General features: G+C 70.2%; 34 protein-coding genes. 18 read left to right on the top strand and 16 right to left on the bottom strand.

The annotated features are described in order from the left end of the window. The first annotated feature begins 306 nt into the window (after positions 1–306). The 3 genes from ACFWX1_RS25750 to ACFWX1_RS25740 all read left to right on the top strand — a co-directional run bounded on the left by ACFWX1_RS25750 (position 307) and on the right by ACFWX1_RS25740 (position 5638). Positions 307–1887, top strand: a complete 1581-nt coding sequence (locus ACFWX1_RS25750; RefSeq protein WP_378391413.1) for a PQQ-binding-like beta-propeller repeat protein — start codon at positions 307–309, stop codon at positions 1885–1887. 28 nt (positions 1888–1915) lie between these two features. After that, positions 1916–4909 carry an amidohydrolase family protein gene (locus ACFWX1_RS25745; RefSeq protein ID WP_378391411.1) on the top strand — a complete coding sequence of 998 codons (2994 nt, stop codon included), beginning with the start codon at positions 1916–1918 and terminating at the stop codon, positions 4907–4909. A gap of 84 nt (positions 4910–4993) precedes the next feature. Then, entirely contained in the window at positions 4994–5638 is a 645-nt protein-coding gene (locus ACFWX1_RS25740) for a lytic polysaccharide monooxygenase (RefSeq protein ID WP_378391409.1), read from the top strand. A 136-nt stretch (positions 5639–5774) separates the two neighbouring features. On the opposite strand, the gene ACFWX1_RS25735 is transcribed toward ACFWX1_RS25740, so the two are convergent. Next, on the bottom strand, positions 5775–6182 hold the full coding sequence (locus ACFWX1_RS25735) for a hypothetical protein (RefSeq protein WP_378391407.1): 408 nt from the start codon (positions 6180–6182) through the stop codon (positions 5775–5777). Positions 6183–6394: 212 nt separating this feature from the next. Here ACFWX1_RS25735 and ACFWX1_RS25730 point away from each other — a divergent pair, with 212 nt between their 5' ends. After that, a complete protein-coding gene (locus ACFWX1_RS25730) occupies positions 6395–7561 on the top strand; it encodes a PucR family transcriptional regulator (RefSeq protein WP_378391405.1) in 1167 nt (388 codons plus the stop codon). 64 nt (positions 7562–7625) lie between these two features. Here ACFWX1_RS25730 and ACFWX1_RS25725 read toward each other — a convergent pair whose 3' ends face one another. From ACFWX1_RS25725 to ACFWX1_RS25700, 6 genes are all read right to left on the bottom strand, one after another. Continuing rightward, positions 7626–8036: an Lsr2 family protein gene (locus tag ACFWX1_RS25725; protein ID WP_378391403.1), complete on the bottom strand. Its 411-nt coding sequence runs from the start codon at positions 8034–8036 to the stop codon at positions 7626–7628. A 321-nt stretch (positions 8037–8357) separates the two neighbouring features. Continuing rightward, entirely contained in the window at positions 8358–8942 is a 585-nt protein-coding gene (locus ACFWX1_RS25720; protein ID WP_378391401.1) for a TetR/AcrR family transcriptional regulator, read from the bottom strand. A 73-nt stretch (positions 8943–9015) separates the two neighbouring features. Next, positions 9016–9768: an SDR family NAD(P)-dependent oxidoreductase gene (locus ACFWX1_RS25715; RefSeq protein WP_378391399.1), complete on the bottom strand. Its 753-nt coding sequence runs from the start codon at positions 9766–9768 to the stop codon at positions 9016–9018. Positions 9769–9783: 15 nt separating this feature from the next. Continuing rightward, a complete protein-coding gene (locus ACFWX1_RS25710) occupies positions 9784–10164 on the bottom strand; it encodes a hypothetical protein (protein ID WP_378391397.1) in 381 nt (126 codons plus the stop codon). 30 nt (positions 10165–10194) lie between these two features. Then, positions 10195–11112, bottom strand: a complete 918-nt coding sequence (locus ACFWX1_RS25705) for an acyl-CoA dehydrogenase family protein (RefSeq protein ID WP_378391395.1) — start codon at positions 11110–11112, stop codon at positions 10195–10197. 239 nt (positions 11113–11351) lie between these two features. Further along, positions 11352–13316, bottom strand: a complete 1965-nt coding sequence (locus ACFWX1_RS25700) for a primary-amine oxidase (protein ID WP_378391393.1) — start codon at positions 13314–13316, stop codon at positions 11352–11354. 390 nt (positions 13317–13706) lie between these two features. On the opposite strand from ACFWX1_RS25700, the gene ACFWX1_RS25695 reads away from it, so the two are divergent. Further along, on the top strand, positions 13707–14087 hold the full coding sequence (locus ACFWX1_RS25695; RefSeq protein WP_378391391.1) for a hypothetical protein: 381 nt from the start codon (positions 13707–13709) through the stop codon (positions 14085–14087). Between the two features lie 434 nt (positions 14088–14521). Here the strand turns inward: ACFWX1_RS25695 and ACFWX1_RS25690 are convergent, their stop codons facing one another. Next, a complete protein-coding gene (locus ACFWX1_RS25690) occupies positions 14522–17722 on the bottom strand; it encodes a BTAD domain-containing putative transcriptional regulator (protein WP_378391389.1) in 3201 nt (1066 codons plus the stop codon). 354 nt (positions 17723–18076) lie between these two features. Here ACFWX1_RS25690 and ACFWX1_RS25685 point away from each other — a divergent pair, with 354 nt between their 5' ends. Further along, positions 18077–18940: an alpha/beta fold hydrolase gene (locus tag ACFWX1_RS25685; RefSeq protein ID WP_378391387.1), complete on the top strand. Its 864-nt coding sequence runs from the start codon at positions 18077–18079 to the stop codon at positions 18938–18940. Between the two features lie 68 nt (positions 18941–19008). On the opposite strand, the gene ACFWX1_RS25680 is transcribed toward ACFWX1_RS25685, so the two are convergent. From ACFWX1_RS25680 to ACFWX1_RS25670, 3 genes are read right to left on the bottom strand one after another with little or no spacing between them, the layout of a single operon-like run. Further along, a complete protein-coding gene (locus ACFWX1_RS25680; protein WP_378391385.1) occupies positions 19009–22083 on the bottom strand; it encodes an alpha-mannosidase in 3075 nt (1024 codons plus the stop codon). A 25-nt stretch (positions 22084–22108) separates the two neighbouring features. Then, positions 22109–23419, bottom strand: coding sequence for a 6-phospho-beta-glucosidase (locus tag ACFWX1_RS25675; RefSeq protein ID WP_378391383.1), 1311 nt, complete (start codon positions 23417–23419; stop codon positions 22109–22111). Continuing rightward, entirely contained in the window at positions 23410–24174 is a 765-nt protein-coding gene (locus ACFWX1_RS25670; RefSeq protein ID WP_378391381.1) for a DeoR/GlpR family DNA-binding transcription regulator, read from the bottom strand. The genes ACFWX1_RS25675 and ACFWX1_RS25670 overlap by 10 nt, the downstream gene beginning before the upstream one ends. Before the next feature lie 116 nt (positions 24175–24290). Between ACFWX1_RS25670 and ACFWX1_RS25665 the strand changes: the two genes are divergently transcribed. The 5 genes from ACFWX1_RS25665 to abc-f all read left to right on the top strand — a co-directional run bounded on the left by ACFWX1_RS25665 (position 24291) and on the right by abc-f (position 30265). Further along, positions 24291–25319, top strand: coding sequence for a carbohydrate kinase family protein (locus ACFWX1_RS25665; protein WP_378391379.1), 1029 nt, complete (start codon positions 24291–24293; stop codon positions 25317–25319). A gap of 2 nt (positions 25320–25321) precedes the next feature. Further along, a complete protein-coding gene (locus tag ACFWX1_RS25660; RefSeq protein ID WP_378391377.1) occupies positions 25322–26590 on the top strand; it encodes an extracellular solute-binding protein in 1269 nt (422 codons plus the stop codon). Further along, positions 26587–27534, top strand: a complete 948-nt coding sequence (locus ACFWX1_RS25655) for a carbohydrate ABC transporter permease (RefSeq protein ID WP_378391375.1) — start codon at positions 26587–26589, stop codon at positions 27532–27534. Before ACFWX1_RS25660 ends, ACFWX1_RS25655 begins: the two co-directional genes overlap by 4 nt. Beyond that, positions 27534–28355, top strand: a complete 822-nt coding sequence (locus ACFWX1_RS25650) for a carbohydrate ABC transporter permease (protein WP_378391373.1) — start codon at positions 27534–27536, stop codon at positions 28353–28355. Before ACFWX1_RS25655 ends, ACFWX1_RS25650 begins: the two co-directional genes overlap by 1 nt. A gap of 272 nt (positions 28356–28627) precedes the next feature. Beyond that, positions 28628–30265, top strand: a complete 1638-nt coding sequence (gene abc-f, locus ACFWX1_RS25645; RefSeq protein WP_378391371.1) for a ribosomal protection-like ABC-F family protein — start codon at positions 28628–28630, stop codon at positions 30263–30265. A 345-nt stretch (positions 30266–30610) separates the two neighbouring features. Here the strand turns inward: abc-f and ACFWX1_RS25640 are convergent, their stop codons facing one another. Beyond that, on the bottom strand, positions 30611–31645 hold the full coding sequence (locus tag ACFWX1_RS25640) for an alpha/beta fold hydrolase (RefSeq protein ID WP_378391369.1): 1035 nt from the start codon (positions 31643–31645) through the stop codon (positions 30611–30613). A 93-nt stretch (positions 31646–31738) separates the two neighbouring features. Further along, complete coding sequence (locus ACFWX1_RS25635; RefSeq protein ID WP_378391367.1) at positions 31739–34447, bottom strand: ATP-binding protein; 2709 nt, start codon at positions 34445–34447, stop codon at positions 31739–31741. Positions 34448–34554: 107 nt separating this feature from the next. On the opposite strand from ACFWX1_RS25635, the gene ACFWX1_RS25630 reads away from it, so the two are divergent. From ACFWX1_RS25630 to ACFWX1_RS25615, 4 genes are all read left to right on the top strand, one after another. Further along, positions 34555–35058 (top strand): DUF6130 family protein, encoded by a 504-nt coding sequence (locus ACFWX1_RS25630; RefSeq protein WP_378391365.1) that lies wholly within the window; start codon positions 34555–34557, stop codon positions 35056–35058. After that, on the top strand, positions 35055–35219 hold the full coding sequence (locus tag ACFWX1_RS25625) for a hypothetical protein (protein WP_378339544.1): 165 nt from the start codon (positions 35055–35057) through the stop codon (positions 35217–35219). The genes ACFWX1_RS25630 and ACFWX1_RS25625 overlap by 4 nt, the downstream gene beginning before the upstream one ends. Before the next feature lie 38 nt (positions 35220–35257). Next, positions 35258–36958 (top strand): glycoside hydrolase family 43 protein, encoded by a 1701-nt coding sequence (locus tag ACFWX1_RS25620; RefSeq protein WP_378391363.1) that lies wholly within the window; start codon positions 35258–35260, stop codon positions 36956–36958. A 69-nt stretch (positions 36959–37027) separates the two neighbouring features. Next, positions 37028–38338, top strand: coding sequence for an ABC1 kinase family protein (locus ACFWX1_RS25615; protein ID WP_378391361.1), 1311 nt, complete (start codon positions 37028–37030; stop codon positions 38336–38338). Positions 38339–38353: 15 nt separating this feature from the next. Here ACFWX1_RS25615 and ACFWX1_RS25610 read toward each other — a convergent pair whose 3' ends face one another. Together ACFWX1_RS25610 and ACFWX1_RS25605 are read right to left on the bottom strand one after the other, a co-directional pair. After that, complete coding sequence (locus ACFWX1_RS25610) at positions 38354–39016, bottom strand: hypothetical protein (RefSeq protein ID WP_378391359.1); 663 nt, start codon at positions 39014–39016, stop codon at positions 38354–38356. 213 nt (positions 39017–39229) lie between these two features. Next, positions 39230–39931, bottom strand: a complete 702-nt coding sequence (locus tag ACFWX1_RS25605) for an LmbU family transcriptional regulator (RefSeq protein WP_378391357.1) — start codon at positions 39929–39931, stop codon at positions 39230–39232. 493 nt (positions 39932–40424) lie between these two features. Here ACFWX1_RS25605 and ACFWX1_RS25600 point away from each other — a divergent pair, with 493 nt between their 5' ends. Further along, positions 40425–41144 carry a TetR/AcrR family transcriptional regulator gene (locus tag ACFWX1_RS25600; RefSeq protein WP_378391355.1) on the top strand — a complete coding sequence of 240 codons (720 nt, stop codon included), beginning with the start codon at positions 40425–40427 and terminating at the stop codon, positions 41142–41144. A gap of 42 nt (positions 41145–41186) precedes the next feature. Here the strand turns inward: ACFWX1_RS25600 and ACFWX1_RS25595 are convergent, their stop codons facing one another. Beyond that, entirely contained in the window at positions 41187–42248 is a 1062-nt protein-coding gene (locus tag ACFWX1_RS25595) for an Lrp/AsnC family transcriptional regulator (protein ID WP_378391353.1), read from the bottom strand. Between the two features lie 270 nt (positions 42249–42518). On the opposite strand from ACFWX1_RS25595, the gene ACFWX1_RS25590 reads away from it, so the two are divergent. Next, complete coding sequence (locus tag ACFWX1_RS25590; protein WP_378391466.1) at positions 42519–43088, top strand: papain-like cysteine protease family protein; 570 nt, start codon at positions 42519–42521, stop codon at positions 43086–43088. A 4-nt stretch (positions 43089–43092) separates the two neighbouring features. Continuing rightward, complete coding sequence (locus tag ACFWX1_RS25585; RefSeq protein ID WP_378391351.1) at positions 43093–43866, top strand: hypothetical protein; 774 nt, start codon at positions 43093–43095, stop codon at positions 43864–43866. Positions 43867–43952: the final 86 nt, after the last annotated feature.

Raw genomic sequence — 43952 nt, 5'->3', positions numbered from 1 at the left:
TCCTTGAGGGACTCTGAGTCCCTCAAGGAGGCCCCGACGGACTTTCGAGCGGCAGGAGACGGCGCCCCGGCGCTTGACGACGCCAAAACGTCGAGAGCGCCTTAATGTCACCGTTATCCCGCTTCGCGCTTTCCCAAGGCATGTCAAGGTGTTTTTCCCGCCCATCATGGGACACAGCCGATTAAATCGTTTCGTGATTGGTCGAATCGGAGCACAAGCGGCACCGTGACCAGCACGTACGATGAATGACTGGCTGCACGAAAAGCCATCCCCGCATTCGGCACCTTCGACTCATGAGGGGTGGAAATGCTTGTGTCTCGCGCAAAAAACCGCTGCACGGCCCTGTTCGGCGCCGTGCTGCTGGTCCTCGGCGGCACGACCGGAGCCGCCGCGGAATCGTCCGGCCACCGGTTCGGCGACTGGCCCACCTGGCAGGGCGACCCCTCGGGATCGCGGTTCAACGCGGCCGAACACCACATCACCCCGCGCACCGCGGGCAGGCTCGGCCTCAAATGGGCCTTCGCCTATCCGAAAACGTTCTTCCCCGCCAAGAGCCAGCCCGCGGTGGTCGGCGACGGCGTCTACTTCGGCAGTCCGGACGGCAAGTTCTACGCGGTCGACGCCGAAACCGGCGCCACCCGCTGGACCTTCGATCTCGGCACGGTGGTCAAGGGCGGCGTCGTCATCGACGGGCCGTCCGTGGCGCGGGGCAAGGTGTTCTTCGGCGACAGCCGCGGTTACCTGTACGCACTGGAACAACGGACCGGGCGGCTGTTGTGGGCCAAGCAGACCGAGCCCCATCCCGCCGGGATGCACACCAGCTCGCCGCTCTATCACGACGGGCACGTCTACATCGGCTCGTCCAGCGCCGAAATGCTCGACACCGACCTCAAGTACCCGTGCTGCACGTTCCGCGGCCACGTCGATGCGTTCGACGCCGAGACCGGCGACCTGACCTGGCGTTACTACACGGTCCCCGAACCGAAGGCCGCCGGCACGTGGCCCAGCGGGGCGACCCGGTACGAGCCGTCCGGCGCCGGGGTGTGGAGCTCGCCGGTAGTCGACGAGCGCACCGGCACGCTGTACGTCGGCACCGGCCAGCTCTACTCCGGCACCACCGGGGACTTCGACACCCTGCTGGCGCTCGACGCGCGCACCGGCGCGGTGCGCTGGAAGCAGCAGGTGACCAAGGCCGACACGTGGCGGCTGCTGTGCGGCAAGCCCGACAACGAGGGGTACTGCCCCGGCCAGAAGGACGGCACCGCGCTGGACTACGACATCGGCGCGACGCCGACACTGTTCTCCTCCGGCGGGCGCACGATGGTCGGCGTCGGCCAGAAGAGCGGTGTCTTCCACGTGTTCGACGCGCGGACCGGCGAGGTTTCGTGGCGGCGCCAGCTGTCCGAACCGATGCCGGGCGGCGGCCTGTCCGGGATCCAGTGGGGTACCAGCTTCGACGGCCGCAATCTTTACGTGGCAACGAACTGGGCCAATCCGGGCACCCTGTTCGCGCTCGATCCCGAAGACGGCGACATCGTGTGGCAGACCCCGAGTCCCGCCGACGGCTGCACCACCGGCGGCGCCGCCCAGTTCCCCAAGGTGTGCAAACGGGCGCACACCCCGGCGGTGACGAGCAGTCCCGGGCTGGTGTACGAGGGCAGCGGCGACGGCAAGATGCGCGTCTACGACTCACGGACCGGTGCGGTGCTGTGGACCTTCGACACCATCCGCGACTTCGCCGGTGTCAACGGCGTGACCGGGCACGGCAGCGCGATCTCCGGCAACGGCGGCGCGGTGGTCAGCCACGGCACGCTCTACGTCCAGGCGGGCTACTCGCCCGTCTACCCGAGTGACCACGGAAACGTCCTGCTCGCGTTCGGGCTCTGACGCCCGGCCCACCACCGAGGAGCTTCCGATGAGAACCCCGACACACCGGCGCCGCACCCGCGCCGCACTGGTGTGCGTCCTGGCCGTCTCGCCGATCACCGCGGCCGGTTCGGCCTCAGCCACCGAGAAGACGATCACCGTCACCGAAGGCACCAACCTCGCCGTGACCGCGTCGCCCCGGGACGGCACCCTCGTGTTCGACCTCCAGGGGCAATTGTTCTCGCTGCCGCGCGACGGCGGCACCGCGACCCCGGTCGGCGACGACCTGCTCGACCCGTTCTGGCCGGTTTTCTCCCCCGACGGCAAGGAAATCGCCCTCCAGTCCTACGCCGACGGCATGTTCCACATCACCGTGATCAGCCCGGACGGCCGGACGTCGCGGCAGCTCACGCACGGCGAGCACGACGACCTCCAGCCCGCGTGGTCCCCCGACGGCACGAAGATCGCGTTCAGCTCCGACCGGGCGGGCGCCGCCGACATCTGGACCGTCGACGTACGCACCGGCGAAACCCGGAAGGTCACCAAGGGCGCGACGCAGAAGTCCCAGCCGACCTGGGCTCCGGACGGCAAGAGCATCGCCTACGTCCAGGGCACCGGCATCGAGAGCGTCGACGTGGACACCGGCGCCGTGCGCTCCGTGGTCCCGCCGGGCAGATCGTTCCTCGGGGCACCGTCCTGGTCTCCGGACGGACGCGCGCTCGCCTTCCTCCGCAGCGGCAAGGAGGGCAGGACGCTCATGGTCTCCGAGTCCGGCACCGTGCGCCAGGTGGGCACCTACACCGACGTGTTCCCGTTCCCCGCGCGCTGGCTTTCCGGGCACGAGTTGGTCTACGGCGCCAACGGCAAGATCGCCGTCTCCGACACCGCGACCGGCGCCGGCCGGGCCGTGCCGTTCTCGGCCACCTTCACCGTCAGCCGGGATCAGTACGCACGGAAGAACCACGACTTCGACACGCGGCAGCCGCAGCCGGTGCGCGGCATCGCCGGGCCGGCGCTGTCCCCGGACGGGCGGTCGGTGGCTTTCAAGGCGCTCAACGACCTGTGGCTGTTGCCGGTCGACGGCAAGCCACGGCGGCTGACCCACGACCAGTTCTCCGAATGGGATCCGGTCTGGTCGCCCGACGGCGGGCGCATCGCGTACGCCTCCGACAAAGCGGGCACCGAAGACCTGTACGTGCTGGACGTGGCAGGGGGCGGCGAAAAGCGGGTCACCTCGCTGCCCGGCGCCGAGGTTTCCCCCGCCTGGTCCCCCGACGGGAAGAAGCTGGCCTTCGAGGATCAGGACGGCCTGTTGTCCACAGTGGACCTGACGAGCGGCGCGGTGACCAAGGTGCTGGGGCCGCTGAACACGCCCGGCAGGCCCAGTTGGTCGCCGGACGGCCGGTTCCTCACGCTGACCGTGTCCGCCGGTCAGCGCAACCAGATCCTGCTCGTGGACGTGGCCGCGGGCACGACGAGGACGATCGAGCCCTCGCCGTACGGCTCGGTGTCCACCCGCGGCGACGACGGCCCGCTGTGGTCGCCGGACGGGCACTGGCTCGCGTTCTCCCAGGACAGCGCGATCCACCTGCTGCCGGTCGACGCCACGGGCACCCCGGCCGGGCAGGCGCGGCGCATCACCGACGAGGCCAGTGACGCGCCGAGTTGGAGCGGTGACTCGAAGACGGTGCTGTATCTGCACAACGGCACGCTCCGGCTGACCACAGTGGACGGAGAGCAGACCAGGGACATCCCGCTCGATCTCACCTTCACCCAGGACAAGCCGGACTCCGGCCTGGTGATCCACGCCGGGCGGCTGTGGGACGGCCGCCATCGCGAACCCCGCACCGACGTCGACATCATCGTGGTGGGCAACCGCATCAGGCGGATCGAACCGCACCGGGAGGACCGGCAGCGCGCCGGCTGGCAGTTCATCGACGCGAGCGACCAGACGGTCACCCCCGGGCTCGTGGACATGCACAACCACCAGGAGATGCGGTCGAGGTTCTTCGGCGACAGGCAAGGCAGGCTGCTGCTGTCCTACGGGATCACGACCACCCGCTCCACCGGCGACCCCGCCTACCGGGCGCTGGAGGACCGCGAGGCACTCGCCTCCGGCGACCGGATCGGGCCGCGGTTCTTCATGACCGGCGAAATGCTGGAGGGATCGCGCGTCAGCTGGGAGTTCGCCAGGCCGGTCCGCGACGAGCGGCAGCTCGCGCTGGAGATGTCCCGCGTCCGTTCCCTCGGCTACGACCTGGTGAAGACCTACCAGCGCTTCCGGAACGACTGGCAGGCCGAGGTCACCGAGCAGGCACACGAGATCGGCATCCCCACCACGTCGCACTACCTCTACCCCGCCATCGCCCACGGCGTCGACATGAAGGAGCACCTCGCGGGGCCGTCGCGCTGGGGATTCGGTTTCTCGCACGAAGGTTCGCAGGGCGGGGCGTACGAGGACGTCATCCAGCTGGCCGCGCGCGGCGGGATGCCGTTCAGTACCACGCTGTTCAGCTCCAGCTCGCTGCTCGCCGACGACCCCGGCATGGTCACCGACCGCCGGCTGAGTGCGCTCTACACCCGCTCGCAGCAGGAGATCCTGCACGCGAAGCTGCTGTGCGCACAGGGCAAGGGACCGTGCGGCTTCCTCGACGCCGACGCCGCGCGGACCCGCAAGGAGGTCGACCTGATCAAGCGCCTGCTCGCGGCGGGCGGCACCGTGCTCACCGGTACCGACGCGCCGCTGGACACCACGGCCGTGAGCCTGCACCTGAACGTGCGGGCGATGGCCAAGTACGGCGTCGATCCGTTCCAGGTGCTGCAGAGCACCACTCTGCTGTCGGCCAGGCAGCTCGGGGTCGAACGCGATCTGGGCAGCGTCGAGGAGGGCAAGCTCGCCGATCTCGTGATCACCGACGGCGACGCCTCCCGGGACGTGAACCGGCTCATCGACGTCCGGACGGTGGTGAAGAACGGCAAGCCCTACACGATCGACGACCTGACCGCGCCCTTCCGTACCCCGCCTCCCGGTGCTCCCCGGTGACGGCACGACTTTCGGGCCTACAGGCAGGCACGTCCGGACCACTACCGTGGTGTGGTCTAGACCTCTCATGAGAGGAACCCTGCGATGAAAAATTGCCGCACCGCCGTGAAACTGGCGGTACTGACCCTCGTGTTCGGGACGGCCTCGGTGTTCACCGCCACTCCCGCCCTCGCCCACGGCTCGATGGGCAAGCCGATCAGCCGGATCTTCCAGTGCTTCCAGGAAGGTCCGGAGAATCCCCAGTCCGCCGCGTGCAAGGCGGCCATCGCGGTCGGCGACAGCTGGCCGATCTACGACTGGGACGAGGTCAACATCGGCGACGCCAGCGGGCACAGCCGCGAGATCATCCCGGACGGCAAGCTGTGCAGCGCGGGCCGGGACAAGTACAAGGGACTGGATCTGGCACGGGCCGACTGGCCGGCGACGACGCTGCCGAGCAGCGGCCCGTACACCTTCCAGTACCAGCTGACCGCGCCCCACGAAGGCACCTTCGAGCTGTACGTCACGAAGCCCAGCTACGACCCGACCAAACCGCTGAAGTGGTCCGATCTCGAGGACAAGCCGTTCTACCAGCAGGACAACCCGCCCATCGCCGGAAACGCCTATCAGCTCCGCGCGAACCTGCCGGGCGGGCGCACCGGCCGTCACCTGATCTACTCGATCTGGCAGCGGCACTGGCCGGACTCGGGCGAGGCCTTCTATTCCTGCTCGGACGTGCTGTTCCGCTGAGCCCGCGGCACGGCCGGGCCAGGGCCCCGCACGAAGGAACCGCGGTCCGCCACCGGTGGTGGACCGCGGTTCCGCTGGGCACCGGGACGACAGGCGGGGGCTCGGGCACCGGCCGCCCCGGCATGTTTTCAGGCCGCTAGGCGAGGTTCAGGGCACCGAGACTGGTCAGGCGGGAACCTCCCGCGCAGACGAGCCGGACGTTGTAGGTACCCACCGCCGGGAGGGCGTTGCTCAGGACTCGCCTGCCGTCCGTGCAATCGATGTACACCTGGATGGCGCCGGAAGTCACCCGGCAGGCGAAGTCGACGACCTGGAACGGTGCCCGGCTGAAGTAGTTACAGGTGTAGACGGCGTTGAGGCTGTCCGTGGCGTTGCTGCCCTGCGGGCTCGCGATCCGCTCGCTCACGGTCTGCGCGGCGCCGGCGGGCGCGGCGGAGGCCACGGCGGGCGCGACGAAGAGCGCCGCGAACGCGAAGGCCAGCATAAGCACCGGTTTCATCGCCTTCGAGACCAGTGATCCGGCCCCGATGAGTGGTCGACGCATGATTGATCCTCCTGAAAATGTTCCGGAAAAGGCTTTCCTTCCGAGGCGATATCGTTCCAAGTGACCGGCGCGGAAATATACGTGATTCCGCGCAAAACTCCGGGCCGGGACCAAGATCGATTCACCACTTCCCCTGATTCAGCACTGGTTAAGCCAGTTCGGGTAGCTTCGTGCGGCAGCCGTCACCGGCCGTGCAGAGCTAGGGGAATGGGATGGAAGGTCTTTTCAAACTGTTGCTGGATCGGGTGGACGACAACGCGCAACGAGCCGTCGACGTCTACACCAGCGAGCTTCCCGATTACCGCTCGGTGGCGGAGGACAGGCACGTCCGGACGTCGATGCTGGACTTCGCGGTACTGCTCAGACGCCGGGAAGCCGAACTCGCGGCCGACGGCGCGCCCTTCACCGACAAAGATCTGGCCCTGCTGAGCACATTCGGTGAATTACGCGGCGCGCAGGGTGTTTCGCTGATCTCCGGCAAGCGTGTGCTGGATCTGCACGACGTCCTCACCTTGCGAGAGATTCACGAAGCCGCCGGTTTGCGCCAGACGGAGCACGTGACGGAAATGATCGGCTGGCTGCCCGCCAACGGCCTGGCCGCGAAAAGCGCCTACACCCAGGGTTTCCTGAACGGGCAGCAACGGGTGATCCCCTTCGTCGACCGTGTTCAGGATCTTGCGGGAACGCTGCTCGGGGACGAATTCGTGGCACCCGGCCTCATCGAAAGCCTCGGCATGGGAACGGCCGGGAAATACGTGATCACGATCGTGCGCGTTTCCGGTACGCCGCTACCGGCCGCCCAGCGGCGGGACGAGGTCGTCGGCGCGTTGCTGAAGCACTGCCGGGTACCGATGACCTGGCGGGTGCCCGAGGAACTGGTGGCCCTGATCCCCGGCGACAACGCCGAAACGGCCGAGGAACGCGCGATCGGCCTCGTCGGCGAGTTCGCGCGGATGATCGGACGACCGTGCGCGACCGGCGCGGCCGTGGGACGGATCCGGGCGCTGGGCGACTCGGTCGCGCTGGCACGCCGGATCAGCCGGGTGGCGCCGCTCGAGACCACGCCACAGCACCTGTGTTCCCTGGCCGACGTCTTCGTCGAACTCGGCGTCGCGCAGGTGCCGCTGGTCGACGACTGGCTGCGGGGATTCGCGCGGCGGCTGGAGGGCGGCCCCGACCTGGTGACCACGCTGGACGCCTACTACCGGCACGACATGAACCGGATGAACACCGCGGGGGCGTTGCGGATCCATCCGAGAACCCTGGACTACCGCTTCCACCGGGTCCGCGAGCTCGTCGGGCTGGATCCCGGTTCACGCCAAGGCGTCCGGGTCCTCAGCACGGTGGTCGCCCGCGTGCTCGCCGGACGCTGGGACTGAACTCGCCGCCGGGCGGCAGGAACCGGTTCCGGCGGCCCGCACCGCCGGAACCGGTCCCTGTTCCTCAGGCCGCGCTCTTCTTCCGGGACTTGCGCTTCCGCGGGGCCTCGGCCTCCTGCGGAGCGGACTCGGCCTGCTCGAACGCCTCCACGACCTCCGTCGGGATCCGGCCGCGGTCCGACACCGCGTAGCCGTTCTCCACCGCCCAGGCCCGGATGGCGCGAGAGCGCTCGCGGTCCACCGGGGCCGAGGGGGCCGCGGCACTGGCGGACTGACCGGCGGCCAGCCGCACCTTGCGGCCGCCCACCCGCCGGGCCGCGGACACGTACTGCGCCAACGCGTCCCGCAGATCGTCCGCGTTCTCGTCGGAAAGGTCGATCTCGTAGCTCACACCGTCCAAACCGAACGGCACCGTCTGCTGTGCTTCGCTACCGTCGATGTCGTCCGTAAGCTGGACAAGCACCTTCTGCGCCATCGTTTGTTCTCTCTCGTCGTCATTCAGGAACAACCCGGGTACCGGTCAGTTCCCGGAGCATTGCCCTCCCCCATCCGGCGGCATATTACCCGAATGCCGTATCGGCTGTCGCGCCGAGCGAATTCCTGCACTCCTTTTCCGCCACGCGGACCTCCCGGGCGTCCACACTGGACCGTGACCAATGTCGCGGAACGCGCCGATCCCGGTCCCGGACGGATACCACTTCAGCTGGAGTACTATGGTTGTACCGCTTCACCCGGCACCGATGAGCAGGCAAGCCCGCGAGCGGCTCGGTGGTGTCCTCGCCGGCCCGCACGGCCCTCAGGAGTCCGGTTTGGACAGCGTGTCCCGCCGTTGCCCCGCAAAGGCCGTCAGCAACGAGCGCAGCGCCGCGGTGGCGCGCTCGGTCCTCGCGGTGTCCCCGAACGCCGTCTGGTGGAACACGAGCCCGTCCAGCGCGGCGAAGACGAACTCCGCGAGATCCGGGTCGTCGAGGCCGTTGCGGGCGAGTTCCCGGGACACGGCGTCGCGGTAGACGTCGTTCGCCCGCTCCATCACCGGCCGCAACTCCGGGCGCCGCCGGGATTCCATGGTCAGTTCGTACTGGAACGCCTGCGCGTCCGGGTCCGCGGCGACGAGCGAGATCAGCCCGGCGGCGAACCTGTCGAACCCTTCGGTGTCCGAGGGCAGGTCCGCTCCCTCGACGCTGCGCCCGACACAGTGCACGAGGGCTTCCTCGACCAGGGTGGACCAATCGCCGAAGTGGTACCGGACCGAGCCGTGGGTCACCCCGGCCTCGGCGGCGACGGATCGGTAGGTCAGGCCGCGCAGGCCCTGTGCGGCGACGACACGCACCGCCGCTTCGAGCAGCGCCCGCCGCCCGGTGCCGTAGGCCACCCCTGCCATCGCGTTCCTTCCCGGCCGGTTCGAGGGCGGCCTGCCGCGGAGCCGGTTTCCGCCATGTGGAGCAGTGCGTTCGTCATCGCAGGTACAGACCGCCGTTGGCGTCCCAGCAGGCGCCGGTGACCGAGGCGGCGCCGGGTGAGACGAGCAACGCAACCATCCGCGCGATGAACGCGGGATCACCGAGTTGCCCGACCGGGATGTTCCGCACGAAGCCCTCGAGGTTTTCCTCCCCGATGACCGACCGGACCATCGGGCTGTCCAGCGGGCCGGGCGAGACCGCGTTCACCGTGACCCCGCGCGCGGCGAGTTCGCGGGCGAACACCTTGGTGGCGGTGATGATCGCGCCCTTGGAGGACGCGTAGTGCCCGCCGGTGCCGGTGCCGCCGTTCTGCCCGGCCAGCGACGCCATGTTCACGATCCGGCCGTATCCCTGTGCCGCCAGATGCGCGCCGAAGACCTGACAGGCGGTGAACGTGCCGCCGACGTTGACCTTCATGACCGCGTCCAACTCTTCCGGCGTGATATCCAGCAATGCCTTGGCCTGGGTGCGGGCCGCGTTGTTCACCAGCACGTGCACCGCGCCGAAATCCGCCAGGACCCCGGCCAGCAAGGATTCCAGTGCCACGCGCTCGGCGACGTCCACCGCGTACCCCCTGGCGGTGGCGCCCGAGACGTCGAGTTCCTCCGCCAGCGCGCGGGCGGAGGTGCCGTCGAGATCGGCGATGGCGACGCGATAGCCGTCGGCGTGCAGGCGGCGCACGATCTTCTCGCCGAGCCCGGTGCCGCCCCCGGTGACCACGGCTGTCTGCGCGACGTTCCCGGTCATCTCGTTGTCCTCTTCTCAGCCGGGAAGTTCGACGTCTTCGCGGACGGTGAGCGCGCGGCCGATCCTGGCCTCGACCTTCGCGAACCGCCAGAGCTTGACTTCGCCGTCGCCGACCGGTGTGGTGCGGAACAGGTTGCAGGCGGCCTTCACGGTTTCCTGCGTGTCGACGTCGGCCAGCAGGTAACAGGTCCACGGCCAGCCCTCGGAGGGGCCGACCATATGCGCGTCGTCGTCCATGTCGCCGATGAAGTCCACGCCGGGCAACGCCTTGATTCCGTCCATCATGGACACGAAGGCCTGCCAGACGTGGCCTGCCGTGATGCCGCCGGCGGGCAGGTCGAAGAAGTTCTGGTTGATGCCGATGCAGAACAGCACGCGCAGGGGCGGTGTGCTCACGGTGATTCTCCTCGTGATGGTGGGTCGGGCTCAGCGGAAACCGCGTGCGGTGGGTGGCAGTCCCATGAGGACGGCGCCCGCCGCGTCGAAGACGGCCGGGCCGAGGAACGCGTGCTGCCGGGGCACCAGCGCGTCGCCCGCCAGGTCCTGCAGCGGGTGTCCGGTGTGGATCGGCGCGGTCCCGGAAATCTCGACCAGCTCGCCCACCACGGCGGAGGAGACCTTGGCCAGATGCGCGGAGGCCAGGCGCAGCAACGCATTCTGCTCGTCGGTGGCGGTGTTCCCGGCCAGCACGTGCTGCCACACTTCGTCACTGAGGTCGTAGAACCAGGCGCGGGCCGACCGCAGTTCCGCCTCGGCGCGGGCGAAGGCGGTGCGGTAGTGAGGCCGGTCGGCGAGCTTGGGCGCGCCGGTGATCCCGGTGTACCCGCCGGCGTGCTTGGCGTGGTCCAGCGCGGCCCGCGCGACCCCGGCGCCGACCACGGCGAGCACCTGTGAGGCGTAGGCGATCGCCGGATAGTGGTAGAGCGGTTCGTCGACGGCGGGTGCGCCGCCGCGGATGAACGTCCACTCGCGCGGCACCTCCACCCCGCGGACGACGATGTCGAACGAGCCGGTGGCGCGCATGCCCACCACGTCCCAGTCCTGGAGGATCTCGACCTGTTCGGGCCGCAGTACGGCGGTGCGCGGTTTGCCGTCGGATTCGGCGTCGCCGGGCAGCCCGACGCCGATCCGGTCCGCAGCCACGCAGCCGCTGGCGAACTTCCAGTGCCCGTCGACCAGGAACCCGCGCTCGGTGGGTTCGGCGCGCTGTGTCGGGAAGAGCGCGCCGGCGAACACCACGTCCGGCCCGTCGCGGTAGAGCTCGGCCTGGGTGTCCAGTGGCAGCGCGGCCAGGTAGACCAGCGCGGAGCCGAAGCTGGCGACCCAGCCGGTCGAGCCGTCCACGACGGAGATCCGCTCGATCAGGTCCAGAAATTCGGCGGGCGGGAGCGGCCGGCCACCGAACCTGGCCGGCGTGGCCGCGCGATAGACGCCGATCTGCTTGAGCCGCGCGACGAAGTCCTTCGGGACGTACCGCAGCTCGTGGAACTCGCGCCGCCGCTCGGCGAGTTCGGCGAGTACGTCGTCGAATACGTGCGGGGAAGGAGAATTCGGGTGAGGGGACGGAGATCCCGCGTGTCCGGTCAGCGGTCTTCCTTTCGCGGGCCACCGTGGCAGCCGTGCGGCGCGCCGAGGTCCGGCACGTCGAGGGTCGGGTTGCGGTCGAAGAACCCGTCCGGTTTGAGCGTGAAGCCGGTGTGGTCGACCGGCATGACCGGCCAGTCCTCGGTCCGCACGAAATGTGTGAGGCCGAAGGTGTGCCACAGCACGACGTCCTCGCCGTCGATCGGCCGGTCGCCCGCGGTGTAGGCGGGCAGGCCGTCACCGCCGGGATTCTGGTTGACCGTGTAGCCCGCGGGCCACAGCTCGTCGCGGTCGTACCGGGTGACCCACAGGTGCTTGCGGGCGAACGCCGCGCGGCGGGCGATCGAGGACGCCTCGTCCACCAGCAGCACGGGCTTGCCCTGCGGGTGCAGTACGTACGACGTGGGCTTGCCCAGCCGGTTGGTGCGCTCGGAGCTGGAGATCGTCCACACCCGGTCGAGGTGGTTCGCCGCGAGGCGCTGGGCTTCGTGTTCGGTGCGCAGGCGGGTGCGCTTGCGGGCGATCGCGTTGCCCCATGGGTTGCCCTCCCCCATCGGCACCGGCGCGGCTTCCAGCTCCTCGACGTGGTTGCGTAGCCCGTCCACGGTCAGGTCGAGCCGCGCCGAGAACAGGTGCTGGTGCACCGGCGCACCGAGCCCTGGCGCGAGTTCGGCGAAGTACGGGTCCTCGCCGTCGTAGCCGGACGGGAACGGGACACCGGTGGCCTTGACCTCCAGCTCGATCGTCCCGTCGAGGAAGAAGTACCAGTAGAAGCCGTAGTCGTAATTGCCGATGGTGCCGAAGTAGGACACCACCAGCCGCCGCTGCCGCCGCGTCTCGGAGGTTCCGGTGAAGAGGTCGCTGTGCTTCCACAGCACCCCGGTGTCCTCTTCGTGGACGCAGATCGCGTTGCGGATCACCTGCGGGCGCAGGTGATCGTCGGCGACCACGGCGTCGATGTAGGTGATCTCGCCGAGACAGTCGCAGCCCGGCTCCAGCGAGCCCGCCAGCCGCCCGAGCTGGTACTCGCCGAGGTCGAAATAGTTCTGCCAGCCGTGGGTGGGGCCGGGATCACCGTAGTTGACCACCATCTCGGCGACCGAAGCCCGGTAGAGGATCGGCCGCGCGACGCCGCCGTCGGTGAACGACACCTGGTGCAGGGTCAGGCCCTCACGAGCGTTGAAACCCGGTCGCAGCCGCCAGTTCTGCCAGGACAGCACGCCGTCTTCCCAGGTGAACGAGACGCCTTCGGGCTGGGTGACGGAGATCGGCTTGAGGTCGGTGCGCAGCGGGCCGCGGACCGACTCGTGCAGGTAGTCGCCGGACTCGGTGGGCACGTGCTCGACAGCGGTTTCGAGCACCCGCAACACCCGGCGCCCGGTCACGTCCACGTGCGCGATCACCCCGCCCACCGGATGCGCCCACGGCGGCGTCTCCTTGTCCGGCTGGTAAAACGCCAGTACCCGGTACACCCGCACGCCGACCTCGTCCTCGTAGCCGAAGACCCCGGCCGTCAGGGGGACCACGCGGACGTTGCCCACATCGTGGACCCCGCGTTTGGCAACGGCGTCGAGCCACCGCTGGTCGGCCTTCACGATCTCCTCGACGAGGTCGTAGTCCTCGTCGAGGCAGGGCCCGACGCCGGTCTCGGCCGGATCCAGCACGGTCCGCGAGACGACCTCGCCCGCGGTGAGATCCACGACGACGGTGCTCAGGCCGAGCGGTTCGAGTTCGGTCAGCAGCACCGAGACCTCGCGGGGCAGCGGGCTTTTGCCGTCCCAGGCCAGAACGTCCTCTTTGGACGGTTCGCGGAGCAGGACGTAGGAGAACCGGGTCGCCGCGGTCACCAGGCCCGCCCGCTCCAGCACGGCGCGGGTGGCGTCGATCTCCCCGGGGGTCAGCATCGCCAGCGGATGCGCCGCGGTGGTCCCGGATCCGGTGCCGGAGGTCGCTGGGATGGTCATGGTCCCCTTCCTCGGCCGGCTACGCGAGAACTCGTCCGGCCGTACCGCGCCGGCGCCGCATCCCACCATCCGTCGCCGCGAGCAAACTTGTCAAGCGGAGAATTCCGGGATGTCCGGTTCCCGACGTGTCGGACATCACTCACCCGCACCCCTCCGGTATTCCACAGTGGACGTTCCAGGACCCCGGCACCCGCCGACCGGCTGACGCGGCCCCGCCACCCGGCTGGAACCGTCCCGGCATCCGTCGTGCACCGGCGGAAATCGCGGGCGGGTGCTCGGAACCGGGCATTAGAGTCGGATTCCGGTAGGGAAATTCGGCTCGAGCGGAGTAGCGGTGGACCGGACGATCGTCGTGACAGAGCGGGCAGCGGCCCGCTTCCGGGGGCTGCCGTGGTGATCTCCCGGCAGACCGTGCTCGGCCTGGTCGCCGTGCTGGTCGTCGCGGCCGCGATCGTGGCCAGGCTCGCGCTGTGGACGAGCGCGCCGCCGCTGTTCACCATCGCCGGCACGGTCACGACCGCGCGGTGCGCCACCACGCCGGCCCCCGAGGTACCGGTGGAGGTCCTCGGCCCGGACGGCACACTGCTGAGCGTCGGCACCGCCCAGCGGCCCGCCACTCCCGGGCAGGCGTGTTCGACGAGCTTCTCGGTGCCCGACGTCCCGGCGGGCCATGGCAGGTACGGCATCCGGATCGAAGAACTCGGCGACCAGGTCCACTGGAAGGACGAGGACGAGTCGCGAGCGGGCGTCAGCATCAGCGTGAACGCCTGAAGACCTTGTCGGCGCGCGGTTTCACACTGTCCTAAACGGACTCGTTCGGCCTAGTGGGCGCTCGTCGCGGCCGACCACCAGCCCACCGCCTGACCTCATGCGCCCCGATGAGGTTTTCTGGGTAAGGGGTGGGGCTGCGGCTTCGCTGTCGCGAAAGCTCCGTTGGGGACGGTGAACGTCCGGAACGGAGCGTCCGGGGCACAGGCCCCAGTATCGCAGTGTCGCGAAGGGGACATCGACGGCGTTGAACGTCCCCAACGGACCATTCACGACGCTGCTGACGCAACCGACCACTCCTGAGAAAGCCCCAATGTGGCGTTCGCTGCTCCACTTCTTGCCCCCACCGCCACCCTCAAGGAGACGCTTCGCGTCCAACCTCGTTTCAACGCACCCAATGCCACATGGGGGACCTCGACCATCCACAATGGACGTAGTCACGGAGCGGCGGGAAGGGCGTTGGCGTGGTCGGTCCAGGGTGCGCCGATGCCGTGGAACAGCGCGACGGCGTTCCGGCGCTGGACCCGGGATTGGCTGTGGTGCCCGTCCCGGCCGTGCAGCCGGGCAAGGACGAGCCGGGCCCGCGCCTCACCGAGGCGATGCCCGATCTCGGCGAACCGGGCGTGTACCCGGGTGACTTCTTCGATCGCCTGGGCACGGTCCGCGTCGACGATCGCCAGCACGAGGAGCGCCTGTCCCTCCAGCAGGCGGTAGCCGTGCTGCCGGGCGAGCGCGAGCGCCGCCCGCCCGTCGCCGGGATCGTTGTCCGCCGCGGAAAGCCCGATGAGTGCTTTGGTCTCCGCGAAGCGGTGGGTGACGGCGCGACCGAGTTCCCTGGCTTCCCGGTAATGGGACGCCGCCTCGGCGCGGTGCCCGAGAAGGTGATGCGCGACGCCGACCGCGATGAGGGCTTCGGCCTCCGCGGGGCGGTCGCGCGCGGCGCGCGCGAGGACCCTCGCGGCGTGGGCCTGGTCGAATGCTTCGTCGTAGTGACCGGCGTCGGCGCGCACGGCGGCCAGCGCGGCCCGGGTCTCGGCTTCCACACCGCGGTCACCGGTCTCCCGGTGCAGGTCCAGCGCGACCGTGAGACACGAGGTCGCCTGGTCGAGATTGCCCAGATCGTGGTGGACACGGCCGAGGTGCGTCAGGACGTGCGCCTGCCCGTGCGCGGACCGCAGCCGCCGGTGCAGCTCCAGCGCGTCGGTCAACCGGCCGAACGCCTCCTGGAGGTCGCCCCGGTACAGGTGCACGATCCCTAGGTTGCCGAGGTTCTGCGCCTGCTTGATGACCCGCCCGGTCCGCCGGTTGAGCGCGAGCGAAGCCTGGTGGTGGTCGACGGCTTCGGCCAGGCGACCCGCCTTGGTCGCGAGGTTGCCGAGATACCCGTGCGCCGCGGCTTCTCCGTCGATCCACGGGATGCCGGTCGACACCGCCAGCGCCTCGGTCGAATACCGCGCGGCGCGTTCCAGATGACCTTGGCGGAAGTGGACGTCGGCCAGGCTCAGCCGCGCCGTGACCAGACCCCGCGGATCGTCGACGGCCTCGGCGATGCTCAGTGCGGCCTCCGCCGCAGTCAGCCATTCCACGGTATGCATCCGAAGCCAGAAGTAACCGCGCAGCGCATCGGCGAGGGTACCGGCCGCCACGACGGGACGATGCCGGGCCGCGTGGGTCACCACCGCGAGGAAGTTGGAACGTTCGGCGTCGAGCCAGGCGAGTGCGTCGCCGTGATCGCTGAACGCCGGCCGGTCGAGCCGGTCGGCCGGCGCCAGGGTGAGCCGCCGCATATCGGGGTAGAGCGCGTTCGCCGCCTGATCGGTGGTGGCCAGATACCAGGCGAGAAGCCGGTCCGTCGCGGCGTCCGTGTCGTCCTCGCGGCCGGCTCGCTCACGGGCGTACAGGCGCAGCAGGTCATGACTGCGATACCGGCCGGGCTGGTGTTCCTCGAGCAGGCGCGTCGTGGTGAGTTCGGCGAGGAACCGGTCCGCGTCGGCCTCGCTGACGGCGGCGAGCGCGGCGGCCGCGCCCACGGTGAAGTCGACGACGGGAGCCGCGCCGAAAAGCCGGAAAAGCCGCTGCGCGCCGTCGCCGAGACGCCGGTACGACAGATCGAAGGCCGTGCGTACGGCCGGTTGTTTCTCGTCCGGGACGCTCAACGCCGCGAGCCGGTCGTCACCACGCAGTTGTTCCGTGTAGCGGGCGATCGAGAGACCGGGCCGGGTGTGCAGATGCGCGGCGGCGATCCGCAGTGCCAGCGGCAACCCCGCGCACAGGGCGGCCAGTTCACCGACCGGCCCGGTGTGCGCGGGGCCGAGCACGCGGCGCAGCAACGCCTCGGACTCGGACGCGGGGAGCAGGTCCAACGGCAGGCTTCGCGCGCCTTCGCGGGCGACCAGCCCGGACAATGGTGTACGGCTGGTGATCAGCACGACGCACGTGTTCGAGCCCGGGAGCAACGGGCGGGCCTGCTCCGCGTCCCGTGCGTTGTCCAGCACGACGAGCATGCGCCGGCCGGCCAGGATGCTGCGGTAGAGGGCGGCCGCCTCGTCGACACTCGTGGGGATCTCGTCCGCGGGCACGCCGAGCGCCCGCAGAAACCGCGTCAGCACCGTGATCGGCCGTGCCGGGGCCCCGGTGGAGTAGCCACGGAGATCCGCGAAGAGCTGTCCGTCGTCGAACCGCTCGCGTGCCCGATGTGCCCAGTGCAGCGCCAAGGCGGTTTTGCCGACACCGGCCGTGCCCGTGATCACCGAGACGAGCAGCGCGGTCGGCGCTTCACCGGTGCCGGCCAGCAGCCGGTCGAGTTCGGCCAACGCGGCCTCGCGCCCGGTGAAACCCGCGACGTCGGCGGGCAACTGGACCGGGCGGACGAGCGGGACCCGTACCGGCTCGGGCGCGAGCCCCGGATCGTCGGACAGCACGGCGTGTTCCAGTTCGCGCAGGGCGGGCCCCGGCTCCAGTCCCAGCTCGGCGACCAGCCGCGCGCGGCCGCGCCGGTAGGCCTGCAGGGCCTCCGCCCGGCGACCGCACCGGTACAGCGCCAGGATGAGGTGCTGCAGCAGCCGCTCCCGCAACGGATGCCGGACAACCCAGTCCTGCACCTCGTCCACGATCTCGAAATGCCTGCCCAGCCGCAGATCCGCGTCGAGCCGCGCCTCCAGCGCGGTCAGCCGGAGCTGATCGAGCCGCGCGGCTTCGACCATCGCGGTTTCGGCCGACACCTCGGAAAACGCCGGTCCCCGCCACAGCGCCAGAGCCGCGGCCAGCGTCGTCGCCGCGGCTTCGGCACGTCCCTCGGCCAGTTCCCGTTGCCCGGTTTCGACGAGACTCTGGAACACCCGTGCGTCCAGTTCGCCGTCGGCGACCGTGAGCCGGTAGCCGCGGCTGGTCGTGGTCAGCAGCGCGTACCCGTCCTCGCCGAGCAGCCGCCGCAAGCGGTTCACGTAGACCTGGACCGTGTTCAACGCGGTCCTCGGCGGGCTAGCGCCCCACAGTTCGTCGACGAGCCGGTCCGTGGCGACCACCCGGCCCGCCTCTACGAGCAGAAGCGCCAGCACGGAACGCGGCTGGGCCGCCCGCACGGCCACCCAGTCCTCGCCGTCCCAGATCCGCACCGGGCCGAGCACCCGAAACCGCATCAGCCTCCCCGGCCAGCCGCCGTCTCCCCCGGCAGCCTAGCGCCGAGCCGGTGTCCTCGACACCTCCGCGCCATGGACACGTCGAGGACACCGGCCCCGCCCGGTGGGCGCCTGTGCGCCGGCACGACCCTGGCGTGGACGACGAGGTCGTCACCGGACCAGCCGAGGCTGGACCGGTCCCCTGAGTTGATGCTGAATTCGTCCTGAACCGCCGAGCACACAACGGAATCTGTCAGTGTTCTCCCGAGCAGGACCGTGTTCCGTCAGAAGGTTTCCGGCCAAGTGTGCCGGACATTCCGGAGTTCCCCGGTGTAGCCTCCGGGAAGTTCCGCACTGGGGAAAGGCCACGGCACCATGACGACGCACATTCTGGAGACCGGCGAGGCCGATCTCGCCTACGACGTGCACGGACCGCTGCCCACCGAGGGCGGGCGGCCGCCGCTGGTCATGATCGGCCAGCCTATGGAAGCCAGTGGCTTCAGCACGCTGGCGTCGTACTTTCCCGACCGCACCGTCGTCACCTACGACCCACGGGGTCTCGGGCGCAGCGTCCGCAAGGACGGCAGAGTGGAGAACGAGCCCGAAATCCAGGCGGGTGACGTGCACCGCGTGATCGAAGCCCTCGGCGCGGGCCCGGTCGAGCTGTTCGGGAGCAGTGGCGGCGCGGTGACCGCGCTCGCGCTCGTGACGGCGTACCCGGACGACGTGCGCACCCTGGTGGCGCACGAGCCCCCGCTCATCCCGGTGCTGCCCGACGCCGCGGCCGCCGAGCGTGCCCGCGCCGCCATCCGGGCGGCGTACGAGGCCAACGGGTTCAATGCCGGCATGGCCGCGTTCATCGCCATGACCTCGTGGCAGGGCGAGTTCACCGACGAGTACTTCGCCCAGCCCCCGGCGGATCCCGCCCAGTTCGGGATGCCTGCGGAGGACGACGGCCGCCGCGACGACCCGCTGCTCTCGGACCGGTCATGGGCCGTCTCCAGTTATCGCCTCGACGTCGAGGCGCTCAAGGCGGCGCCGACGCGCGTCGTGATCGCCGTCGGCGAGGAATCCACCGGCGTCTTCACCGGCCGCACAGCCGTGGCCGCCGCCGAGGTGCTCGGCCGGCAAGCGACGGTGTTTCCCAGCCACCACGGCGGTTTTCTCGGCGGCGAGTTCGGGTATGCCGGGCAGCCGGAGGCGTTCGCGCGCAAACTGCGTGAGGTGCTCGACGCCTGACGTGACTGGACGGCGATTTCGCGTGATGGGACGCGGAACTCGCGTGATTGAACGGAGATCTCGCGTGATCAGGAGCGGCGCAGGCGCAGGGTGACGATTTGGAAGGGGCGCAGGGTCAGGCGGACGACGTTGTCGTCGTGTGTGACCGGCGGTGTCCTTAGTGGACGTTCCAGGAGGTCGGCGGGTTCGGCGGTCGCGAGCGGGAAGCCGGTGCGCAGGGTCACCGTCGAGCGGCCGCCAAGGGATTCGTACAGGCGGACGATGATGTCGCCGGAGAGATCGTCGGCCAGTTTGACCGCCTCGACGACCACCGCGGTTTCCTCGACGGCGACGAGCGGCGGGGCTGGTGGCGCGGTACCGGAGGCGACCCGCAGCGGCAGGTTCAGGGCATAGCCGGCGGCTACGGCGTCCGCCACGGAAGCGTTGGGGAGCAAGGAATACGTGAACCGGTGCGCACCCTGATCGGCGTGCGGATCGGGGCTGTGCGGCGCCCGTACGAGGCTCAGCCGCAGCGTCGTGGTCGTGCCGCCGTCGGCGCGGGTGGCGCGGCCGGCGTCGTGGCCGTAGGTCGAGTCGGTGAGCACGGCGACGCCGTAGCCGGGTTCGGCGACGTGGATCCAGCGGTGGGCGTAGACCTCGAAGCGGGCCGCGTCCCAGCCGGTGTTGGTGTGGGTGGGCCGTTCGACATGACCGAACTGGATCTCCGACGCCGTCCGCGCCGCGTGCACGTCCAGCGGGAACGCGGCCTTCAGGATCTTCTCCGATTCGTGCCAGTCGAGTTCGGTCACGACGTCGATCTGCGGGCTCCCGGCGCACACACGGATCCGTTGCACGATGCGGGAGGCACCAAAAGCCCGTTCAACGCGGATTTCCCCGGCCAGCGGGCCGTTTTCGGTCACCGTGATCGCCTCTACGGAGGTCAGGTCCCGGCACCGGTTCCGGTAGTGCCGGTCGAGATCCCAGGCGTCCCACTGGTTCGGCAGATCATCGTGCAGTTGCAGCAGATTGCCCGCGCTGCCCGGCGCGAAGACGTCCCGCCCGGTGACCAGATCCCGCACCGACAGCAACCCGTTCTCGTCGAGTTCGACGCGCACGAGCCCGTTGTCCAGCGACCGTCCACTCACGACAACCGGGTCCGGCGACGACGTCTCACCGATCACCGCCGAGCCCAGCGCGGGCACCTCGGCGAACACCGCGACCTCGCCGGTACTCAGCGGCTGACCACCCGGGGTTCCCGCCGGAGCCATCGCGACCTCGGCACGCGGCTTCGGCCCGGCGTTGAACACCGTCGACGGCCCCGCCAAGACCGCGACAGCTCGCTCGATGATTTCGGTCAGCTCCGCGTGCACCCGCGCGTAGGTCTCCTCCGCCTCTCTGTGCACCCACGCGATCGAACTCCCCGGGAGGATGTCGTGGAACTGGTGCAGCAGGACGGTTTTCCACAACCGGTCAAGCCGCTCGCAGGGATATGACGCTCCGAAGTGGACAGTGGCGGTGGCCGCCCACAGCTCGGCCTCCCGCAGCAGGTGTTCGCTGCGCCGGTTGCCCGCCTTGGTCCGCGCCTGCGTGGTGTACGTCGCGCGGTGCAGCTCCAGATACAGCTCGCCGGACCACACCGGCGCGTCCGGATACTCCGCCTCGGCCGCGCGGAAGAACTCGGCGGGCGGCTCGATGACGACCTTCGCCGACCCCTCCAGATCGCGCAGGCGCCTTGCGCGTTCGAGCATCTCGCGGGTCGGCCCGCCACCCCCGTCGCCGTGTCCGAAGGGGACAAGGGAGCGCGTGCCCCGGCCCTTCTCGGCGTAGTTACGCACCGCGTGGGCCACCTCCGCCCCGGAAAACTCGGCGTTGTAGGTGTCCACCGGCGGGAAATGGGTGAAGATCCGGCTGCCGTCGATGCCCTCCCACCAGAACGTGTGATGCGGCAGTTTGTTCGTCTGGTTCCAGGACAGTTTCTGCGTCAAGAACCAGCGTGCTCCGGCCAGCTTCGCCAGCTGCGGGAACGCGGCGGTGTAGCCGAACGAGTCGGGCAGCCACACCTCCGCGCAGTCCACATCGAACTCTTCGAGGAAGAACCGCTTGCCGTGGATCAGCTGGCGCGCCATCGCCTCCCCGCCGGGCAGATTCCCGTCGGCCTCGACCCACATGCCGCCGACCGGCCGCCACTGCCCCGCCTTGACCGCCGCGACGATCCGGGAATACACCTCGGGATACCGTTCCTTCACCCAGGCGTACTGCTGCGCCTGCGAGCAGGCGAAAACAAGTTCCGGATATTCACGCGCCAGCGCTGTCACGTTCGAAAAGGTGCGTGAAGTCTTACGGACGGTCTCGCGGATCGGCCACAGCCAAGCACTGTCGATGTGTGCGTGCCCGACCGAGGACAACGTGTGCGCGCTGGCGTGCGCCGGGCGCGCCAGGACGTCGGCGAGTTCGGCCCGCGCGGTCTTTGCCGTCCCCGAGACGTCGTGGAGGTCGAGCGCGTCGAGCGCGCGTTCCACCGCCCGCAGGATTTCGTGCCGGCGTGGCTCCGCGGGCGAAAGTTCCGCCATCAGCTCGCCCAGCACCTGGAGGTCGAGGCCGAGGTGCCACACCGGTTCGTCGAGCATGGCGACGTCCGCGCGGATCAGCCGGTACAACGGCTCATCGCCCGCGGTTTCCTTGTCCCCCAACGGAGTCGGCACGAACCCGCCGCCGAGGATGTCCGGGTTCGCCGCCGCCTCCACCAGCAGCCGGACGCGTTCCCCGCCCGCTGCGGGGTTCGCCACCGGGACGTACTGATTGCGCGGCTCGATGCCCTTGAGCGGGCTCCCGGCAGCGTCGTAGACCAGCGCTTCGGCCTGGTTTCCCGGCCAGCCACCGGCGAATCCCAGATCCAGCACGACCTCGACCCGCTTGCCCGCCCAAGCACCCGGAACGACGCCGTCGAGCCGGAACCAGGTCGTGGACCATGGTGCGCCCCAGCGTGTTCCGATCTCGAAGGGCGCGTACTCGGCGGCGAGCGCCTCGCCGACCGGCACCGGCTCGCCCGGCACATGCCAGGCTTCGACCGTCAACGGCACCGAAGCCGAGTAGACCGCGGGCAGAACGCGCTGCGTCAGCGCCCGGTCGAGACGGTCTGCGACGATACGGCTGTCGTCGTGCACGGGTGCCTCCACGGGCTCGAAGGGATCAGCGCAGGTAGGACAACTCCGGATGTACGTTGATATAGCCGTCCAGCAGACGCCGCGCCACGGTGACCGAATCGACCAACGGGTGTAGGGCGAAAGCCCGGAGCGCGGCGGCCCGGGAACCGCTCGCCGCCGCTTCGATCGCCGCCTGTTCGACGGCCTTGAGTTCGCTCGCCAGGCCGAGCGCGTGCCCGGTCAGCGGCGCCACGCCGATCGGCCGCGCGCCGTTGGTGTCCACCACGCACGGCACCTCCACCACCGCATCGGCGGGCAGCCCGGGGAGCGTGTTTTCGTTGCGTACATTGAGAATCAGGGTCGTCCGCTCATCGCGGGCGATCGCCCGCATCAACGCCAGCGCGACCTTCTCGTAGCCGCCGCCGTCGAGATCGCAGGAGTCGCGCTCCCCTTCCCGGGTCTCGGCCATGTACGTGGCCTCCCGTTCCAGCCGGGCGCGTTCCCACATGGGCAACGCCGGGTCGGCGTAGAAGTCGCGTTGCTGATCCAGCAGGAAGGACCCTCGCGAAGCCGAGCCGTCCCCCGCGCCCGCGAGCGCTTCGCGCGCGAAGTAGTAATAATGCAGGTACTCGTTCGGAATCGCGCCCAACGCGCGCAACCACTCCGCGCCGAACAGCTTTCCCTCCTCGAAAGACTCGACGGCGTCGCGATTCGCCAGCAGCCGCGGCAGCACGTCCTCGCCCTGACACCACGCCGCGCGCAGCCAGCCGAGGTGGTTGATGCCCGCGTAGTCGAACCACACGGCCGCCGGGTCGAGACCGAGCGCGCGGGCGACGCGGCGGCACAGCCCGACCGGCGAGTCACAGATGCCGATCACCTTCGGCCCGAGATGCGCCGCCATCGCCTCGGTGACCATGCCCGCCGGGTTGGTGAAGTTGATGACCCACGCCCGCGGCGCGAGCTCAGCTACCCGGCGCGCGATCTCGACCGCCACCGGCACCGTACGCAGTCCATACGCGACACCGCCCGCCCCCACCGTTTCCTGGCCCAGCACGCCTTCGGCGAGCGCCACCCGCTCGTCGAGCTGCCGCCCGCGCATACCGCCGACCCGGATCGCGGAGAACACGAAGTCCACTTCGGACAGTGCGGTGGCGAGGTCGGTGGTCGCGATGACGCGGGGCGCGCCGGACACCCCTTCGGCCTGTTGCGCGAGTACTTTCCCGATGGCGGCGAGGCGATCGGCGTCGACGTCGTGCAGGACCAGTTCGGTGACCCCGCCCTCGCCGCGATCGGCGAGCAGCGCGGCGTGCACCAGCGGGACGCGGAAACCGCCCCCGCCGAGAATGGTCAGCCGCACCGCATCACCTCCACCCCGGCCTCGGCGAGCGCGGCGCAGGTGCCCGCGTCGGCGGCCGCATTGGTGACGACGACGTCCAGCGCCTCCGGCCCGCACACCTTGGCGAGCCCTGTACCGGGGAACTTCGCGGCGTCGGCCAGCAGGACGACCCGGTCGGACGCGGCGATCATGGCGCGTTTGACCGGAACCTCGACGACGGTCGTGTCCATGACGTGCACCCCGCCCTCGTCGTGCCGGACACCGCTGGCGCCGAGGAACAACGTCCCGGCGTGGACCTGGCGCAGCGCGTCCTCGGTGAGGAACCCGACCATCGACCGGTAGCTGCGGCGCACCATGCCGCCGAGCAGCACGAGCTGGATACCGGGGTCGTCCTTGAGTTCCTCGTAGACCATGAGGCTGCTGGTGATCACCGTCAGCACGCGGTCGTGCAGCCGGCGGGCGAGCCGGTGCGCGGTGGTGCCGATGTCGAGCAGCACGGTGTCGCCGTCGGTGACCAGTTCGACGGCGCGGCGGGCAACCTCGTCCTTGTCCAGCGCGTGGACCTCGGCGACCTCGGCGAACGGCTCGTCGTTGTCCACCGCCGCCATCGCGCCGCCGTAGACCCGGGTCAGCCTGCCCTCGCGATCGAGCTGCACGAGATCGCGGCGCACCGTCGCCTGGCTGACGCCGAGCCGCTCCGCCAGCATCCGCACCGGCGCCGGGCCCTCCGAGCGCAGCGTGGTGAGGATCAGTTCGTGGCGACGCTGGGGCAGCATGGGCCTCACGGTAGCAGTCAAACTCGCGCAAAGGCACGCACGAAGATGAGCGACCATTGCCAAATCCGCGCAAGTGGCGCACGCTCATGCGCAAGTCCGAGCGGTGGGGAGGTCCCTTGTCCGACAGCACAGCCACTCCGCGAGACCTCGACGTCTTCCTGTCCGGCCTCCTGTTCTTCGATCTGGTCTTCACCGGGTTCGACCGGCCGCCCGCCCCTGGCACCGAGGTGTGGACCGCCGGGATGGGCTCGGGCCCCGGCGGGATAGCCAACTTCGCGGTCGGGCTGAGCAGACTCGGCCTGCGCACCTCGCTGGCGGCCGCGTTCGGCACCGACGTCTACGGCACGTACTGCTGGGACGTGCTGACTCAGGAAGGCATCGACCTCTCCCGCTCGCGCCGGTTCCCCGCGTGGCACTCCCCCGTCACGGTGTCGCTGGCCTACGCGCAGGACCGGGCGATGATCACGCACGGGCACGAGCCGCCGGTCCCGGTCGGCCGGCTCGCCGGGTGCCCGCCGCCGAGCCGGGCGACGGTCGCCCATCTCGGCACCGGTACCGCGGAGTGGGTCCGGCGGGCACACGCGGCGGGCAGCCTCGTCTTCGCCGGGGTCGGCTGGGATCCGTCGCAGGAATGGGATCCGCTGCTGCTGGAGCAGCTGGCGTGCTGTCACGCCTTCCTGCCCAACTGCGTCGAAGCGATGCGGTACACCCGCACCAGCACCCCGGAGGCGGCGCTGGACGCGCTCGCCCGGCTCGTCCCGATCGCGGTCATCACCTGTGGCGCCGACGGCGTGCTCGCCACCGATCGCACCACGGGCGAAAGCGCGCGGGTCCCGGCCTTGCGGGTCGAGAACGCCATGGACGCCACCGGTGCCGGCGACGTCTTCGGCGCCGGTTTCGTCGCCGCGACCCTCGCGGGCTGGCCGCTGGACCGGCGGCTGCGCTTCGCGAATCTCGTCGCCGGCCTTTCCCTGCACCACTTCGGCGGCGCGCTCGCCGCGCCCGGCTGGGCGGAGATCGCCCGGTGGCGGCAGGAAAACCCGCGCGAGGACTACGCCTTCCTCGACGACGTGCTGCCGTCGGCCGAACCCGGCAGGGTGCGCCGCGGCCCGGTGACGATCGGGTTCGACGTCGAGGCGGTCTGAGGATGCCGCTGTCCAGAAGACGGCTCCTGAAGGCGGGGCTGGGCGGCGCGCTGCTGGCGGGAACCGCGTCGTGCGCGGCGCCCGGCGGCTCGACCGGCCGGGACATGACGCTGTGGTACTGGGGCGGCGGGCTGAGCACCACGGTGCTCGGGGAGGCCGCGCGGCGTTTCACCCGGGTCGAGCTCAAGCCGGTCAAGATCGGCGGCTACGTCAAGGCGAAGCTGCTCACCACGATGGCGGGCAAGGCACACGTGCCCGACATCCCCGCGCTCAAGGGCCAGGACATCGCGACGTTCTGCCGTCACGCCGAGCAGTTCGTCGACCTCCGGACGCTCGGCGCCGAGCGGTTCGCCCCGCGGTACCTGCCGTGGAAGTGGCGGCAGGGATTCGCCGACGACGGCCGCATGGTCGGCTTCCCCATCGACACCGGCCCGACCGCGCTGTTCTACCGGGCCGATCTGTTCGGCGCGGCGGGGCTGCCGGTCGAACCCGCCGACGTGGCCCGCGAACTGTCCACTTGGGACAAATACTTCGAGGCGGGCGTGCGCCTGCGGAGAACCTCGCCGGAGAAACGGCTGCTGCTCGGGATCGTCGACGTGTTCCGGTTCGCCCTGTACCAAGGGCCCGATCAGCTCGCCGATCGCGCGGGGAAGTTCCTCGGCGACCGGCCACACGTGCGCCGCGCGTGGGATCTCGCCGTCCGGGCGCACGAAATGGGGGTCAGCGCGGGGATCCCGGAGGGCACCGACGACGCGGCGGGCGCGCTGGCGAACGGACTGGTGCCCAGCCGCGTCGCCGCGTCGTGGGGCGGGGCCGACATCCGGTCGCAGGCGCCGGACACGAGCGGCCGATGGCGGGTCGCGGCGCCGCCGGACGGGCCGGGCAATTTCGGCGGCTCGTTCCTCGCCGTCACGAAGTACTGCCGGGAGCCGGAACTGGCCTTCGAGATCATCACCTGGCTGCTCGATCCGGTCAATCAGGTGCAGGGCTATCGCGACGAGGTGCTGTTCCCGTCCACCCCGGAGTCGTTCGCCGATCCCCGGCTGCGCCTGCCGGAGGAGTTCTTCGGCGGACAGGTCGCCGTCGACGTGTTCAGCGCGTCCGCGCGGGCGGTGCCGCCGATCTATCTCAGCCCGTACGAGGACGCACTGACGCAGCCGTACTTCGACGAACTGTCCGCTGTGGACAGTCAGGGCAAGGATCCGCGCGCCGCCTGGCGGGACGCGCTGGACCGGGCACACCGCACCGCCGGGCACTGGGGGTTGTCATGACCACGCAGCTCGGGATGCCCGCCGCGGCCGACGTCACCGCACCGGGACGACGTTCGCGGCGCGGCTTCCGGAAGTTCCTGCCGCAGTACCTGGCGATCTCGCCGTTCTATCTGCTCTTCGCCGTGTTCGGGCTGTTCCCGGTGTTGTTCACGCTGTACCTGGCGTTCCACCGCTGGGACGGGATCGGCGCGATGGACTTCGTCGGGCTGCGGCAGTTCGGCTATCTGCTCGGTGACCGCACGTTCTGGCTCTCGGTACTGAACACGCTCGAGATCTGGGTGCTCTCCACGGTCCCGATGCTGTCGATCGCGCTCGTGCTGGCCGTGGCACTCAACTCGTCGATCCGGTTCGGCGGGTCCTACCGGATCGCGTACTTCGTGCCGAACGTGACGTCGATCGTGGCCATCGCGATCATCTTCGGCTCGGTGTTCGGGAGCAACTTCGGGCTGGTGAACGCCGTGCTGCGCGGGCTCGGCCTGTCCACAGTGGAATGGCTGACCACGGGCTGGGGCATCAAGGTCGCGATCGCCGCGATGATCGCGTGGCAGTGGACCGGGTACAACGCGATCATCTTCCTCGCCGGGCTGCAGCGGATTCCCGCCGACGTGTACGAAGCGGCCAAAGTGGACGGTGCGGGAATCGTCGCCACGTTCTTCCGGATCACCCTGCCGCTGCTGCGCCCGATCATCCTGTTCTCGCTGATCATGACCACGGTCGGCGGGCTCCAGACGTTCACCGAACCGCAGGTGCTGCTGGCCAGTACCGGAAATCTCGACTCCGGCGGGCCGGGCCAGGCTGGGCTGACCATCGTCCTGTACTTCTACCAGCAGGCCTTCGACAACAACGACTACGGCTACGGCGCCGCGATCGCCTGGGGGCTGTTCGTGCTCGTGGTGCTGTTCTCGATCATCAACTGGCGGCTGGTGCGGCGGAGGGAGCACTGATGTCCCGCGTCCGCACCCTCGCCGCGCACGGCGTGCTGATCCTCGGTGTGCTCGTCTCGGTCTTCCCGTTCTACTGGATGATCGTGCTCGCCACGAACACCACCGGCGACACCTTCCGCTTCCCGCCCAAGCTGACGCTGGGGCCGCGGCTGTTCGAGAACCTCGGGCGGGTGTTCGAGAACATCGACTTCGTCGGCTCGATGCTGAACACGGTGATCGTCGCCTCGGTGACCACGGTCCTGGTGCTGTTCTTCGACTCGCTGGCCGCGTTCGCCTTCGCCAAGTTCGACTTCCCCGGCAGGCGCGTGCTGTTCGTCGTGCTGCTCGGCACGTTCATGATTCCCGCGCAGCTCAACGCGATTCCGCAGTTCGTGGTGGTCTCGCACCTCGGCTGGGCAGGCTCGCTGAACGCGCTCATCGTGCCCGCCGCGGCGAACGCGTTCGGGATCTTCTGGATGCGCCAGTACATCGAGGGCGCGGTGCCGGAGGAACTGCTCGACGCCGGGCGGCTCGACGGCTGCGGGTTCTTCCGGCTGTACTGGCACGTCGCGCTGCCGGTGCTGCGTCCCGCGCTGGCTTTCCTCGGGATCTTCACGTTCATCACCGCGTGGAACGACTACCTGTGGCCGCTGGTGGTGCTCGTCGATCCCGGCCATCTCACCCTGCAGGTCGCGTTGTCGCAGCTGAACAGCGTGCACAGCACGGACTACAGCATGGTGATGGCGGGCACGCTCGTCGCGGTGCTGCCGCTGATCGTGGTGTTCGTGCTCGGCGCCCGCAACTTCGTCGCCGACCTCGTCAAGGGCGCCGTCCGTGGCTGAAGGGGACTTTCGTCTCGGCGGACGCGAGGAAAGTCCCCCTCAGCTCATGTGATGCGAGGAAAGTCCCCTTCAGCTCACGACGCGGGAAGGGCTGCTATGGTCGGAAGGGAGATCGTTCTGAGGAGAACTCGACGTGGCAGGTGAAGACGACATCTCCGGGTGAGCCCCGGAGGTAGCAGGCCCCCGGCATCGCCGTGGCGGCCGCTTCGTCGTCCCCTTCTCCCCTGCGTGCGCACCATTCTGCCCACGCCACATCGCGAGGTCTCTTTTCCATGTCCGATACCTGCATCGTCGTGTCCGGCCTGTCCTTTTCCTGGCCCGACGACACCCCGGTCTTCGACCAGGTTTCCTTCACCGTCCCCAGTGGCCGCACCGGCTTCGTCGCCCCGAACGGCGCCGGGAAGACAACCCTGCTCAAGCTGCTCGCCGGCCAGTTGCGGCCGTCAGCGGGCAGTGTCACCGTCGATGGGCTGCTGGGGTACCTGCCGCAGGACCTGCCCCTGACCGGGGAACCGACCGTCGCCGAAATCCTCGGAGTCGCCGAGATCCTGCGCGCGCTGGAGGCCGTCGAGTCCGGTGACGTCGACGAGGCGCATTTCACCACCATCGGCACCGACTGGGACATCGAGGAACGCACCCGTGCCCAGCTGGACCGGCTCGGTCTCGGCGACGTCGAACTCGATCGGCGGCTGGGCACCCTGAGCGGCGGCCAGGTCGTCTCCCTCGGCCTCGCCGCGCAGTTGCTCAAACGTCCCGACGTGCTGCTGCTCGACGAACCCACCAACAACCTCGATCTCGACGCGCGCCAGAAGCTCTACGGCGTGCTCGACGACTGGAACGGCTGTCTCCTGGTGGTCAGTCACGACCGCGCGCTGCTCGACCGCATGGATCGCATCGCCGAGCTGGAAAGCGGGGAAGTCCGGTTCTACGGCGGGAACTTCACCGAGTACGAGCAAGCGGTGCAGGCCGCGCGCGAGGTCGCCGAGAAGAACATCCGCAACGCCGAGCAGGAGGTCAAGCGCGAGAAACGCGAGATGCAGCAGGCGCGGGAGCGCGCCGCCCGCCGAGCGAGCAACGCGCAACGGAACCTCGGCAACGCGGGACTGCCGAAGATCTTCGCCGGCACCATGAAACGCAACGCGCAGGAGTCCGCGGCGAAGGCGGACGGGACGCACGCGGCCAGGGTCAGCGCGGCCAGGACCAAACTCGACCAGGCCGAGCGGGTGCTGCGAAGCGAGCAGAAGATCAGCCTGGAGCTGCCCAAGACCGCGGTTCCCGCCGGGCGGACGCTGTTCCTCGGCGAACGTCTCCGGGTGAGTTACGGCGAGCGGGCGCTGTTCGCGGGCGAAGGCGCGGACCTGGCGATCCGCGGCCCCGAACGGATCGCGCTCACCGGCCCCAACGGCGCCGGGAAGTCCACCCTGCTGCGGCTGGTCCAGGGCGAACTCCAGCCGGACGGCGGCGACGTCAAACGCGCCGACGGCCGGATCGCCTATTTGTCCCAGCGCCTCGACCTGCTCGACGGCGAGCGCACCGTCGCGGAGAACCTCGAGGCCGCCGCACCCGCGATGCCGCCGTCCGACCGGATGAACCTGTTGGCGCGCTTCCTGTTCCGCGGCGCGCGGGCGCATCTGCCGGTCCGCGTCCTTTCCGGCGGGGAGCGGCTGCGCGCGACGCTGGCCTGCGTCCTGTTCGCCGAACCGGCGCCCCAGCTGCTGCTCCTCGACGAGCCCACGAACAACCTCGACCTGGTCAGCACCGGCCAGCTGGAAAGCGCGCTCAATGCCTTCCAGGGCGCGTTCGTCGTCGTCAGCCACGACGAACGCTTCCTCGCCGAAATCCGGATCGACCGCTGGCTCCGGCTCGAAAACGACAGCCTGCGAGAGTCCACAATAGACTCACCGCGCTGACGGGGTGGTCCGTGAAGGACTCCTTACCCGCGCTGAGCGCTGTGAAGGAGGCCTTCACGGCATTCGGCTCCGGGGGATCGGCGGGGGTGCCGGGGTGTCGCCGGGCGGTGCTGTCGGCGTGGGCGGAGAGATTCCGAGGGACGCCCTGGGTGCATCCACCGCACCGAGGGACGCCCCGGGTGCACTCAACGCACCCAGGGACGCCCCAGGTGCACTCAACGCACCCAGGGACGCCCTTGTCGCACCCGTGCCCGGCGGACCGCAGGCGACCTCCAGCACATCCACGGCCCGGGAACCCTTGGTGAGAAAACCTCAATGTGGCATTCACGGACCGATAACGGGCCTTCAGAGGTGATCGGCGTCGATGATCGCCTGGGCGAAGGGCCGCGGCGCCTCCTGCGGCACGTTGTGCCCGATCCCGTCGAGGATCCGGTGAGCGTACTTACCGGCGTACTTGTCCCGATAGGACTTCCCGTCCTTCGCCGCGCCGTCGAAGTCGCTGCCGATCGTGATCGACGGCACGGAAATCGGCGGCGCGGTGGCGAGTTTCCGTTCGTACTCGTCGAACCGCGGCTCGCCGGGGGCGAGGCTCAACCGCCAGCGGTAGTTGTGGACGACGATGTCGACGTGGTCGGGGTTGTCGAAGGCCGCCGCGCTGCGGTCATAGGTGGCGTCGTCGAATGTCCACCGCGGGGAAGCGTTTTTCCAGATCAGTTTGTTGAAGTCGTGGCGGTTCGCGCGGTAGCCGGCGCGCCCGCGTTCGGTCGCGAAGTAGTACTGGTACCACCAGCCCAGCTCGGCCGCCGGGGCCAGCGGCCGCTGGGTGGCCTCGAGGTTCGTGATGATGTACCCGCTCACCGCGACGATCGCCTTGCACCGTTGCGGCCACAGCACCGCGATGACGTCGGCCGTCCGCGCGCCCCAGTCGAAGCCGCCGAGAATCGCCTTGTCGATCTTGAGGGCGTCCATGAACGCGACGATGTCGGCCGCCACCGCCGACTGCTGTCCATTGCGGACGGTCTCCGCGGACCGGAAGGTGGTCGCGCCGTACCCGCGGAGGAACGGGACGAGCACCCGGTACCCCGCCGCGGCCAGCAGCGGCGCGACGTCGACGTAGCTGTGCCCGTCGTAGGGCCAGCCGTGCAGCAGGAGAACCGGCTGACCGGCGGCCGGGCCGAACTCGGCGTAGGCCATGGTGACGTCCCCGGCGTCGATCCGCTTGATCGGGCCGAGCGAGGTGTGCTCGCCCGACCCGGCGCGCGAATCAGGAGTGGCCGGAGCGGCGCCGGGAGTGGCCGGGGCGTTCGACGAGCACGCGGCCAGCGACGTCGCCGCCACTCCCGCCGCGAGCACCTGCGTGAACCGTCGCCTGCTGATCATCGGGACTCCTGTGCGAAAGCCTTCGGGAACGACGGCGACGTTAAGCAACCGCCTCGGGCCTTCGCGACCGTCGGATGACGCAGCCGGGGTAAGTCAGTCCCCGAACGCCGCGAGCGCCGCCGCGAGATCCGCGCGCGAGCTGACGCCGAGTTTGGGGAAGATCCGGTGCAGATGCGTGCCGACCGTCCGGTGGGAGAGGTAGAGCCGCTGGCCGATCTCCCGGTTCGTCAGTCCCTCGGCGGCGAGCTGCGCGATGCTCAGCTCGTGCGGAGTCAGCTTCTCCCGCGCGTCCGGCCCCCGGTTCGGGCTGGACTCCCCCGCACTGCGCAGTTCCCGCCGGGCCCGCTCGGCCCAGGCCGTCATGCCGAGCGCGTCGAACATCTCCCGTGCCGTGCGCAGATGCGTCCGGGACTCGACCACCCGGCGCTGCCGCCGCAGCCACTCGCCGAACGCCAGGTGCGCGCGACCGCGCTCCGCGGGCCACCCGTGCAGGTCCGCCCGCAACGCGGTCAGGAACAGCTCCTCGGCGTCGTCACTCGAGGCGAGCACGGCACGCGCGTAACGCAGCCCGATGTGCACCGCCGGTGATGACGTCGACGCCGCCAAGGGCTCGAGTTCGCGCAGGATCTCCCGGAGGGCGTCGGTCCGGCCGGCCCGCACGGCGGCCTCGGTGAGTTCCGCGACGAAATACGCGCGCAGGGCCAGCTGGTAGGCGGGATCCGCCGGGTCGAGAATCCGGCTCAGGTCGGCGAACGCGTCGTCGAAGCGGCCCTCGCCCAGCGCCGAGAGCCCGCGCGCGAGCTGGACGGTGGCCAGGACCGGCCGGGCGCCCGCGGCGAGCCCGGCCCGTTCCGCCTCGTCCGCCAGCGTCTTCGCCTGTTTGTGGTCGCCCCTGAGCGCGGCGATCTCGGCCTGGACGGCCGTGGCAAACCCGTACATGAACGGCTGCCCGGTCTCCCCGGCGAACCGGGCGGCCTCCGCCGCGACCGGTACGGCGGTGGCCAGGTCGCCCAGCCGGGTCCGGCTCCATGCCTGGACGGCCAGCGCCCTGGCGAGCAGGCCGAGCCGTCCCTGTGCTCGCAGACCGGGCGCCGCGGTCTCCGAAAACCGCGCCGCCAGGTCGAAAGCGCCGACCTGCAACGCGGCACTGCCCAGATACCGGTCGCGTTCCGGATCGTCGCCGGGTGCCCCGGCGAGCTCGCGCAATCCCGCCAGTACGGCGTCGCCGCGCTCGAACGGCGCGACGTAGGCGGCGACCGCGACCGCTCGCGGATCGTCCTTCCGGACCAGGATCCGGTCCGCGATCGCCAGCAGCGAACGCCGGGTGTCCGCACCGGGTTCGGCCCAGAAACAGCGCATCGCCGCGCCCCACAGGATCCGCCCCGCGGCGTCGTCCTGCCCGTCCGCGGCGACCGACTCGGCCAGCGCCGCCAGCTCCGACACCCGGGAGACGTCTTCGCGGACGCCGTCCTCGAATCCGCTGAGCAGCCAGCTCGCGGTGGCCCGCTGCCGCGGCGAAAGCTCTGCCGTCCGTGCCTCGCGCACCAGGCGTTCGGCCGTGCCCCGGCTGCCGGAGTCGACCGCCAGCTCGGCGGCACGCAGCAAGCGGCTCGCCCGCGCGTCCGGCGCTTCGCTCAACCGCGCGGCCTGTTCCAGCGCGGCGATCGCCGCCGCCGCGCCGCCCCGGTGGTGTGCCCTGTCGGCGGTGCGTTCCAGCTCCTCCGCCACGGTCTCGTCGGCTCCGGTCGTCGCGGCGGCCCGGTGCCACGCCTGCCGATCCTGGTGCCCTGCCAGGGTTTCGGCGAGCGCGAGGTGGGCCCGCCGCCGCTCGGCGAGGCAGGCGTCCGCCGGAATGGCCGCGCGCATCAGCGGATGCCGGAAGCTCACCGTGCCGGGCCCCAGCTCGACCAGCCCGGCCGCGGCGGCCGGTGCCAGGACCTCCGGCTCGGGCGGCGAGCCGAGGAGCCGGCCGGTGGCCGCGAGGGTTTCGGCGAGGGAATCACTGGGGTTGAGTGCCGCGACCAGCAGCGCGGTCCGAGCGGGCGCCGTCAGGTCCGCGACCCGCGCGGTGAAGGCACGCTCAAGACGATCGCTCAGCGGCAGCACCGAATCGGCCCCGTCGAACTCCGCCGACGGCAGTTCGGTCAACGCCAACGGATTGCCCGCCGCCGCTTCGAGCACGCGCGCCCGGACCGTCGAGGCAAGGCCAGGGGCGACCGTGTCCAAGATCTCGGCGGCGGCCTCGGCCGGGAGCCGGTCGACAGGCATCGGCGTCAGTCCGGCATCCCGCAGTGAGGAAGGCTCGTCATCCCGGAGGGTCGCGATCAGGACGATCGGCTCGGACTCGATCCGGCGGGCGACGAACGCCAGGACGTCCGCGCTCGCGCTGTCGAGCCAGTGCACGTCCTCGGCGACGACGAGCAGCGGCCGGCCGGCGGCTTCGTCGGCCAGGAGGGTCAGTGCCGCCAGGCCGACGAGGTACGCGCTGGGTTCGTCACCATCGGCGAGGCCCAGCGCGGTCCGCAGCGCGTCCCGTTGTGGCGACGGGAGCGCGTCCAGCCCGGCCCGGAGCGGATACAGCAGCTGGTGCAGCCCGGCGTAGGCCAGGTTCCGCTCGGCCTCCGCGCCGGTCGTGGTCAGCACGCGCAGGCCCGCCACGGACGCCGCGGAAACCGCCTCCGCCACGAGCGCGGACTTCCCGCTCCCGGCCTCCCCGTGCAGGAGGACGCCGCCGTGCTCCGCCGGCCCGCCGACGAGTTCGGCCAGAACCTTCAGCTCGGCATCCCGTCCGAACAGCGGCATCGTGCCCCCTCTTGTGCGTAGTGATCACGACGATACCCACCATGACGTACAACGTCGGCGTCATCCGACGGGCGCCGAGGCCTTCATCACGGACTTACCTTGGCCGCGTGTCAAACCATCACAGGACAGTGCGCGTGGCCGCCGTCGCGGCCATCGCCGCGCTCACCGCCGCCTGCTCGGCGAGTACTCCCCCACCAGCGCCGCCGTCGCCGGTGGCCGCCGCACCGGCCCCGGTCGCCGCGAGTGGCTGGTCGCCCGCACCGGTCGTTCCACTGGCCTCGCAACCGGCTCCGTCGCTGGTCGTCGACGCGCCCCTGCCCGACCAGCTGGCCATGGGCCTCGTCGTGCTCCGCTACCGCGCGGAGAACCTGCGGATCGTGCCGGTCTACGGTCCCGCCGCGCTCGACGTCTCACCGCGGATCGGCCACATCCACGTCACGGTCGACGACGCGCCGTGGCACTGGGCGGACGGCAGTGGCGAGCCCCTCATCATCCAGGCGCTGCCGCCGGGCCCGCACAAGGTCTGGATCGGGCTGGCCGATCCGACGCACAAGGTCATGGACAGCAAGACCGTGGAATTCGTCATCCCCGCACAGGCCGGTCACCATTGAGCGCCCGCACCGTGCCGGGGCCGGAGTGGCAGCTGCTCGCACCGTTGGCGGTCCTCGCGGGCGAGCTGGGCGCCACGATGGCCCAGGCGACGATCACCTGGCTCGCCGGACCGGCGATGCGCACACCGGAATGGTTTCCCGATGAAGACATGAGGGGCTAACGTCGGATAGCCATCCAGCCGGTTCGCGGGGAGGCGTGATGACCAGATGGCGGATCCTGCTCGTGCTGTCCGTACTCGTGGCGCTGCTCGCGGGGACGCCGCCGGTGTCGGCCGTGCCCGGCGGGACGACGCGCACGAACGCCACCTTCTTCAACGACGCGAAGACACCCGGGGCCGACCCGTATGTCCGCTACGACCGGGCGACCGGCTACTACTACGCCTACTCGACCGAGGGCGCCGACCCCGGCTACCACTTCGGCGTCTACCGCTCGCCGGACCTGGCCACCTGGGAACACCTGCCCGGCGGAGCCCTGCGCGCCGACGATCCCGGCAACTGGGCGCACGACTGGTACTGGGCGCCGGAGGTCTACCACAACGAGAAGACCGGGCTGTACTACCTCTTCTACGCGGGCCGGATGAACACGCACGTCGCGGAACACTTCAAATACGCCGATTTCGAGGAGCCGTCGAAGATCGGGGTGGCGGTTTCGCGGTCGCCGGGCGGCCCTTTCACGAATATCGCCGCGCAGCCGATCGACTATTTCCCGTTCGACCCGGCGTACCACGACGTGAACCTGATCATGGACGCGACACAGAAGAAACCGCCCGCCACTCTCGAAGAAGGCCGGACAGCGCCGCTGGGCACCTATATCCCGTTCATCGACCCGGACGTGTTCTTCGACGACGACGGCCGGATCTATCTCTACTTCTCCCGCAACGCCTACCGGAACTGGGTCTGGGACACCGATCTCGGCAAGTACGTCGAGGAGTCCAACATCTACGCGGTCGAGCTGACCCGCGGCTGGTGGGACGACCCGGCCGGCACCACGATGCCCGCGATCGGTCCGTCCTATCGCGACACCAACCGCTCCCCCGCCGATCCGCCGGGCACCCGCAAGGACGGCTTCACCCCGATTCTTTCGTACGCCGGGGACAAACAGGCCTGGGAGAACGCGCACGTCGACGACTACGCGAAGTCCGGTGGCGCCAAAAAGGACCGCCGCTGGGCCGAAGGCTCGACCACGATCAAGACCTACACCGGAACCGGCCGGGACCGCAAAGCCGTCTACTACCTGACGTATTCGGCGAACAACTACGAAAACCAGTACTACGGCGTCGGTTACGCGGTTTCGGACAGCCCGCTCGGGCCATGGCGCAAGAGCCCGGCGAACCCGGTACTCACCCAGAATCCGGCGCAGGGACTGTATTCCACCGGACACGGCAGCGTCGTGGCTTCGCCCGATGGCCGCGAGCTCTACTACGTCCACCACGGTCGTCCATCCACAGTGGACGATCGACGGCTCTACACCGCGCGGCTGCGGCTCGATCCGGCACGGGCCGGGCTGGCGATCGACGGCACCACCGAGGACCGGCCGCTCCCTTCGGGGGTCGCGCCGTTCCGGATCCAGGCGGCGGACCCCATGCTCGTCGTGCCCGCCGGGAAGCGGGCGAGCACGACCGTGTCGGTCCGGGCGCGCGACGGCGCGGAGTTCGACCTGGCCAATCCGCTGAACGGCCTGCGGGCGGAACTGCGTCCCGCGTCGGCGGGCACGGCGCGGGTGGACGGCGACCGGATCACGGTCACATCGACGGGCGGCTTCGCCCTCCTCACCGTGACGTACCGGCGCGCGCTGGCCGGAGGCGGACGCACCGACGTCACCCAGTCGACCGGCGGGCACCCGGCCGAGCCGGTCTCGGTGACCGTGCCCGTGTTCGGACTACCCGCGCCGCGAGAGTAGGAGCTGGTCAGCAGCCTCCGCGCCCACTGTCTACTGACAAGTAGGCACGCCCCGTGTCACCATCGTCGGATGTCCGACATCCCGCATCGAGGCGCGCGCCGCACCGCCAAGCTCGCGAGCCTCCCGCTCGGGGTGGCGGGGCGCATGGTCGGCGGCTGGGGACGGCGGCTGCTCGGCGCCGACGCCGCGGGCGTCCAGGCCGAGCTGGCCGAGCGCACGGCCGAGCAGCTGTTCGAGGTGCTCGGGCAGCTCAAGGGCGGTGCGATGAAGGTCGGGCAGGCGCTCAGCGTGTTCGAGGCGGCCGTGCCGGACGAACTCGCTGAGCCCTACCGCGAAGCGCTGACGCGGCTTCAATCGGCGGCGCCGCCGATGCCGGCGAGTTCGGTCCACGCGATCCTCGCCGAGCAGCTCGGCTCGGGTTGGCGACGGCGGTTCCGCGACTTCGACGACCAGCCCGCGGCCGCGGCCAGCATCGGGCAGGTCCACCGGGCGGTGTGGCACGACGGGCGCGAAGTCGCGGTCAAGGTCCAGTACCGCGGCGCGGCCGAGGCGCTGCTCGCCGATCTGAACCAGCTGCGGCGGTTCAGCAGGCTGCTCCAGCCGCTGGTCCCCGGCATGGCGGTCCGGCCGTTGCTCGCCGAGCTGACCGAGCGGATGACCGAGGAACTCGACTACCACGCCGAAGCGGGACACCAGCGCGCCTTCGCCGCCGCCTTTCGCGACGATCCGCGGATCTTCGTGCCCGGGGTGCTCGCCAGCGCGCCGAAGGTCCTGGTCGGCGAATGGGTCACCGGCACCCCGCTCGCCGAGGTCATCGCCTCGGGCGGCAAGGAGGTCCGGGACCGGTTCGCCGCGCTGCTGGCGGAGTTCCACTACTCCTCGGCCGATCGTGTCGAACGGCTGCACGTGGACCCGCACCCCGGGAACTACCTGCTGCTCGGCGACGGGCGCCTCGGCGTGCTGGACTTCGGCGCGGTCGGCCGCGTGCCCGGCGGCATCCCGTGGACGCTCGGCCGGATCGTCCGGCTCGCCGTCGACGGCCGCCCCGACGAGTTGCTCGCCTTGCTGCGCAAGGAGAACTTCGTCCAGCCAGGGATCACCATCGAGGCTTCGGACGTGCTGCGCTACCTCGCGCCGCTGGTGGAACCGGTCCAGCGCGAGACGTTCCATTTCACCCGCCGCTGGCTGCGCAGGCAGGCGGGCCGGATGACCGATCTCCGGCGGCCCGAGTTCGACACCGGGCGCTCGCTGAACCTGCCCGCGCGCCACCTCATGCTCGTGCGCGCCACCGGCGGCACGACCGCGATCCTGTGCCAGCTGGATGCCGAGGTCGCGATGCGGCCGATCTTCGAGTACTGGCTCGACGGTTTCGCCGACTGACCTGCCGCGGGGAATTCAGCAGCCGCTCCCTTTCGCCGCCGGGACACCGATGACGCCCCAGCGCGTCGCGATGACGATCGCCTCGCTCCGGTTCCGCGCCCCGATCTTCCGGTAGGTGTCCTGGATCAGCCGGTACATCTGCCGTTCCGAATAGTCCGCGGCACGGGCGATGTCGGCCACCGACGCACCCCGCGAAAGCGCGCCGAGCCAGCCGATCGCCTGCGGGTCGAGCCCCAGCCCCTCGGGCACCGCGGCCTCGGGCTCGGCCAGTGCGCGGGCGATCCGGCTCGGCAGGAACGTCGCACCGCGCAGCGCCGCGCGCAGCACACCGACGATCTCGGTGATGTCCGCATCGTGCGCGACCAGCCCGTCGGCCCCCGCCCGCAGCGCGGCGCGGTGACCCGCCACCGTCGGCTCGTTCAGCAGGGAGATGATCGGCAGTCCCGGCCAGCGTTCCTTCGTGCGGGCCAGCGCGGCCACGTCCTCGGCCGAGGATGGCAAAAGGCAGGCCTGCCAGGAAGAATCGCCGAGCGGATCGGTCGAATCCGCGTCGTGCACTTCGAAACCCGCTTCCTTGAGGCCGAACACCAGGCCGAGGCGATAGGCGGGCAGGTCGTGCACGATGAGGATCCGCTGGTGATGCGCGAGCCGTGCGTCATGACGAAGGAGCCCGTCCATGCCCACTCCATTCGATGGCTACCCCATCAAATCTACTCACGGGAGCGACCATGGGCAGGTCCGTACGCGAGGCCTTTCCGTCGCCTGGCCCGGCGGACTTCGCCGAACTGTCAAGGAATTCGCCGGGAAATCCGCCGAAAGCCGCACCGGAATGGCCGGGGCCGCAGGCACAGGCGAATTCTCACCGCGGGCAGCGCGGTCCGGGCCCGGCTCTCACGCGAGCCGGTTCGCCGCCACCGCCGGGAAACGCCACGTCTCGGCGCTGACCTCGTCGCTGAGCACCTGTTCCGCGGCGCGGTCCAGCATCGCCATGACCCAGTTGTCGAACTCGACCCCGGACAGGTCCGCCGCCCGGCGCCACCACACGAGCCGGTTGTCGGGGACCTCGATGCGCGGGATCACCGACGCGGACTGCTGCTTCCGCTCACCACCGCTCTCGAGGCGCTCGTCGCGGATGCGGCTCCGCAGCTGCTTGGTCGTCCACATCGCTTCTTCGGCCCTGTCGAGCCAGAAGTCCTGTTCCTCGACCGGCAGCGAAGCGACCTCGGCGTGGTGCTGGAAACTCAGCCCGGCACGCCGCCTGCCCAGGTCGAACCGGCGCGCCACCCAGGCGTAGTTACGCAGGGTCTGGTACTGCAGCCCCGCCGCGCGGATGGCCCGGCGATACCGGTCGGTGTAGCGCTTCTTGCCGTAGACAAGCCAGTCGCCGAGCCACCACGAGGACGAGTCGACGATGCCGGAAAGCTGCCGTCCGGCCCGTTCCCAGCCCTCGAAGCTCAGATCCGCCGGAATGCTCAGGCCGACCCCGGTCATCAGCACCTGGTCGTCGTCCCGGCCCGGCGGCACCTCCGCGGGCAGCCGCCGGTCCAAGGTCCCGGCGATCTCCGGGGCCGGGACATTGTCGGTCACGCTCATTGAAGCCCCCAGTCGAACATGATTCGGCGCGTGCCCGGCCATCTCACGGCCGTGCACGACCAACCAGAACCGTTTCTTCACCGGCCGGACTCATGGCCACGGCGAATACGCTCTGTTCCTCGCAATCCCCCGTTGTCCACGAACCCGTCCGTTCGTTCTCGCACACTGTTCCAAACCGTGAAGTAACCGAGGAACCCCCGAATGGGTAGTCCTCCCGGCACGGTGGATCACCCTCCTTCCCGCATGCCCGCAGGTCACGGCGACCGCACCGACCAGGAAAACAGCGTGCTCGCCATCGCTCGGACAATGCTAGAACCCGAGTGAACCCTTGCCTATCGAGAAAGCATCTGTTAGGGGGGCGACTGGGGGTTTCCCGGTAGGGGTTCCGCCGCTATCCGGTGGTACTTGTGTGCGGCGGCGAACAACCCGCGAACCCACGGCCGATTCGAAACCGAAACACCCTCATGTCTCGGAGCCGACCTATGATCCCGGCATGACATCCGACCCGCTGAGCCGCGAGCAGATCGTCCGGGTCGCGATCGAACTGCTCGACGCCGACGGTGTGGACGGGCTGAGCATGCGGCGGCTCGCGGGCCGGATCGGCTCCGGCGCCACCTCGATCTACTGGTACGTCCGGAGCAAGGACGAGCTGACCGCACTCGCCGCCGACGCGGCGTTCGGCGAGATCGAGCTGCCCGATCCCGCCAGGGTGGGCTGGCGGACCGCGGCGGGCAGGATGGCACACGGCCTGCGCGCGACCATCCTGCGGCATCCGTGGCTCCCCCAGGTCATCGCCGCCCATCCGGCCTTCGGCCCGATGACCGCGCGCCACGCCGAACACGCCTTCGCCGTCTTCCAAGAGGCCGGCTTCGCCGGCACCGACCTGGACTGGGCCACCAACGCCCTGTTCGCCTTCGTGTACGGCACGGCACTCGGCGAGGCGACGACGACGAACCTGCGGGAGCGGCTGCGGCGGGACGGGGTCGACGAGGAGCAGTACATCAACGAGCTGATCGACAAGCACCGCGCGGCGGCGGCGCCGTTCCCCCGGTTGCGAGAACGCTACGAAGCCTCGACGCGGGCGGACCAGGACAGCGCACGGGACAGGTCGTTCGAGTTCGGCCTGCGCACGGTCCTCGACGGCCTCGAAGCCCGGCTCGTCCCCGCGCCGGGGCCGCCGGGCGGCCTCGCGGCCGAACCCGGCAGTCCATAAAGGACTCGGGGACCTCGGTGTCCCGCCGCCGGGACAGGCGATTCACGGTGCCGGAGTCATCGGCACCTGTCCCCGCGCGACGCCGTTCGCGTCGAGCAGCCTGCCCATCCGCTTCGGCATTTTCGTGGTGATGCTCCGTTCGGCGATCCGCACGCCGGGCAGGCGCGCGGCCAGCGTCGCCTCGAAGTCCAGGCAGCCCGACGGTGCACGGAACCAGGTGGACAGCACCAGGTTGTGTTCGCCCGCGACCGCCGCGCACAGCCGGGTCTCCGGCAGCGCCGCGACGACCCGGCCCACCTCGTCCAGCCGGTCGCCCGGCACGTCCAGCCGGTACCCGCCGATGACCGGCCAGCCCGCGACGCCGTGGGCGAGATCGCAGCGGAAGTCCAGTTCGTGGTCGACGAGCATCCTGGCGAGCCTGCGGCGGACCGCGGACTCGCTCATCCCGCAATCCCGCGCCAGTTCGGCGAAACTGCGGCGGCCATCCGCGCCGAGCGCGTGGACCAGCGCCTCGAAATCCGTGTCGTTCCACCGCGCCGGGACCACCAGCCGCGCGCGCTCGGCCGTGTCGTCGAGCACCGCCCGTTGCTGCGGCGTGAGGGTGTGGACCAGCCAGCCGCTCCCCTCGCGGTAGACGCGGGTGGCCACGGCGAGCCGCACCGCGGTCACTCCGCCGAGCTCGGCCACCCGCCGTGCGATCAGCCGGTCCAGCCCGGCGAGCCCGTGCGCGGACACCCCGAGGAAGAGCTGATAGCGCCCGGTCGTCCGCTCGAGGTTGAACACGCACTGCCAGCCGCACAGCCGCTCGGTCAGCGCCGTAAGCGCTTCCGGGCGGCACGCGATGTCGAGATAGCCGACCGTCAGCGTCGGGACCGTGACGTACGCCGTCAGCCAGGCCAGCCCCGCCGAGGTGAGCCGCTCCCAGCGCCGCGCCGCGGTGGTCGCGTCGACGCCGATCGCGGTGCCGATCCTGGTCCACGGTGCGCGGGGGTCCACCTGCAACGCCTCGACGAGCGCGAGGTCGAGCTCGGTCAGCAAGGCGCTTTCCGGCGGCGCTTTCCGGGAAGGGCCGGATTCCGGCGCGTGGGCGACCTGCCGCGACATGGAGCGCATTGTGACCCACCCGTCACGGATTGCCAACCTTTCCGCCGGAATCCACCACAGCGACGGGCCGGACGCCGTGATCCGCCGCCGTGTCCACCCCGGATCGGAAACCATCCGTTAGTAGGTACCGGCCCCGGAACCCGCCGCGAAAACTTTGTCCAGTTCTTCCTCTTCCATCCCCGCCGATTCGGACACCCCCTTCGGGCTCAGCACCCTCGGATGTCCACAAAGGACAAAGGAGTGTGCCTCGTGAGGACGAAGAGTCTCGCCCTGCGCGGGCTCGCGACGGCGTGCGCGTCGGTCGTCGCCCTGCTCGCGTCGCCGGCAGCCGGTACCGCGGCGCCTGCCGCCCGTACCGACCTGCGCATCACGATGCAGGCGCAGGAAAAGGACCAGTGGTGCTGGGACGCCAGTGGCAACACCATCGCCGCCTTCTGGGGTCACAAGCTGACCCAGACCCGCTTCTGCCAGATCGCGCACAACGAATCGGGCAGCGACTGCCGGAACAACCAGGGTTATCTCAGCGACCAGCAGCGGGTTTTCCGGTACCTCGGTTTCCGGAACACGGGCACGTACAACTCGAACGGCCAGATCCTTTCCTTCGCCGCCATCAAGAACCAGATCGACGCCAAACACCCCATCGGCACGCGGATCGGCTGGACCTCGGGCGGCGGGCACATGCACGTGCTCTACGGCTACGACGACACCAACGGCGTGACGAAGGTCGAATACGGCGACCCGTGGCCGAACAACAGCCGTTACAACTCGATGAACTACAGCTCCTACAAATCCAACAACCAATTCCGGTGGACCCACACCGTGTACGGGATCGAGGGCTGAGACGATGAGGAACCTCTTGCGTGCGGCGATCCTCGCCGGTGCCGGGCTGCTCGCCGTGCTCGGTGCGGGAAGCGCTTCCGCAGCCGAATCCCCCGCCGGGCAGCCGAACGCGGCCGACCTCGCCGCCATCGGCACGCTCGTGTCCGGAAAGGACACCGCGGACCGGCTCGCCACCACGGTCTTCCCGGACGGCACCAGAGTCGCCGCGGAAACCGCGGCCCGCAACGCGATGGCCGACCCGGCCAAACCCGTCGCGGTCTACGAACCGTCCGCGGCGTTCGTCACCGGGAAATCCGCCGTGCCCGCCGAGCTCGCCTACGTCGCCGTGCCCGCCAGGACCGGGGACGGTTCGACGGCCACGGTGCAGGCCCAGCGCGAAGGCCGCGACTGGTCGGTCTTCAACGTCGCGTCCGGCGACGTCGAACAGCGGCTCGCGGCCGAGGCCGGCAAGGGCTACCTGCTGCACGAACCGCAGGTGAACGCCTGGTACGCGGTCGAAGGCAGCACAGTGCGGGTGCTCGACGGCTCGGTCACCGGCACGGCGAAGGGCGCCACGATGAGCATCGACGCCTTCCGCACGGCGTTGCGTGACCGCTACGCCGACAAACTGCCCGGCTCGGCCTACGACCGCGAAGGCGCCGGGGGCGGCTACCACCCGGCGTCCGCGACCGCCCGGCCGGACGAACCGCGCGACCTGCTCATCCCGATCCTGCTCGGGGCCGGTGCGCTGCTGCTCGTCGCCGCCGGCGCCTACGCGGTGCGCCTGCGCAGGCAATGACCTAGGACAACGACCTAGTACAGCGACTGGGGGGGGGCGGGCCGGGCGCCAGGCCGCCCGCGCGGCGGAGTGTTGTCAGCGTGTGT

The sequence above is a fragment of the Amycolatopsis sp. NPDC059021 genome (genome assembly GCF_042739895.1).
Classification (GTDB): domain Bacteria; phylum Actinomycetota; class Actinomycetes; order Mycobacteriales; family Pseudonocardiaceae; genus Amycolatopsis.
Note: the sequence above shows the minus strand (reverse complement) of the source record. Positions and strands in the feature narration are given on the sequence as shown.

Bases quoted from the DNA above. Each gene is read 5' to 3' on its own strand.
- abc-f (WP_378391371.1), top strand. From the start codon at position 28,628: ATGTCCGATACCTGCATCGTCGTGTCCGGCCTGTCCTTTTCCTGGCCC.
- ACFWX1_RS25655 (WP_378391375.1), top strand. From the start codon at position 26,587: ATGACCACGCAGCTCGGGATGCCCGCCGCGGCCGACGTCACCGCACCG.
- ACFWX1_RS25585 (WP_378391351.1), top strand. From the start codon at position 43,093: ATGAGGAACCTCTTGCGTGCGGCGATCCTCGCCGGTGCCGGGCTGCTC.
- ACFWX1_RS25635 (WP_378391367.1), bottom strand. From the start codon at position 34,447: ATGCCGCTGTTCGGACGGGATGCCGAGCTGAAGGTTCTGGCCGAACTC.
- ACFWX1_RS25745 (WP_378391411.1), top strand. From the start codon at position 1,916: ATGAGAACCCCGACACACCGGCGCCGCACCCGCGCCGCACTGGTGTGC.
- ACFWX1_RS25715 (WP_378391399.1), bottom strand. From the start codon at position 9,768: ATGACCGGGAACGTCGCGCAGACAGCCGTGGTCACCGGGGGCGGCACC.
- ACFWX1_RS25615 (WP_378391361.1), top strand. From the start codon at position 37,028: ATGTCCGACATCCCGCATCGAGGCGCGCGCCGCACCGCCAAGCTCGCG.
- ACFWX1_RS25640 (WP_378391369.1), bottom strand. From the start codon at position 31,645: ATGATCAGCAGGCGACGGTTCACGCAGGTGCTCGCGGCGGGAGTGGCG.
- ACFWX1_RS25610 (WP_378391359.1), bottom strand. From the start codon at position 39,016: ATGGACGGGCTCCTTCGTCATGACGCACGGCTCGCGCATCACCAGCGG.
- ACFWX1_RS25750 (WP_378391413.1), top strand. From the start codon at position 307: ATGCTTGTGTCTCGCGCAAAAAACCGCTGCACGGCCCTGTTCGGCGCC.
- ACFWX1_RS25605 (WP_378391357.1), bottom strand. From the start codon at position 39,931: ATGAGCGTGACCGACAATGTCCCGGCCCCGGAGATCGCCGGGACCTTG.
- ACFWX1_RS25740 (WP_378391409.1), top strand. From the start codon at position 4,994: ATGAAAAATTGCCGCACCGCCGTGAAACTGGCGGTACTGACCCTCGTG.
- ACFWX1_RS25685 (WP_378391387.1), top strand. From the start codon at position 18,077: ATGACGACGCACATTCTGGAGACCGGCGAGGCCGATCTCGCCTACGAC.
- ACFWX1_RS25620 (WP_378391363.1), top strand. From the start codon at position 35,258: ATGACCAGATGGCGGATCCTGCTCGTGCTGTCCGTACTCGTGGCGCTG.
- ACFWX1_RS25725 (WP_378391403.1), bottom strand. From the start codon at position 8,036: ATGGCGCAGAAGGTGCTTGTCCAGCTTACGGACGACATCGACGGTAGC.
- ACFWX1_RS25660 (WP_378391377.1), top strand. From the start codon at position 25,322: ATGCCGCTGTCCAGAAGACGGCTCCTGAAGGCGGGGCTGGGCGGCGCG.
- ACFWX1_RS25735 (WP_378391407.1), bottom strand. From the start codon at position 6,182: ATGCGTCGACCACTCATCGGGGCCGGATCACTGGTCTCGAAGGCGATG.
- ACFWX1_RS25670 (WP_378391381.1), bottom strand. From the start codon at position 24,174: ATGCTGCCCCAGCGTCGCCACGAACTGATCCTCACCACGCTGCGCTCG.
- ACFWX1_RS25595 (WP_378391353.1), bottom strand. From the start codon at position 42,248: ATGTCGCGGCAGGTCGCCCACGCGCCGGAATCCGGCCCTTCCCGGAAA.
- ACFWX1_RS25730 (WP_378391405.1), top strand. From the start codon at position 6,395: ATGGAAGGTCTTTTCAAACTGTTGCTGGATCGGGTGGACGACAACGCG.
- ACFWX1_RS25720 (WP_378391401.1), bottom strand. From the start codon at position 8,942: ATGGCAGGGGTGGCCTACGGCACCGGGCGGCGGGCGCTGCTCGAAGCG.
- ACFWX1_RS25600 (WP_378391355.1), top strand. From the start codon at position 40,425: ATGACATCCGACCCGCTGAGCCGCGAGCAGATCGTCCGGGTCGCGATC.
- ACFWX1_RS25700 (WP_378391393.1), bottom strand. From the start codon at position 13,316: ATGACCATCCCAGCGACCTCCGGCACCGGATCCGGGACCACCGCGGCG.
- ACFWX1_RS25690 (WP_378391389.1), bottom strand. From the start codon at position 17,722: ATGCGGTTTCGGGTGCTCGGCCCGGTGCGGATCTGGGACGGCGAGGAC.
- ACFWX1_RS25650 (WP_378391373.1), top strand. From the start codon at position 27,534: ATGTCCCGCGTCCGCACCCTCGCCGCGCACGGCGTGCTGATCCTCGGT.